The sequence below is a fragment of the Dehalococcoides sp. genome, assembly GCF_041654235.1.
Taxonomy (GTDB): Bacteria; Chloroflexota; Dehalococcoidia; order Dehalococcoidales; family Dehalococcoidaceae; genus Dehalococcoides; species Dehalococcoides mccartyi_B.
On record NZ_JBAZDW010000004.1, the window covers coordinates 1 to 50,432 of the forward strand.

The window sequence follows — 50,432 nt, forward strand, 5'->3', positions numbered from 1 at the left end:
AGAGTACCACTTTCGCACAAAGTTCTTTAATACTTTCCTGCATTTATTATCAGACCTCCTAAAACGAAACCAATTTAATGTTGACTTGAAAATGAGTGGAGATTTCTCCAATATTAGTTGGTACAGTTTTGGGATGAGGGCAGTGTAAATACCTTTACCATTACCCAAAATCGGATTGGTTTCAGGATTTATGCAGTATAATAGTGCTATGGAGAGAGTAAAATGAAAGCTAGAGTGGCTCTAATTGGATTATTAGGTATACTGACATTCTCTACACTAAGTCTTACCGGGTGCGGTAGCGACGAAGCATTGTGGGGAGCTTCTCCGGTTTCTTCAGAAATAACTTATCAAGGTCATTTATATCGTAACTCAGGTGAAATAGTAGCTAAACAGCAGATATTAACTAACATACATCTTATCGGTACATATGATGCGGCGACTAATACAGCTACTGACTATCCGGTTGGCAGCTTATCGTCTCCGGACGATAAGGGTAGTCCTAATCCTGTAATTTATTCGATAGATGGAGTAAAACCAGAAGAGGCAATTGCATTTAAAGTTCTCTTGGTTTCTCATTCAGGAACAGCGTGGTATTGCTATTTTAAATATGAAAGAGTATCTTAAAGTCAAAATAGTTAAGGAAAGTGCATATCACGAAAGCAAAATCCCTAGTCTATTTTATTCTTATCTGCTTGTTTATTCAGCCGCTAGCCGGTTACTTGGCTGAAAACTAAACCAGTTTCATGATTATTCTGGTAGACAACTCGGAAGCATTGCTGACTGACCAGGACATCTCCGCTTTCAATAATGCTGAAAATGCGCTGATACTCAACGAATCAGGGATTGAGAAGTGGAAGGCATATCTGGGATACGATGATATTCCCAAGCTTTCAGACGGGCTTTACTCCAAGGAGTTTATGATAAAGTTTGGTGGCGAAGAGATATGCCAAGGCAAATTCTGGTCATCTGTTTCTTCCTTCAGCACCATAGGGGTTATTATAACTGATGCTACACTGAAACTGGATAAGAGTTTTAATTGTATCTACTTCCAAAACAATTACCCTGTAAATAAACCGTTAGATTCAGCTATTAAATCTAAACTTCTGAAGTATTTCGAAACGCATAATCTTATCATAAAGGACTATACGGCAAGAGTATGACTAAAAATTTTAACGCCTCAACCCCTGATATTGACTGCAAGGTAAAGCTGAGATTTTTCTACAACACTATACAGATAGTGTTAGGAGTATTAATCATTCTCTGTTCTTTGGTAGCGATAAACCAAGCAAGGTGGACCGAACTGCCCGTGCATGAACCGACTTATGGACCTGACGGTATACCCAGCATAATTACAGACGCCCCCCCACCCAATTCACCACTCGAATATTTCCTCACAGCTGCCGGAGGATTATTAGTAACCGGATTGGGCATTATTCAGGCATTATCCAAAGAGAGTTTGTCAAAGTGGTATATAGCTTTAGGCATAATTACCATAGTGTTATCGTTAATAATGAGCCAAGTAATAACTGACAATCCAAGGATAACAGGAAATATATTCATCATACCCTATCTGATACTAGTTCTGGGTGGAGCTAATAGTACAATTGCTGCAAGACAACTGTACTATTATACGAAAACTTTAACCGAATGAAAATTTTATAAACCTATAATGACATACATGCAAAAGGCAATCTTCGCCCTGTTGCAGATATAATAAACAAGTATAATAATATATTTCAAAGAAGGGGCTAAACTATGCGAACAGACCGATTGATAGTTGGATTACTTTGTATCGTTTTTGCCGTGTGGACATTCCTGTCGCATAACCCTACTGGCCCTGCATTCGGTATCGGCATTCTGGGTATTATTATTCTGGCAATTACCCGGGGGAAACGGCTCAGACAACCAAGAGCAGTTTGCCTTCCAAATACTGCTTTCAAGTTATCTTAGCCCGACTTTAATAAACTATCCCCGGTAAATACTTAAAACTTCTGCAGCTGAAAGGGCACGGTTGTATATTGCGATTTCATCTATCAGCCCTTTATACAAAGTTTCGGTTAAATTCCTCCGCCCTATAAACCAGCTGCCTTCATATGTGGGCACGCTGGGAGAGTTATCTGTTATCTGATTTATTAATTGCCCGTTCCGGTAGATACTGTAATCATTGCCAAAACGACTAATTGCAATGTGAGTCCACTGGTTCAAGGGTATATCAAACTCACCAAATTCATGGAGTGTACTGTCAGCAGAGCGATAGTCAAACCCAAAGAGAGATTGATTATCCCATCCGCAAAAAATGTGATACCTATTTAGATCATCATTGTCACTTCGGGTCCAAAAAACAGGACGGTGAGTAGTGTCTGCCGGGTTAATCCAAAATGAAATAGTAGCCTCAGCGGATTGGTGGAATATAAACGTTTGAGCCACCGTTACCCAGTTGTCCTCACCATTAAAACTCAAGGCATAGCCCTTTTTACCTGTGACCCAACTGGCGCCGCTTATCAAACCATCATTATGGCTGGTGGTAGAGTCGTAAATAATATTTCCGGTTCCTTCATCCATATGCCATACGGTGACCAGACCTGCCAGAATTTCATTACTTTGATTTGAGGAAGGTTCAGCAGGTGTATTGTCTTCGGCAGCAGGTGCACCAGTACATCCGCTAAGCATTGCTACCGCCATAATAAAAGAAATGACTTTAAGTACTCTACAGCCTCGAATCATGGCAAACCTCCTAATGCAATTATGAAGATACCTGTCCGATTGATAAAATTTTAACCTCGCCAACCTGCAAATACAATCCCTGTTTTTAGACAGCGATAACATATTCAGACTAAGGCAATTTTCTTGCCTGCTCTTTCTTTTTGGTTTTATGTAAATGCCGTATAACAAATATAGTGAAGCGGGTATTTCGCAAATGGTATAATCTGATATGCCAAAACCAGTTTCGTCCCAAACTGATACGATAAAAGAAACGCCCCCGCTCAAACGCCTGTTTCCGGTTGAAACAGAGTATGCCCGATGTGTAAAAGCCCTAAATCAAGCCAATCTTTTGGCTGTCCTGCCTCAAAGCAGGAAACCCGGCATTATTGGCATAGACGGACAGGAATACCCGCTGCCAAGTTTGGAACAAGTTTTAGACCTTTTTGAGATTAACCATGAACTGATATCCATGAAAATTCCTCAGGGCTTTAACCGCTTGGCACTCACACCGATATCTATGCCAATGTCCCTTCTAATAAACCGCTTGGAAACTTCCATTATCAAACATGCCGCCCAAAAAGAAATCTACCAGACCAGGCTATCTGACTCTGACCCCTTTATACCGGTACGGGTTAATAGCCAAAAACATGTCTGGGTATGGGAAACGCTACTTCAAGCGTTGGATACTGACGAACTTGTTTATTTCCCTGAAAAATATTCGAATAACCACCGGGGACAAACTAAGCAGGAAGCAGTAACTAACAAGAGTATTTGTGCCCTGCCCGGCTGGTCTGTGGGACTGGTTGAAAATATTCCGGTAATACCCAATACAGGACAGGGCAAAATACTGGCAGGCCGAAAACAATTGGAGACAGGTTTATCCCCTCGTGAATACCTGCAAATACTGCATACCCCGCCTTACCGGGGGGAAACAGGCAAAACCCTTGAGGATTTTATCACTAAGTTCCTTGTCCACCTGGAAACAACCGGTGAGGTCAGCCATGACATAGCGGATATAAACGCCATGTGGTGTCTTGGTCAATACCTGAAAATCAGCTATGCGGAAGTAGTGCCGGCGGGGCGCTGGCACCGCAGTATTGGAAGGCTTAGATTGGATGCCCACCGTACCGGCAATAAACTTTGCACATGGAATTGCGGAGGGTCTTCGGAAGTGAGATTAGCCTCTCGCTAAAATATTTCGTTCGCAATATACCCTGTCAAATATGTACTCTAAACCACAAGATATATTGAACCTGCTTGAAATTAGCCTTACAATAGATTTGCATACATCTGGCTGAAACTTGGCGAGACGGGGAAATAAACAGATGCTGAATACACCAGACCTAAGCATAGATAAATATATCAAAGGGTTCCCTGAAAACGTCCGGAATATTTTGCAGGATTTAAGGCAAGCTATACATGAACAGGCACCGAAGGCCACTGAGACTATAAGTTACGGCATACCCACATTTAAACAAAATGGCAATCTGGTGCATTTTGGCGCCTATAAAAACCATATAGGATTTTACCCTACTCCATCAGGAATAAAAGCCTTTGAAAAAGAGCTGTCAGCCTATGAAATATCCAAAGGCACCGTCAGGTTTCCGCTAAATGAGCCTATTCCTTATTCTTTGGTTAAAAAGATAGTGGCATTCAGGGTAAATGAAACTTCAGCTAAAAGAAAATAACCTGGATACAGGTGAGGTACTAATCCATTATCTGGCTGGACCGGATAATGGGCCTCCGCTTGTTCTCATACCCGGCCAGGGGCTTTCGCTGGAAAGTTACCAAAGAGTAATGACACCCTTGGCAAAGAACTTTCAGGTTTTTGCAGTAGACGTGCGCGGTCACGGAAAATCAGGCTGGACAACCGGCAAAAATCATTTCCCGAATATGGGAAATGATTTTAAGATTTTTCTGGAACAAGTTGTCAGACGGCCGGCAATAATCTCCGGCAATTCCTCAGGCGGCCTGATAGCCCTGTGGTTGGCGGCAAATGTCCCTGAACTGGTTAGCGGTATTATTCTGGAAGACACTCCTGTATTCAGTGCAGAATGGCCTCGGCTCAGAGATGATTGCCGGGTATACCGCATTTTCAAACGCAATGCCGAAACTATCGGTTCCGCTGAAGGCCGAAATCTGGCTGCATTTTTCAAGGGCATGGAAGTGCCAATTGAAGGCAAACAGAGAGTTATTCAGTTTCCTGTCTGGCTTACAGGAGCAATGGCCGGAATGGTAAGACTGCACCAGTGGCTGAAACCAGGCAAGCCGGTAGACCTAGCTCTGCTTCCAGCTGAAACACGCATGCTGATAAAGGGGCTTTCGCAATATGACCCTGATTTTACCAAAGCATTTGTTGACGGCCGGGCATGCGAAGCCTTTGACCATGCGGAAGCTTTAAAAAAAGTAAAATGCCCGGTGTTTGTTCTGCAGGCCAATTGGTTCAGACACCCTGATTTCGGGCTGGTGGGGGCAATGGATAACCAAGATATAAATCATCTGCTCGCACTCACCCCTCAAACCCAATTTGCCAGAATAACTTCAGGCCATATGATTCATTTTGAACAGCCTCCAGAATATTTAAAACACTTGAACGCATTTGCTGCCGGCATATATTCAAATCCGAAGTAACTGCCGCCTGCTCCATTATTTCACTGCTGGGCAAAAATCCTCCGCATATTTGGCAAGCCATGCCATTTTAGTTTATGATTCACTGGCAGGCACACCTTCCTCCACCTGCCAAATATTTAAGCGGTAAGATGAAATGGCCAAACTGGTTTTAGATTTGCATGACATTTACAATAAGGGCGGGCAGATTGAAGCAGAACTGCACAGGGTAATTAACCAAGCAGTTGAAAAGAAAATCAGCCCGGTAGAGATTATCCCCGGCAAGGGTTCCGGTCAACTCAAAAAACATGTCCTCAGGTTTCTGGCACAGCCGGACATCAAAAAACTCTATCACCGGCTGGAAAAGGACGATAAAAATTTCGGGCGGGTGTTTGTCCACTTCAAGTTTTAGCTGATATTTGCACTTGCCGATACTAGCACAAACCAGAACCCATGTATTTTGCCGATATTATTCAGCACTATTACGTTATTTGCCCTGCAATGCATAGCTGAAAAGATTGTTTTGACGCTAAATAACTGGTAGAGTATGTAGTAACTTTTTATAAAGAGAAAAAACATGGTCAGCGCCACACTCAAGATTCACTGCACGGATAAAAAAGGCATCATTTCCAGTATTTCAAGCTTTATTTACCGTAATAACGGCAATATAATCACTCTGGACGAATTTGTAGACCCCCCGTCCAATACTTTCTTCATGCGCTTGGAATGGGATATCTCAGCCTTCACACTTAGCCGTGAACAGATGGAATCCGAGATTGCAACTATGGGGCAGGAATACAACTATGCAGATAACTGTCAGATATTCTACTCTGACAGGAAACCCCGCCTAGCTATATTCGTATCTAAATACGACCATTGCCTGTGGGATATACTGCTCAGGTATAAAGCCGGTGAACTGAAGTGCGATATCCCCCTGATTATCAGCAACCACCCTGATCTGAAACAAATAGCCGATTTATTCGGCATTGATTATAAAGTAGTAAAGGTTAACCCTGAAAACAAACTAGAAGCAGAAAACGAACAAACCCTCCTGATTTCCAAATACAATATAGATTTCATGATACTGGCCAGATATATGCAGGTACTTTCACCTGAATTTGTAGCCCGTTTTGAAAACAGGATAATAAATATCCACCACTCGTTCCTTCCGGCCTTTGAGGGGGCGCGCCCTTACCATCAGGCTATTGAACGCGGAGTAAAGCTGGTGGGGGCTACCGCCCATTTTGTAAATAATAATCTGGACAAAGGCCCTATAATCTCTCAATCCACCATGCCCATAAGCCATGAAGACAGTGTGGAAGATCTGATGGTAAAAGGCAGGGATATTGAGAAGCTGGTGCTTTCGCAGGCTATGAAGATATTTTTAGACCACCGCATCTTCGTCCATAATAACCGCACTATTATTCTCTGAAACAGCCTGCAACGTGGGGATATATGAGGATAATATCGTCATTTTCCCGGAAAAACCGCTTGGCTAATATTAATTATAAAGCCAGGTTGCACGGATTAAAACCCCCTTTATACAGGACGTGCAACCTGCCCGCAGATATAAAATACTTAATACCTGATGGAAAAGCAGGGCTTTTTCTGATACCATAAACGGTACGATTTATTAAAACAGCCAACCAATATAATTCATATCAGAAAGGTAGACTAATGAAATCCACTAAAGCCCTTATTTTGGCTACACTGTTCCCCGTAACTCTGTTTGCCGGCAGCTGCGGCGGCGATGCAGTACCTGAAGTAACACCCATGTCTTGGACTACCGCCCCGGCCATGCAGATAGACCCCGCCAAGCAATACTATGCTACCATTGAAACTACACTGGGGAGTTTCAAGATTGAGCTCTTTGCTTCTGAATCCCCCAAAACAGTAAATAATTTTGTTTTTCTGGCTAAGCAAAACTACTACAACGGGGTTATTTTCCACCGCATAATAAAAGAGTTTATGATCCAGACCGGTGACCAGACCGGCACCGGCAGAGGTGGTCCGGGTTACCGCTTTGCGGATGAACTGCCGGTAAAACACTCGTATGACCCCGGCATAGTTGCCATGGCAAACGCCGGCCCCAATACCAACGGCAGCCAGTTCTTTGTCTGTACCGGAGCACAGGCTAAAAATCTGAACTACCAACCCAACTACACCCAGTTTGGCAGGGTGATTGAGGGTATGGACGTGATTACCAAGCTGGCTTCAGTATCAGTGGTGGGTAACAGTTATGGTGAGGTCAGCACCCCATCCAATCCCCCCAAGATTATAAAAATAACCATAACTGAAAGCTAAAACGGCTTTACAGCAGGTTAAAGAAAAAACTAAAGGCGGCTCGTAAAAGAGCCGCCTTTTTATAATGCCTTATCCGCAATATACAGCAAACCCTTTAGTAACGGAACAGAAAGCCTGACATGCAGGCAAGCCACACGTAATATGTTGGACTTGCCCCATAATCGAGTAAGCTAAACAATTTAGTTTAAAGATAGTTGACTAATATCTAATTGTTCACTATATTTAAGGCAATATTCTAAATAAAGCGACAAACTTTTGCCATCAAATGAAATAGCAAATAAGCTGCCCCTGCTTGACCGGTTTCTGACACTATGGATATTTCTGGCCATGCTTGGAGGCATTGGTCTGGGGTATTTTGTACCCCAGACTTCAGACATTATCACTTCTTTTCAAATCGGCACTACTTCAATACCAATTGCTGTCGGCCTTATTCTTATGATGTTCCCGCCTCTGACCAGAGTCCGATATGAAAAAATCCCTCTGGTTTTTAAAGATTTGAAGTTCCTTAGCTTTTCATTGCTCTTAAACTGGGTGATTGGGCCTATGCTGATGTTTGGGCTGGCACTCCTCTTCCTTCGTGATTACCCCGAATACATGATTGGCATTATTATGGTTGGGCTAGCCAGATGCATCGCTATGGTAATTGTGTGGAATGAGCTGGCAAAAGGTGACCGTGAATATGCAGTGGGGCTGGTGGGTATAAATGCTATTTTCCAGGTACTTTTTTACTCGGTTTATATATATTTCTTTATTACCTTTCTTTTGGGGAAAATGGGACTGGCAGATGGCCTGGATATTGAACTTTCTATAGCTCAAGCAGCTAAAACTGTATTTATTTATCTTGGAATACCTTTCTTACTGGGGGTTATCACCCGTTATAGCCTGCTGGCACTTAAAGGCAAAGACTGGTTTGAAAATCGTTTCATACCCAGGTTTAGCCTGATTACTCCTATCGCCCTTTTATTCACCATTGTAATCATGTTTTCCCTGAAGGGAGAATACATCGTTGAACTGCCTCTGCATGTACTGCGAATAGCTATCCCACTGGTATTATATTTTGGAATAATGTGGTTCGGGGCATTTTTTGTCAGTAAAAAATTGAATGCCGGCTACCAAAAAACAGCCACCGTAGCATTCACCGCCAGCTCAAATGATTTTGAACTGGCTATCGCAGTGGCTATTGCCTTGTTCGGGTTAAATTCCGGTGAAGCATTTGCATCCGTCATAGGTCCGCTTATAGAAGTGCCGGCTCTGATATTATTGGTAAATGCCTCATTGCGTCTAAAAAAGAGATTCTTCTCCGAAGCACCCACTGCTTAAAAACGCAGGCTATTTTAGGTTAAACCGTCTTTCGTAGCTTAGGCAAGTGTTCTTTCAGTTTGGCAAGCTTCGGCTGGATAACAAAGCGGCAGTAAGTCTGGCTTGAATTGGATGCATAATAATTATGGTGATAGTCTTCAGCCGGATAAAACTCTGTTAAAGGCAACACATCGGTCACTATCCGTTTGGCAAAAGCACCATTTTCATCAAGTGTTTTTATGGTTTTTTCAGCCTGTGCCTTCTGGGAGGGAGTGGTATAAAAAATAACTGAGCGGTACTGGCTGCCTACATCTTCACCCTGACGGTTTAGGGTGGAAGGGTCATGCATTTGGAAAAAGATATCCAGCAGGGCCGTATATGAAATAAGAGCGGCATCAAACTCCAGCCTTATTACCTCGGCATGCCCGGTATCTCCAGCGCAGACTTGCTGGTAAGTGGGATTCGGCAAAGTTCCCCCGGCGTATCCGGGTTCAACCTTGGTCACACCCGAAAGGCTACTAAAGACCGCCTCCATGCACCAGAAACAGCCCCCGCCGAAGACGGCTATTTCATTCATTTATTGCCACCATTGTCTGGCACTAACTTGATTGAAAGCGAATTTACACAGTGACGGGTATCTTTAGGGGTAAAACTCTCCCCTTCAAAGACATGCCCCAAATGCCCGCCGCAGGCGGCACACAGTATCTCAGTCCGCCGTCCGTCCGGGTCAGGCTGACGTTTGACAGCACCGGATAGCTCTTCGTCAAAGCTGGGCCAGCCGCAACCTGAATGAAACTTATCTTTGGCACGGTAAAGCGGTGCATCACACCGGCGGCAAACGTATGTGCCGTCTTTAAACAGATTTACATATTCACCGCTGAAGGCCGGTTCGGTTCCCTTGCGAACTATAACTGCTTCTTCCTGAGGGCTTAATTCATTATATTTCATATGTTTATTCCTTTTAGGCCTTTATACTTTTAGCATAATAAGCAAGAGGACAAAACACAATACCTTTTTTAGCTGAAAATAATAAGGCTGCCCTTTAAAAGAACAGCCCCATCGGTTACCAGCATTAAAAAATGCTAATTCAGTTTTTTAAGCAAATCTGCCATATTTTTGCCCAGCTGGATAAAGGTGTTCCGACCCTCTTCGTCTTTTTCAATATCACCCGGCGCCCCGCCAAGAGTCATATTCCAATAACTGGATCCCGGAATTATCATCTGGTTGATGCCGAAGAAAAAGTTGATAGCCGAATAAACAAAGGTAGCACCTGCCCGTCTGGCAGCAACCAAAGGAGCACCTACCTTGCCCTTGAGCACATGGTTATTGGCTCTGGCTACTACTCCTGCCCGGTCAATAAGGGCCTTAACCTCGGTGCTGACATTGCTGAAGTAAGTGGGGGAACCTATGATAATACCGTCTGCCTCAAACATCTTGGCTATAAATGTATTCATCTCATCGTCATTACGGGCACAACGAAGATTTTTATTTATTTTGCACTGACCGCAGGCCAGACAGCCAAATACTCTTTTGCCGCCTAACTGGATAATCTCGGTTTGAATACCCTCTTTCTCCAGTTCAGCCAGCACTATTTCCAAACCCCTGCGGGTGTTGCCTTGTTCCCGCGGACTGCCGTTAAAAGCCACTACTTTCATGTCTCAAATCTCCGGATTTTTGATTACTCTGTTGCTATAGAAAAATGGGATTAGCCAGTATCCTTGTGCTAAATAGTATGCCCTCTAATATACCATTTGGATTGAGTTGGTTGTCAAAACTTTCAAAGCTGAATACTCTCTTACAACAGCTAAATGAATGAACAGTCTTGGACTAAGCATCCGGCCGTTTTTCCCTTTGCCGGCTTGTAAAGCTGATGCTATTTATACTTTTTGGAAGCTTTCTTTGCGGCCATCAGCTTTGCCTGCATAACTGAACGCTCTGCCCATTTTATAAACAGCCCGTCGTCTTCAAATACATCTGCCGGCACTTCGTAATACGGCATTGGCTTGAACTGATGGCTGCCATATGAAGCATAATCAGCCAGATTAGTATCCCCGGCCTTGAAATACAAACTGTTTTCATCTGCCAGCAGCCCAAACATAAGCCCTTCAGAATATATGCCGTAGCCTCCAAACATAGCCCGGCTGTCTATTTCGGGCAAGGCGGAAAGTTTATCCATAACCAATTGCAAAAATTCTTTGGTGGCTCTCACCTGTTTGTCCTTTCCTGGCAATCAGACTTTTTCGTACAAACCGCGAGCCTTGTTCTGCTGGACAATATTGTAGTATTCCTGATCTACGCTGACCCCTTTTTCCCGCAGAACCCGCTCAGTCATCTCCACTGCATGGTTCAAATCCAGAAACTGGTGCAGCCATTTCTGGTGGTCTTCGGGATTTTTGGCATATGCCTGAGCAAATTCGGCATACTCTTCAGATATTTTTTTGTACTGGTGGTCAAGAGTAAAGTTGCCTTTTACCCGGGGAAACTTGAAGACTTCTTTAACCCGGTTAAAATGCCTCTGGAAGATATATTTATCCACGTACCAGAAAACGCAGGCCAGTACAAACTGGTTTAAAAGGAAGGCGGGAATAGTGGCAATGCCCAGTTTATCTGCGAATACAAACTGAATAAGGGCACCGGCAATACCGGAAAGCAATAACCAGCGTCCAATTACGTAAATAAACCACTCTTTGGAAAACATCTAAACGCCCCTCCTTGAACACCCTTTTTAAGCCTGAACCAAGTGATTAATTATAGCTCTAATTTGAAAAACTTACACTTAATCTCTATCCTGATACTGCGGGCTTTGCTGCCGCATACACCCGTAAATTAGCTTTCATCATTTAGCCAAATCTACCTCATCAGGCACTGTGAATAAGGAGCGGCTGTTAATCACCCGTTGTGTCCGGCTATTTTTGACAAAACCTGTTCTTGCCTATATAGTATTTCGGTATCTACCGAAATACTTTTTGCGAAGTGTAACTGTTGGATAATATGGTATTTAAAGCCCTGTCAGACCCGAACCGAAGGCAGATACTGAAACTTCTCAGTGACGCCCCTTTAAGTGCCGGTGAAATAAGCCGTGAATTTGACTTGGCTCTATCTACTCTGTCAGGTCATTTTAAATTACTCAAAGAAGCCGGCCTTATCAGGGAAGAGAAGAAAGGCAACCATATATTTTACAATCTGAATACGTCAGTAATGGAAGAAACACTAAACCTGATGATGGAAATATTTAAAAAAGACAAACCTCAACTCCACACTATAAAACAGAAAGGGCAATAATGCACATAAACTGGAAAGAACACCGCCTGAGTCTGCTTATTATTTTGGCCATGTTCATAGCAGGGCTGATTACCTGGCCCAATTCCCCGGATTTGCTGCCGGTTCACTGGGGGATTGACGGAACTGTTGACCGCTACGGTGGCAAGTTTGAAGGCCTGCTGCTTATGCCATTGATAAGCCTTGGAATCTTCTTGCTGTTGATATACCTGCCCTACCTTGACCCCCGCAAGGCCAACTACCTGAAGTTTGAAAAAGTATACAGCATGTTTATCCGCCTGATAGTAGCCTTCTTCGGCGGCATTTACATTGTAACCATACTTTATGCTTACGGGGTTGTAGCCAATACCAATACATTTATCATGGTGCTGGTGGGATTGTTGCTGGCACTGTTGGGAAATATGTTCGGCAAACTGCGCCCCACCTGGTTTGTGGGCATACGCACCGCCTGGACTCTTTCCAGTGACCTGTCATGGGATAAAACCCACCGGCTGGGCGGCCGGATATTTGTGGCCGCAGGCTTGCTAATGACACTGGCCGGTATTACCGGCTTCACCTGGCTGATGATAGCCAGCATAGCCGGCTTGCTTTTGGGTGTGATAGCCTTATTTATTTACTCATACCTGATATGGAAAAAAGACCCGGACGCCAGATCCAGCCGTTTTTAGGCGGGCTGATATTATTGCCGCCTCAAACTGATTCATATAAAAGACCGGGCAACTTGGGGTAACCATATTACGTATTTGTACGTATTGCTCTTAATATTACGAAGAGTAGAATAAGCAGTAAGTATCCTTAAGGAGTGCAAACATGCCGAAGAACATGAGTAAGGCTGACCGTACTATACGCATTATCCTTGGCATCATTGCTCTGGCACTTGCCGTTTTTATAACCACAGGCGGCTGGTCCATATTACTTTATGTACTGGCGGCAATATTTATTGTAACTTCACTGGTGGGCACCTGCTTGCTTTACATACCCTTTAAGATAAATACCAACAAATAACCCACCAACCTGTCAGGAATTTTCTTTCAGCGAAGACGCCAGCGTTTGCCCCATATTGCGGGCAAGGTTGATTAGTTCAGTGTTGGTTTTTGCATCTCCCTCACGGGCGGCATAGCCGGTCAAAACCACCAATTCATCAGCTTTGACTTTGAAACTGCTATCCAAGTACTGTACCAGAGTGTTCAGGGTATCATCCAGCCCCTGCTCCTCTGCCAGTATAACAACCCCCACAGCTTTAAACTCCAGTGATACATCATGTTTGTAAAGAAAATAATGCCGATCTATAAAAGCTTTCAGCTGAGCAGTTACATTGTAATAGTAGACAGGGGTAGCCACAATAAAGCCATCGGCTTCACTCATCTCTTTAAAAATGGCATCCATATCATCATTCTGAGGGCATTTTTTATATTGGGCACAGTTATCATGCCCCAGACAGGGCTTTATACTTGCCTGAGCAATATCTATCTTACGGGTCTCAATGCCCTCTTTCTCCAATTCGGAAAGAATCTCATCCAGCAAAAACGCGGTATTCCCCTGAGAACGCGGGCTGCCCATTATGGCCAAAACCTTCATAGTAAACCCCTTTTATAAATGATATATATCATGATACCTTATACTTTATAAACCAACTATACATCTTGACAAATATTTTGCTTCGGCTGATTATTATAAGGCTGGTAGTTTACGAGGTGAATATGTATAGCAATGTAGTTGAACAAGCGTGGCAAAGGTGCGGCGGCAAATGCGAGTGCAAAGACCAATCTCATGCCCACACTTATATACGTTGTAACCGCAAGCTAATTTACGAAAACAAGGATAAACCCCGCATTGACGGCTGGAAGGTAGTTTACCTGACCGGAGTAGCGGCTGATACAGCTGAAAATATCCGCATTTATTGCCATAGCTGTTTTAAACAGGACTGAACCGGAATAGTCTGCCCTGTTTGATACTGAATGCCAAACCTGCAAATACTATATTCTCCCCATGTTTTCCCTAAATTACGTATTAGCACTAATAGCAATCCCGCAGGATATAAAATAAAATATATTTATACAATCCTGTCTTGCAAGGAGACCGTTATGGGACACACCCATGAATGGGTAAAACAGGAGAGCGGGGTTTATAAATGCCTCTGGTGCAGCCGCACTATGACCAGAGATGACCTGTACCTGTGGCTAACCGGACAACGCAACAGCCTTTCTCAGGCATGGCTGGATTCCCCTGTCCGGGAGGAAATTTTGAACATCCGCAAAGCTGTCCAGACCCGTAACCATGATTAACCGGCTAATAAATACCCGTCCTAAACGGGGTAATTAGCCCAAGTTCAGTGTTGCCTTATCTTGGGATAGGTGACTTTGTATTTTCGCCTCTGCACCTGCCTAAAAGCCCGTTTCAAAATAACTTCTATTGACATATGTTTATTATAGGCTATTATACATACAATGAGTTGTTTATCTGTTATATATCTGAGTGATGTTTATCTGCATATTGGGGAGGTGTAATCTTGATAGAGATATATGAACTTCTGAAACTGGTAGTGGACAAAGATGCTTCAGATTTGCATATCAAGGCCCCCACCTCACCTGTCCTGCGGATAAACGGAGACCTGATACGCCAACCCCAATATCCGCCGATTACCCCGGAAGATGCCGAACAAATTTTCAAGTCCATCACCACCCCTCACCAGCAAGAGGTATTTGCATCTGATAATGAACTGGATTTTGTTTACTCCGTCACCAATCTGGCCCGCTTCAGGGTAAATGTACTCCGCCAGAGAGGCAGTCTAAGTCTGGCCTTCAGGGTGGTACCCTTTGTTATCCGCAATGTAGACGAACTTAACCTGCCCCCCATTTTGAAAAGCCTGATTATCCGCCCCAGAGGGCTGTTGCTGGTTACCGGCCCTACCGGTAGCGGCAAATCTACAACTCAGGCTGCCATGATAGAACACCTGAACAACTGCCGCAGATCCAATGTGATTACTATTGAAGACCCCATAGAGTATCTTTTCCATGATAACGAGTGCATTATATCCCAGCGTGAACTTGGGGGAGACACCCGTTCTTTTGCTATAGCTTTGAAACACGCCCTCCGCCATGACCCGAATGTAATTGTAATTGGCGAAATGAGAGATCTGGAAACCATATCCACCGCTATTGCCGCCGCCGAAACAGGCCATTTGGTAATAGGCACACTCCACACCACCGACGCCCCCCAAACAGTAGACCGTTTGATAGATATGTTCCCCCCTTCCCAACAGCAACAAATTCGCCTCCAGCTTTCCCAAGTATTGGAAGCCATTATCTCCCAGACACTTATCCCCCGCATGGATAACAAAGGCCGGGTGGCCGCCTTTGAAATACTGATTGCCAACAATGCCGCCCGCAACCTTATCCGCGAGGGTAAAACTTTTGAACTGCTGACAGTGATGCAACTGGGTAAAAACGATGGCATGCAAACGCTGGATAATGAACTGACCCGTCTGGCCAAAGAAGGAATCATAAGTGTAGAAAACGCTGTATTAAAAAGCAGTAATCCGGAAAGATTGCGCAAATCTTTGTCCAATCTAGGTCACGGGGCCTGAAAATAAAGCTCTATCTGGATGTAAATTCCACCTTATATAACCGCCTTTTCAAATTGCCCTCTGGGTTGGGAAGTGGTATATTCTAATGCTATGAAAAGCAGTATAGATATTTTGCCTGATGGCAGCATTACCACACCCAAAGGTTTTAAAGCCGGTGCGATTTATGCCGGTATCAAGAAAAAATCCAAGAACAATTTGGATCTGGCTATCTTATATTCAGACACACCCTGCATTGCCGCAGGCATATTTACCACCAATAAATTCCGGGCTGCCCCGGTGTATATTTCAGAACACAATCTGGGCTTCACCGATAACCGGGCCATTGTAGTCAACAGCGGTTGTGCCAACGCGGGCACAGGCGAAGCCGGCATGGCAGATGCCATTGAAATGGTGAAAGCCACAGCTGAAAGCCTGAATATGCAACCCAAAGACGTACTGATAGCTTCTACCGGGGTTATCGGACACCGCCTGCCTATAGATAAAATAAAGGAAAATGTCCGCCTGATAGGTCTTTCCCAACGCAACGGGCATGAATTTGCCCGGGCTATTATGACCACCGACACCCGCAGTAAAGAGATTGCGGTACAGGTAAATATAGAGGGTTTCCAGTTTTATATAGCCGGCGCTGCCAAAGGGGCAGGCATGATTCACCCTAATATGGCTACTATGCTGGGTTTTATAACTACAGACGCATCTGTAAGCAAAGAGTTTTTGCAGTTTGCCCTTAAAGAAGCGGCTGACGTCAGCTTCAATATGATAACTGTAGATGGTGACACATCTACCAATGACAGCCTTTTTATGCTCTCCAACGGGCAAGCGGAAAACCCCACCTTTGCCGGAAATACTGAATATTCACTGGTATTCCAGCAGGCACTTACCATTGTCTGCCAAAATCTGGCTAAAAGCATTGCCAGAGACGGCGAAGGCGCCAAACGGCTGATTGAAATACAGGTGGAGGGCGCAGCCAATCTGGAAGATGCCAGACTGATTGCCCGCGTAATAGCCGGCTCACCCCTGGTAAAAACTGCCGTCCACGGGGCAGATCCCAACTGGGGACGGATACTGGCAGCTGCCGGACGGGCCGGGGCTGATTTTGATATAGACATGGTAGACCTGTACCTTGGGGAAAGCCCGGTACTCCTTAAGGGTGCACGCACAGGCGTGGACGAAAAGGAACTTTCTTCGTGGCTTAGACAGGTAGAGGTTATTATAAAGCTTAACCTTAACCTTGGTCAGGGTAAAGCTACTGCTTGGGGCTGTGACCTTTCAGCCGAATATGTAAAAATAAATGCAGACTACACTACTTAAACCGAGATGGAAATGACCCAATCAAGTAACCATATAGTTGTTATAAAGCTGGGAGGTTCAGTCCTTGACTCAAAGGACACCTCCCTGAAAGATATTACCACCCTGAAACAGCTGGGATTAAAACCGGTGCTAATTCATGGCGGTGCCAGCACGGTAAGCGCTTGGTCTGCCAAGCTGGGATTGGAAACACGCCTTGTTAACGGCGAACGGGTAACAGATGACGCTACTCTGGACGTGGTAGCCGCCATTCTGGCCGGGCTGGTAAACAAGGAAATCGTAGCCGCTCTGCTGGATATGGGCATAAAAGCCGCCGGCATCTCTGGGGTAGACAGCGCTACCATAACCGGACAAATACGGGCAACCGAAACCGGCTATCTGGGAGATGTGGTACAGGTAAACACCGAACTTATCACCGCCCTGCTGGATGCGAATATAACCCCGGTAATCTCACCGGTCAGTTTTCACCAAATAAACCGCCCCTCCGGAAGCCGCCGCCTGTTAAATATAAACGGCGACCCGGTAGCCGGAGAAATTGCCTCCGCACTCCAAGCTGAACGGCTTGTATTTTTGACAGATGTTCCTGCCGTAAAGGGCAAGAATGGCGAAGCACTGGGTGAAATAAGCGCAGACCATGCCGCCGAACTGCTGGCTTCAGGTACAGCTTCGGGAGGTATGATACCCAAACTCCGTTCCTGCCTTAAGGCTACACTGGCAGGTTCCTCTGCCTGTATTATAGACGGCAGAAAACCCCATATGCTGATACGTGAACTTACCGAGGGCAATTGCGGTACTACAGTAACCGGCCAGCATCTCAGGCGCAGTTAGACATAGTAACCTGTTAACCCGGCAAATTGCCTCCCAAAAGAAGGCGATAATACTTTAATAAAAGAGGTTAAAATGGATAACTGGCAAGAGCTTGAACATAAGTACTACATGCAGACTTTCTACCGCGCGCCTATCACTATTGTGAAGGGGCAGGGTGCAAAAGTCTGGGACGATAAAGGCAAAGAATATCTGGATTTTGTGGCAGGCTGGGCGGTAAACAGTCTGGGGCACTGCCATCCGGCGGTGGTCAAGGCTGTTACTGAGCAGGCTGGCACCCTTATACAGACTTCCAATAATTTTTACACCATTCCCCAGCTTAATCTGGCCAAACTGCTGATTGATAACAGCTGTCTAGACCGTATTTTCTTTTGCAATAGCGGTACTGAAGCTAGTGAAGGAGCAGTCAAACTGGCTCGCCGCTACGGCAAGCTGAAACTGAAAGGGGCTTACGAGGTTATTACCGCCACCGGCTCTTTCCACGGGCGGACTCTGGCTATGGTCTCGGCATCCGGCCAGAGCAAATACCAGGAGCCCTATACTCCCCTGCCAACCGGATTTGTAAACGTGGAATACAATAACCCGAAAGCTATAAAAGTGGCTATCACAGACAAGACCTGTGCCGTTATGCTAGAACCCATACAGGGTGAAAGCGGAGTTAACGTACCTGATGCAGGATATCTCAAAGAAGTACGCAAAATCTGTGACGAAGCCGGCATACTTTTGATACTGGATGAAATTCAAACCGGTATCGGCCGTACCGGCAAACTTTTTGCTTATGAACATTTCGGCATTGAGCCGGATATTATCACTCTGGCCAAAGGGCTGGCTTCAGGCGTACCCATCGGGGCATTTATGGCCAAAGAAAGCGCCTCGGTCTTTGCCAAAGGCGAACACGGTTCTACCTTCGGGGGTAACCCATTGGCCTGTGCTGCCGGCTATGCCACTATGAAATTTATTCTGGATAACCATATCTCCGAACACGCCGCTGCCATGGGCAAATACCTGATAAAAGGGCTGGAAAAACTAAAGGCTAAGCACAGTATTATACAAGGCTATCGCGGTTGCGGGCTGCTGATGGCACTGGATTTCAAAGCCGATATTGCCAAAGAGCTGGTATCAAACTGCCTGAGCGAAGGGCTGCTGCTGAATGCGGTTAAGCCCAATGCCCTGCGGTTTATGCCTTCGCTGAATATTACTGAAGCAGATATAGATGAGGCACTATCCAAACTGGACAATGTTCTCACCCATTCTGAAAGTGCCGGGGTCTAAAGGCTGATGGACTGGGGCATACTGAAGATTATTTTGGGTATTGTTATCCTGCTGGCAGTAGGAGCTTGCGTGCTTTTGCTGGCTGATCCTTTACCCGTTCCGGGTATATTCCGAAACAGTTCAGGTGAAAAGCTGGATAAAGATGACCTGTCTGAAGTGCCTGAAAATATATGCAACGAAGCGGCTAAACTGGCTGTCCAGTTTTTCCCTGATAACCCTGCCAAACAGTCTGAATATCAAAAAAATCTGCTTGCGGCCTATCTGACCATCAAAAATATTGATTTACTGCTTCTTTTTAACCCCGGCGGCTTCGGTTATGCCCGAATTTCTGCCTCCAAAGGCTGGGAAAGCATTACGACGGGCATAAGTGAGCTCACCAAAAGCTGGGGGCTTAGGACACTGGTGCTGGATTACCAGCGTACCGCCCACAGCCTGACCGGGAAGTTCAGCGAAGTGCTGGCCTCCAGCAGCCATTCCGTCAGCAAGGCCAGGGAGCTTTCTTCCAAATTGATTTTCCTGCTGAAATACCTGCCCAACTTGAAAATAGTGCTGGGTAGTGAAAGTAACGGCAGTGTTTCAGCTAATAATACCTTGCTGTTCCTTAAGGATAACCCCAGCGTAGTCAGCATTGAAACCGGACCGCCTGTCTGGCACAAGGGGTTTGACCATGAAAGGCGGCTACTTCTGCGAAGCAACGGACTGGTACCGGATTCGTTTAGCTACGGGGATATCAAAACCATACTTTCCGCCAATTTCATGGCACTCTTCGGGCGTTCGCCTAAAAGCCCGGGCAATGTGCTTCTGTATATAGGCGCTCCGGGACATGAATATTCATGGGAACATGCAGAAGTAAAAAACCAGATAACTAATTTTTTAACAAATAAGTTAAAAACGTAAAAATAACTGGACTTCAGCCAGAGGTTAGTAGATAATAAATCAATTGTTTAAGGAAGGTTCTTATGTCTGAAAAAGTTGTGCTGGCATACTCCGGCGGGTTAGATACCTCAGCCGCCGTCAAATGGCTTCAGGAAAAATACGGCATGGATGTGATTGCCGTTACTATAGACGTGGGTAATGAAAAAGATTTTACCCTGATAAAGGAAAAAGCCCTGAAGGTAGGCGCTAAAAAAGCCTATGTACGGGATGTGCGCAAGGAATTTGCCGAGGATTATATCTGGAAAGCTATCAAAGCCAATTCCATGTACGAAGGCGTCTATCCGCTGGCAACCGCCCTTGCCCGCCCCCTTATTGCCAAGGTTATGGTAGATATAGCCCTTGAGGAAGGGGCTACCGCCATTGCCCACGGTTGTACCGGCAAAGGCAATGACCAGGTACGCTTTGACGTGGGTATAAATACCCTTGCCCCCCATTTGAAAATTATTGCTCCGGCCCGCCAGTGGGGCATGACCCGCGAGCAGACCATGGAATACGCCCAGAAATGGGGCATTCCCGTACCTATTTCGGTTAAAAACCCCTTCTCTATAGATGAAAACCTGTGGGGACGGAGTATAGAGTGCGGTCTGCTGGAAGACCCTTGGAACGAGCCTATTCCCGAGGTATTTGCCTGGACCCGACCGGTGGAAGAAACCCCGGATGAGCCCGAATATTTGGAAGTAGAGTTTGAACAGGGTGTGCCTGTGGCTGTAAACGGAGAAAAACTGTCTCCTCTGGCGCTAATCCAGAAGGTGCATGATATTGCCAGTTTGCACGGGGTAGGCCGTATTGACCACGTGGAAAACCGTCTGGTAGGCATAAAATCCCGCGAGATTTACGAAGCCCCGGCCGCGGTTGTCCTTATTGCCGCCCATCAGGCTTTGGAGGCCATGACCCTTTCCAAGAGCCAATTACGCTTTAAGCAGATGGTGGAAGCTACCTATTCGGATATTATTTATAACGGTCTGTGGTTCTCTGCCCTGCGGCAGGATCTGGACGCTTTTATAGACTCCAGCCAGCGTTTTGTCAGCGGCACAGTCCGCCTGAAACTCTCCAAGGGAAGTTTCCGGGTAGTGGGACGCAAATCCCCATATTCCCTGTACCACAAGGGTATGGCCACTTACGATAAGGGCGACCAGTTTGACCCGTCTTCGGCAGTGGGTTTTATAACCCTGTGGGGGCTTCAAGCCAAACTGCAGGCCCAGCTTCAACCTATTTTGGAAGAAGAAAAGGGGAATAAATCCTAAATGAGCCATATCCGAAGCCGCTTTTCAAAACCGGCAGATGAACTGGTGGTCAGATATACCACCTCTCTGCCCTTTGACTGGCGTTTATACAAAGAAGATATAAAATGCTCAACCGCCCATGCCCGCATGCTTTCAAAACAGGGCATTATTTCGGCTGAAGACAGCCAGTCCATAATAAACGGGCTAAATACTATCCTCACCGAAATAGAAACAGGCAGTTTCGTATTTAAACCCGAAACGGAAGATATCCACATGGCCATAGAGGGGCGTCTTTTTGAGCTTATTGGCGAAGCGGCCGGCAGACTGCACACCGCCCGCAGCCGAAACGATCAGGTAGCAACAGATGTACACCTTTTTGTCAAAAATGCCTGCGATGAAACTATTAATAAAATACGCACCCTTCAGGGAGCTTTGCTGGAACAGGCGGAAGCACACCCGCAGACTGCCCTGCCCGGTTATACCCATATGCAAATAGCCCAGCCGGTGCTTCTTCCCCACCACCTGCTGGCTTACTTTGAAATGCTGGAACGTGACTGCGGGCGTTTTACAGATGCCCGAAAACGGGCGGATGTAATGCCGCTTGGCAGCGGGGCTCTGGCAGGTGTACCCTACCCGCTTGACCGCGAAATGGTGGCCAAAGAACTGGGTTTTTCGGCTATCAGTCAAAACTCGCTGGATGCGGTTTCAGAGCGGGACTTTATACTGGAATACCTTTCAGACGCCGCAATATGCCAGATGCACCTCTCCAGACTGAGTGAAGAGATGGTGATATGGTCTTCAGCTGAATATGCCTTTGTAGAGCTTGATGACGCCTATACCACCGGCTCAAGCATTATGCCCCAAAAGAAAAACCCGGACGTGGCCGAACTCTGCCGCGGCAAGACCGGGCGGGTATACGGCTCTCTGAATACCATGCTGACCGTCATGAAGGGGTTGCCTCTTTCCTATAACCGAGACCTGCAGGAAGATAAAGAACCCCTGTTTGACTGTGTGGACACTCTGGGGGACAGCCTTGAAGTATTTGCCGGTATGATAAAAACCGCCAAGTTCAAGCCTGAACGTATGCTTCGGGCTTTGGAAAAGGGTTATGTTCTGGCAACTGATATTGCCGATTATCTGGTGGGCAAAGGCGAAAGTTTCCGTAACTCACACGGCATTGTGGCACGGCTGGTGAGCTATGCTGTCGCTCAAAATAAAACCTTTGGTGAGCTCAGCCTTGCGGAATACCGCCAGTTTTCAAACCTGTTTGAAAAAGATATTTATGCTGTAGATATAAAGTCAGCCCTAAATGCCCGCAACCTGCCCGGCGGAACTGCACCAAAACAAATAGCCCAGGCAATTGCCCGGGCTAAGAAAATACTTGCTGAAGCTGGAGTTAAAAACTAAATGACTGTATTAGGCAGTTTTAGCAAGCTTGGCCTGAGTGCGGATACAACGGGTGCACAGTTTCATGCGAACTTCAGTGCCATTAACGGCAATCTTGGCGGAATGAATATTGGGCATCCACATCCGGTTAGTGCGCCTCTTGGAATGGCTTACATTATGCCCAAACGAAGGGGTCTTGCCACACATTTCACATTTCATAGTTTTAAAAGATTTACTCCTTTGACTGAACCACTAAATTCATATAAAATCCGACTAGTAAATATATCATAGCACTTTGCCCTTTACAAGTTTGACCACTTAGAATTGCTATAAGCAAAGGTGAAAAAATGACACAGAACGGAAACATCAGCGGTGCCCAATTTAGAGATATGGTGGCAGCTGCTACAAACTGGCTGGAAAAAAGCTCCCAAGATATTGACGCTTTAAACGTATTTCCTGTTCCTGACGGGGATACCGGTACAAATATGTTACTAACCATGCGCTCGGCAGTAGAAGAAACCTACAAATACCACGAGCCGGACGTCTCAACCGTAGCCTTGGCCATAGCCAAGGGTTCTTTAATGGGCGCCCGCGGCAACAGCGGTGTCATACTCTCCCAGATATGGCGGGGTGTTTCCATTGCCCTGAAGGATAAGACGGCTATATGCGCATCTGACTGGGCGGTAGCCATGAAACAGGCCTCGGAGACCGCTTATCAGGGGCTGAATAATCCGGTGGAAGGCACTATCCTGACCGTACTCAGAGACGTAGCCACTGCCAGCCAGCAAGAGGTTGAAAGCGGTATTACCAGCGTAAGTGAGCTGGTGGAAAAAGGCATGACCGCAGCCGGTGAATCCGTGGCCAATACCCCCAGCCTGCTCCCTGCCCTGCGTGAAGCCGGGGTGGTAGACGCCGGCGGACAGGGTTTTTATACTATTTTGGAGGGTTCACTCCATTTCCTGCGGGGTGAGATTGAGGACATGCAGTTCCGCAAATCCCGGGTTATTACCGGCAATATCCCCACCGGCAACCTGTCCGGACAATACGTGGTAGATGATGAAGAAGCCTTTGGCTATTGTACCGAGTTTTTGCTCAAGGGCGAAAATATGGATATTGACAAGATACGCGAACGCTTAAAGAAAAAAGGCGTCTCGCTTATAGTTGTCGGTGACCCCACTACTGTGAGGGTACATATACATACCCTGAAACCCGGCAGTGTTATGAACTATGTGGGCGAGCTGGGTACCATGCACAAGGTCAGCGTACGCAATATGGACGAACAGCACGAAGACTTTTTAGCCCTGCAAAAAGAACGCATGCCTTCGGTGGATACCGCCATTGTGGCCGTGGTAGCCGGAGACGGGCTGAAAGAAGTTTTCAAAAGTCTGGGTGCCCAGAGCATTATTTCCGGCGGGCAGACCATGAACCCGTCCACCAAGGATATACTACAAGCAGTGGAAGCCGCCCCTTCGGACAAGGTAATAATACTGCCTAACAATAAGAATATTATCCTGACTGCTATTCAGGTGGAAAACCTGACCAAGAAAAAGATAAAGGTCATTCCCAGCATCACCATACCCCAGGGCGTGGCAGCTTTGCTGGCTTTTGACTATGAAGCAGATTTTGATACCAACTTCAACCTGATGAAAGATGCCAAAGAGAGCGTTAAAACTATAGAGATAACCAGAGCTGTCCGTTCTACCAAACTGAACGGTCTCAATATAAAGAAAAAACAGGCTATCGGCCTGCTGGATGATGAGCTTTGTGCCGTAGGTGATGAACCCAAAGCTGTTCTTGATGAAATAATATCCAAACTGGATCTTTCCAAGTCAGAGGTCATAACCGTCTATTACGGGGCGGATACTACCGAAGAAGAAGCCAAAATACTGGAGACAGAACTTATAGAAAAGCACCCCTCACTTCAGGTTGAAATGGTGAATGGGGGACAGCCTCATTATAACTACACCGTTTCTATTGAATAGAAGGAAAATATGACGGTCAAAATAGTAACCGACAGCACTTCGGATATAAGCCAGAAGCTGGCCGCTGAACTGGGCATAACCGTAGTACCATTGACGGTTTCGTTTGGCAATGAACACTTTAAAGATGGTGTCAGCATAACACCTGAACAGTTTTTTACCCGCCTTACTTCCCAAAATATATATCCCACTACTACCCAACCCTCACCGGGATTATTTTTGGAAACTTTTGAGAAGTTGTGTGAAGAAACAGATGAGATACTGGTTATTACCGTTTCCTCAAAACTGTCAGGTACCCTTTCATCCGCTAAAAATGCCGCTGCCATTATACATGGCCGCTGCCAAGTGGAAGTGATAGATTCCCAAAGGGTTATCATGGGGACAGGGCTACTGGCTATATATGCCGCCGAACTGGCAAAAACCGGCCTTAACCTCAAGGAACTTAGCCAAGCCATCAGCCAAAAACTGGATGACTGCCACCCCATCATGTACTTTGATACCCTAACCTACCTGCACAAGGGCGGACGGATGGGCAAAGCCCAAAGTCTGGTGGGCACCATGCTTTCCATAAAACCCATTCTGAAGATGGAAGACGGCATTATCTGCCCGCTTTCCAAAGTGCGTTCCCGCAGAGCCGGCATGGACTACCTTTATAAGTTTATCAACTCTTACCCGAAGATAAAATACCTGGCGGTAGAACATGCCACCAGCCCGGAAGATGCCGATGAACTGGTGGAGAGACTGGGGAATATACTCCCGAAAGAACAAATCTTCAGGTCAAGAATTGGACCGGTTGTGGGTACTTATACAGGGGCAAATGCGGTAGCTGTCACCGTTCTGGAAGACAAATAATATTAAGGAGCTGAATATGGCAGTGAAAATAATAACCGACAGTACTTCTGATATTCCGCCCGAAATGGCTAAAAATATGGGGATTACGGTAATTCCCCTGACTGTATCTTTTGGAAATGAACACTTTCTGGATAATGTAACCCTTAAGCCTGATGAATTTTACCGCCGTCTTTCACTAAGCGGCATTTATCCCCATACCACTCAACCGTCACCGGCTGTCTTTAAAGAAAACTATGAAAAACTTATGCCACAGGCTGATGGCATACTGGTTATTAACATATCATCTAAACTTTCCGGCACCTACCAGTCTGCTTTAAGTGCCGTAACCATGCTGGAAAACATAAGCTGTCCTATAGAAATAATAGATTCACAGACAGTCAGCCTGGCACTGGGGTTACTGGCTATAAAAGCCAATGATTTGGCCAAAAGCGGGAAAACCTTGGGAGAGATAAAAGAAGCCATCACCCAAAGCCTGCCTGATGCCCAGCCGGTTATGTTTTTTGATACCCTGACCTACCTGCACAAAGGCGGCAGGATTGGCCGCGCCCAAAGCATGCTTGGTTCACTCCTTTCAGTAAAACCCTTACTTACAGTACGTGACGGGGTGGTTACCCCTTTGACCAGAGTACGCTCACTGCAAGCCGGCATGGACCAGCTTTACAACTTTGCCGCCCAACACAGTACCCTTGAATATGTAGGTATCGGTTATGCCACCTCTACCACTGATGCCTTAAAACTAAAGGAGCGCCTTGCCCCCTTGTTCCCGCCGGAAAAAATATACCTAACCCAGGTAGGACCGGTAGTAGGCACATATACAGGGCCGAATACCCTGTGTATAAACATAATCGGGAAAAGCTGATAACAGGATTTTGGAGGCTTTAATTTGAATGTCCAGATTGTAATTGACAGCACCTCTGATATTACACCCCAGATGGCCAAAGCCATGGGTAATGTACATATAATGCCGCTCACAGTGTCCTTCGGAAACGAACACTTTCAAGACGGCATAGATATAACCCCGGAAGAATTTTATACCCGCCTGCCGCAAGACGAGAATATCCCTACCACTACCCAACCCCTTCCCGGATATGTAATAGAATTGGTGACCCGCCTTTCCGAAGAAACCGACCAGATACTTATCCTTACCCTTTCCCAAAAACTCAGCGGCACTTACCAGTCTGCACTTTATACCAAAAAAACTCTTGAAAGCCCCACCTGCCGCATAGAGGTATTTGATACCAACCTGACTACGCTGGGGCACGGACTTAGGGCTATAAGGGCATCGGATATGGCCAAAGAAGGGGCAAATCTAGACCAGATACTGGAAGAACTTCGAAAGCCCCATAACTATTTGGCAGGAGTTATGTACTTTGATACTTTAAAATATCTGGCCAGAGGCGGACGGATTGGCAAAGCCCAAAGTTTGCTGGGAGCAATGCTTTCGTTCAAGCCCATTATCACCGTTCAGGACGGAGAGGTCAGCCCTGTAACCAGAGTGCGTTCGCGTCAGGCAGGCATGGATTATCTTTATAACTATGCCGCCAGCCGCAAAAATATCCGCTATCTGGGGGTTGAGCATGCCAATACACCTGAAGACGCCGAGGCTTTAATAGAACGTTTGGGGAATATTTTCCCCAAGGAAAAGATAATCCGTTCACGGATAGGCCCGGTAATCGGGACATCTATCGGCCCTAACGCTGTATGCGTGGTAGCTTGGGCAGACGCCTAATAAAATAACTTGATCAGAGGTACGGATATTTGAGCGTAAAAATAGTTACCGACAGCACCGTGGATTTACTTCCGGAAACTATAAAAGAACTGGGCATAACAATAGTACCGGTATACGTAATGTCCGGCAATAAAACCTACCGGGACGGGCTGGATATAACCCAAACCGAAATTTACAACCGCATGCTGACGGGTGAGCAGTTTACCACTTCCCAGCCCACTCCGGCTGACTTTGCCAGCGTTTACAAAAACCTTTCAAAAGAAACCGACCAGATAGTTTCCCTTATTATGAGCGCCAAACTATCTGGCACCTATAATTCGGCGGTGCAGGGGCGTGAACTGGCAAAAAGCAGCAGCAATATAGAAATGATAGATACCAAGGCTACATCCGGGGCTTTGGGCTTGCTGGCTACACAGGCAGCCGAAATGGCAAAAATGGGTGAAAGCGCAGGGAATATAATTGACACTGTCAGAAACAATATCCCTCACGTACACATATGGGCACTACTGGATACCGTTAAGTACGTACTAAGAAGCGGGCGTCTCAGCAGTGCATCCAACCTTATCAGCGGGGTTTTAAGTATCCGCCCCATGATTACCCTCAGGGAAGGTTCTCTCTGGCCTGCCAGTATTCACCGCACCCGTAATAAGGGACTGGAGAAACTGGCCGAACTGGTAAAAACCAACCGTAACGTGGAGGCAGTTCAGATAGTCCAAAGTGTAGACCTGGCGGAAGCCCAAACCCTGAAAGAAAAACTGGCTGACTTTATAGACCAGAGTAAAATCCATGTCTCACAGCTTGGACCTGCTTTGGGTGTTCACGGCGGACCCGGCACGCTGGTAGTGGCTATTAAGGAAAAACTGGGCAATATCGGCACTGCTACTGATGAAACTGAAGATAGAAAGTCATTTAAGCTGCCTTCCATCCACCTGCCCAAGCTGGGTTTTTCCAGCCTGCATTAGTGTTTTATAATATTCTGAACTTCAAGCCCTCCACTTAAAAGGAGGGCTTTTTACAATCTGGAATAGTGTGGACAAGTGCAGGTATATGGTCTATCATTTTTAAAAAACGACAGGCGGAGTATAAATTTGGGAGTAGATACCGGCGCCTTTAAAAAAATACTTCAACTGGAAGCTCAAAAAGGTTTTGCCGATACCGCCGTTATGGGCGGGCTGGACCACTTTCTGTCCCGCTGGGCGAAAGAAGCGGTAACCGGCATAAATAACCCGGATGACCTGCTTGATTTTCACCACCTGAAACTATCTGACCCCAACTATGCCAAAATGACTGAAGACAAACGCAGGGAATGGGTGGATGCGATACTGGCATTTCTGCCCAAACTGGAAAACCAGCCCATCGGTAGACCTGCACCCCAAAAAGCACCTAAAGCCAAGTCTCCTTCCAAAACACCTGCCAAACCCAAAGCAGACACCCGCCTGCCAGCCCTTGACGGGGACGTCTCTCTGGTAAAGGGTATCAGTGCCGCTACCGCCCCCAAATTTCACAAATTGGGTGTTAACACTGTACGTGATTTGCTTTACTATTTTCCAAACCGCCATCTGGATTACAGCCGTTTGAAAAAGATATCCCAGCTGGAAGCAGGACCGGAACAGACCATAATCGCCAATGTCTGGCAGTCCAAAGTGAATTTCATGGGCGGACGCCGCTCAACCGAAGCGGTACTGGGAGATGATACCGGCAACATGCGGGCGGTCTGGTTTAACAACCCGTATATGGTACGTAATTTGAAACCAAATGCCAGAGTAGTCCTTTCGGGACGGGTCTCTATATTTCAGGGCAGGCCTGTATTTGAATCTCCAGAGTGGGAAGAACTACCAGACGAAGCTGACCTTATCCATACCGGACGTTTAGTACCTGTCTACCCCCTGACTGCCGGGCTTCACCAGCGAAGCCTGCGCCGCCTGATGAAAAACTTTATAGACATTTCTTCCCCAAATATTTCAGATTTTATGCCTGCTGAAACCCTGAAACGCACCCGCTTGCTGCCACTTTCGGAAGCTATCCGACAGGCCCATTTCCCTGATGATGAAGAATTGAAAAATGCCGCCCGAAACAGGCTGGCTTTTGATGAACTGTTTATCCTCCAGTTGGGAGTACTGGCCAAGAAAAAACGCTGGCACGAACAGGCAGGACGGGCTTTAAACGTAAATATTCCGGATATAGACCGTTTTGTGTCTAAACTGCCATTTAAACTGACTGATGCTCAGACAAAGTGTCTGGCTGATATAAAAGCCGATATTTCCAAAGGCGTGCCCATGTCCCGCCTGCTTCAAGGTGAAGTGGGTTCGGGAAAGACTATAGTGGCGGTTATTTCCCTGTTTACCGCCGCCGCTAACGGGCTTCAGGGAGCTTTTATGGCACCTACCGAAATACTGGCCGAGCAGCATTTTAAAAGTGTCACCCGTCTTTTTGCCTCCATTGCCCGTGTAAGTACCCTTCTTGACGGGATATATACCTTTGAAGGTCTGCTTGACCGCCCGCTTAAGGTAGCTTTACTTATAAGCGATATGAAGGGCAGCCAGAAAGATATTTTAAAAGAAAAGATTAAAAAGGGTGAAGTTGATATAGCCATTGGCACCCATGCCCTTATCCAGAAAGAAATCCGCTTCAAATCACTGGGGCTGGCTGTTATAGATGAACAGCACCGCTTCGGGGTGGAACAACGCTCTGCCCTGCGGAGTAAAGGCCTAAATCCCCATATACTTATTATGACCGCCACTCCTATACCCCGCACTCTGGCTCTGACCCTGTACGGAGACCTTGACCTTTCAGTTATAGACGAACTGCCACCCGGACGCCAAAGCATAAAAACCCGCTGGTTAAAACCGGAACAGCGGAACAGCGCTTATACCTTTATCCGCAAACAGATTCAGGAGGGACGGCAAGCATTTATAATCTGTCCGCTGGTAGAGGAATCCGAAGTTATCCAAGCCAAAGCCGCCACCGCCGAATACGAAACCCTGTCTAGAGAGGTATTCCCCGAATCCAGAGTAGCCCTGCTGCACGGACGCATGAATGCCTCTGAAAAAGAGACCATAATGAGACACTTTAGCGAAGGCGAAATGGACATACTGGTTTCCACTCCGGTGATAGAGGTGGGGATAGACATACCAAACGCCGCTGTAATGCTGGTGGAAAGTGCCGACCGCTTTGGCCTTTCCCAGCTGCATCAGTTCCGGGGACGGGTGGGCAGAGGCACTGAGCAGAGCTACTGCATGTTTCTGGCCGAAAATCCGTCTCTACTGGGGCAGGAACGTTTGTCCATTATAGAAAGCACCCAGGATGGCTTTAAGCTGGCTGAAGAAGACCTGCGGCTACGCGGGCCGGGTGAATTTTTTGGCACCCGCCAGAGCGGCCTGCCAAACCTGCGTATGGCCAGCATATCTGACGTGGGGCTGCTGGAACAGGCACGCAAAGAGGCCACCCGTCTTTTTGAGTTAGACCCGGAGCTTAGCTTGCCCGAAAACGCCCCTCTGGAAGCAGAGGTAAGGCGTGTCTGGCCTAAAAAGAGCGAATGGAGCTAAAGGTAGAGGTTTAAATGATAAACAAATTCTTTATAGATAAAGATGGACCTCTGGGAAGTAGATTTTTTACTGAAGAAAATCAGCCTGACACTGATAAACGCGACCCTTTTCATCACGATAGAGACCGGATATTACACTCAACTGCTTTTCGCCGTCTTCAATATAAAACTCAGGTTTATGCCACACATGAAGGTGATTTATACAGAACACGTATGACGCATACACTTGAAGTAGCCCAAATTGCCAGAGGAATTGCAACTCACTTACAATTGCCAAAGGAGAATGAAAATCTTTGTGAAGCCATTGCTCTAGCCCATGATATAGGTCACTCTCCTTTTGGGCATACGGGTGAAGGCATACTGAACACATTACTTGAGGAGCACGGACGACATTTTGAACATAATGTTCAATCATACCGCATGGTTTCAAGGTTAGAACAAAAATATAGTACCTTCCAAGGTTTCAACCTCACAAAAGCCACCTTGAGTGGCATCATAAGACATCAAACGCCCTTTGATGAAACTAATAAAATAAAAACTGCCATAACAAAAGACATTTCAACCGAGGTTGCAGAATTCTTTGTTAATCCTCAACCTATACTAGAAGCTCAAATAGTAAATCTAGCCGATATGATTGCATATGCCGCCCATGATTCAGAAGATGCACTAGCCGTCGGTCTAATAAACTGGAACGACTTTGAGTCCAAACTTAACGAGGCAGGTATTAAATTTTACTCATCTGCAATTCATGCCCGCTTGTCAAAACGTGAAAATAAGTTCAACCAATCTTTCCCTAATAATCCTGAAACCTTGAAAAAAACAAAAAACAGATGGCTATCATGGGAAATAATCAATCATCTAGTTCAGGAAACAGTGAAAGAAACTACCAATAATCTTAGTTCTCTAGATAACAACGATAAAAATGCTCTGGTCAATCACTCAAAACCTATTGTATGCTTGCCCGAATCTCTGAACAGCGAAATCATATGCTTAGTGAAAGATGTGTTATTCAATAGTGTCTATCAGGATTACAGAGTAAAGATAATGGCAAGCAAAGCTGAACGAATCATCAAAACCCTTTTTGAAGAATATATGGCAAACCCCAAGACCTTACCCAAAATCACTCAAAGCAAACTACCCCCAGAGTTCATATTCGATAAAGGAAAAAGGACGAAAGATCAAACTGCAGAATTAGCACAAGTAGTAGTAGACTTCATCGCTGGAATGACCGATAAGTATGCCATGGACACATACCAAATATTTACTCAGGCCTATGAAAAAACCCTCTAGCCATTATCATCTTCCCATTCTGTGATATAATCTATGTTCCGGTTTAAACCCGAAGAATAAATACTCGGAGTATAGTTTTGAACAGTATCTTAGCTATCAAAAATATTATTATAGAGTCTCTAAGCCAAGCTATGGAAAAAGCCCGTCAGGAGGGGCAGATTCCGGCCCTAAGCGTGGATATAAGCATAGAGCACCCCCAAAAAACCAACTACGGTGACTATGCCACCAGCCTGCCTTTGCGGCTTGCCAAGGCTACCGGGAAACGCCCTATGGAGTTAGCCCAAATACTGGCAAGCTATATTGAAACCGGTTCCGGCATTTCTAAAGTAAGTGTAGCCCCTCCCGGCTTTATAAACTTCACTTTTTCAAAAGAGTGGCTGTGCAGTCTGGTGAAGACCATTCTGACTGAAGCGGGTAGCTACGGCAATATAAATATGGGCGGCGGAAGCCGTGTTCAAATAGAGTTCGTCAGTGCCAATCCCACCGGACCTATTCATATCGGGCACGGGCGGGGAGCAGTGCTGGGCAGTACTCTTTCAAACATACTCAAGGCCGCCGGATATTACGTTGAAGAAGAGTTTTATATCAATGATGCCGGCAGCCAGATAGATGCTTTCAAAAGAACCCTGTTTGCCCGTTACCAGCAGGCTTTGGGTAAAGATGCCGCTGTTCCTCAGGATGGTTATCACGGCCAGTACATGGTAGATTTGGCGGCCGAAATGGTAACAAAATACGGGGATAAGTACCTGCAAATGCCGGCTGACATTGCTCAAAATGACCTGGGCGAAATAGGCATGGCGCGCATGCTTTGCCTTATAAGTGACGACCTGAAAGCTTTGAAGGTGGATTTTGATATCTGGTTTTCAGAGAGGTCTTTATATAGCGGCGGGCAGTACAAAACCGCCATGGATATACTGTCCGGCAACAACTATATTGCCGAAAGAGACAACGCCACTTGGTTCAGCTCCACCCTGCTGGGAGACAGCAAGGACAATGTGATTGTCCGCAGTGACGGCACGCCCACCTATTTTGCTTCTGACATTGCTTATCACTACAACAAGTTTATTGAACGCAAGTTTGACCGGGTTATAAACATCTGGGGGGCAGATCATCAGGGGCATGTTTCCCGCATGAAGGCTATGGTAAGCGCTCTGGGTATCAACCCCGAACGTCTGACTACTCTGCTGTTCCAGATGATTACTTTAAAACGGGGCGGTGAGCTGGTTCGGCTTTCAAAACGCACCGGTGAAATAATAAGCCTGCGTGAGGTTATTGAGGAAGTGGGAGCAGATGCCTGCCGCTTTTTCTTCCTTGCCCGCTCTACTGAAAGCCAGATGGATTTTGATCTGGAACTGGCCAAAAAAGAATCAGCTGAAAATCCGGTATATTATGTACAGTACGCCCATGCCCGCATTTGCAGTATTTTACACCTTGCAGAGGAAAAACAACTGGATTACAGCACCGGTGATACCGATTTACTAGGGGAAGAAGCCGAACTTGAGCTTATCCGCAAGATGGCCGAACTGCCTGAGATCGTGGAGACAGTGTCCCGTACCCTTGAGCCCCACCACCTGACCTATTACGCTCAGGAACTGGCAAATGCTTTCCACCAGTTTTACAAAGACTGCCGGGTAATTTCGGATAACGCCGAATTGACCTGTGCCCGCCTGAAACTGGTAGACGCCAGCCGCATAGTGCTTGCCAGAACGTTGCACCTTATGGGTATGACCTCACCCGAAAGCATGTAGATAACCAACCCGCACCTTCAGATAAAATAAGGGCAGACTCAAAGTAGTCTGCCCTTTGCTTTTGGAGAGTATAATACTAACCGTAAAATAATTTAAAGAGCCAGACAGGTAACTGTGCGGGTAATGCCCTCCACCGCCTGTATCTTGGAGGTAATAAACTCACCCATTTCGGCAAGGGTATCCTGCTCTACTACCGCAATAATATCGTATGGCCCGGTTACCGCATCTATGCTATGTATACCGGAAACTTTCCTCAGGCTGGCGGCTATTTTCTTGGCCTGAGCAGGAGCGGCTTCAATAAGGACAAATGCTTTGGCAGACATATAAACCCCCTCGAATCTCTTTCAGAGACATATTTGAACTGTAATAAGAATACGCTTAATATTTGAATAAGGTAGTCTGTATGCCCTATAATATAACACACTTTTTGTGCATTTTTTATTTTTGTGACAAATTTATAAAATATTTTGACGGAGAGATATTATGACTCAAACGTCTTACGGGTTGCTCAAGGGTAAAAAGGGAATTATATTCGGCCCGCTAAATGAGCAAAGTCTGGGCTGGAAAATAGCCTTGGCCTGCTACCGCGAAGGAGCTGAGTTGGCTATTTCCAATGTGGCCACCGCACTTAAGATGGGCAATACCGCTGACCTGGCCCGGATTTGCGGTCAAGCCCCCCTGCTGGTAGCTGATGCCACCAGTGACGATGAGCTTAAAGCCTTGTTTTCCGAACTGAAAACCACGCTGGGAGAAATAGATTTTATAGTCCATTCGGTGGGCATGAGTGCCAATATCCGAAAGAAAATCCCTTACGAATCAACCAATTATATTTTTTATAACAAAGGGCTTGAAATTTCGGCCATATCCCTCCACAAAATAATCCGATATGCCCTTGAGGCCGGAGTACTCAAAGACAACGGCAGTATACTGGCTCTGACATATATTGGGGCGCAAAGGGTTTTTTCCCAGTACAACGATATGAATGATGCCAAAGCCCTGCTGGAAGCAATTGCCCGAAATTTCGGTTCCCGTCTGGCAGACCGCGGCATACGGGTAAACACTGTTTCCCAGTCACCTACCCGCACTTCGGCCGGTTCCGGGATAAGCAACTTTGACGCCATGTACGAATATGCCAATCTGCTTGCTCCGCTGGGAAATGCAAACGGCGAGGAATGTGCGGATTATGTGGTTACCCTGCTTTCAGACCTTAGCCGCAAGGTAACCATGCAAAACCTTTACCATGACGGCGGGTTCTCCAGTGCAGGCATCTCCGAAAAACTGCTCAAGCTGCTGGAACGTAACCAGCCTGAAGCCGGTGTATAATAGCTTTATCATTTTGAAAGAGAGCACCTAATGGACAAATACTTCAGCCGCCTGATGTTTATATCCGTTTTAGTTTTTCTGGTCAGTTTCTTTATCCATATCCTGCTGGTCAGTTTGTTCGAGATTGATGAAACCTTTTGGGTGATTTTGGGAATGGTGATAGCACCAGCCGGTTTTGCCATTGGGCTTATAGGGCATCTGGTGCTCCGCCTGAAAAACCGGAGTACCAAATAATCCCCTTTCAGGTTTTTAACTTGCATGTAATATAGCCTTAATCTATAATAAACTCTGTTTTGTACGAGGAAGATAGTGCTGCAATATAATGTAGCCCAGCTGCTGAAATCAGTCATCGGTGCCACCCGCATCTACCGGCTGGACGATGAAATAAATCTGGAAGGCAGTCCTATCAGGGTATCGGGTGAGATTACCTTTACCCGTATTGACCGCGGTCTACTGGTGACAGGGGTTCTTGATACCTATATGGACTTGGACTGTGTACGCTGTCTTAGGGAATTCAGTTGCCCGGTCAGCATCCGCCTTGAAGAACGGTTTCTGCCCACCGTAGACGTGGTGCACGGCTTCGAAGTGGACAACTCTGAAGAGCTTGACGCCTTTTTTATTGACGAGCACCATATTCTGGATTTGAGCGAAGTTATCCGCGAAGGTGCTATAATGGCAATACCCATGAAACCTCTGTGCTCCGGTGAGTGCCGCGGTTTTGAATATAAAACGAATACTAATTTAACGGAGTAAAATAATGGCTCTACCTAAAAGAAGACTTTCCCATTCCCGCCAGGGCAATCACCGGGCTCACGTAGCCCTTACCGCCCCGGCTGTAATGGAATGCCCCCAGTGCAACAGCCCCAAGCTCTCTCATCAGGCCTGTTCCGTCTGCGGTACTTACAATGGACGGACTGTGATTGATATGGAAGCTATTGCCAAGAAAAAAGCTGATAAATCCAAGGGTCAGCAGTAGTTTCCGGTTGGTCAGTTTTTAAGGCATGACTGAGATTAAAACAGCTTATGTCTTCCCCGGTCAGGGTGCTCAGTTCGTGGGCATGGGACGGGATTTGTACTCGGAGTTTCATTCCGCCAGAGAGCTTTTTGACCTGGCGGATAAAGCTTTGGGGTTTTCGTTGTCTAAATTATGTTTTGAAGGACCTGAAGAAGACCTGAAGGACACCCGCCACTCCCAGAGTGCCATTGTCTGCCACAGCCTGTCTGCCCTTTCGGCTTTTATAGAAAGCGGCAAATCAAAGCTTCTGCCTGAACCCTCTTTTGTAGCAGGGCATTCACTGGGTGAATATTCGGCTCTGGGTGCAAGCGGAATACTCACCTACGTACAAGCTATTTTACTTGCCCGCAAACGGGGAGAACTCATGGCTGAAGCAGCCGCCAAAACCCCCGGTGCCATGGCCGCCGTTATAGGCATATCCCAAGAAATACTGTCTGATATCTGCCTGAAAACAGGCTGTTACATAGCTAATTTCAATTCTCCCGGACAGCTGGTTATCAGCGGTCTGAAAGAGGCTGTAGACCAAGCATCTGCCCAAGCCACAGCCAGCGGAGCTATGAAAGTAGTAACCCTGCAGGTAAGCGGCGGTTTCCATACCCCTCTCATGTCGCCTGCTTCCACAGGTTTAAAAGAAATGCTGAACTCTATGGATTTTAAGACCGCCCGAATACCGCTGGTGGCCAATACCAGTGCTTGCCCAGTTTCCACCCCGCAGGATGTAAAAGCCGAACTTTATTGCCAACTGACCGGTGGTGTCCAGTGGCAAAAAAGCATAGAGAATATGATTGCAAGCGGGGTAAATACCTTTGTTGAGATTGGGCCGGGTAAAGTACTGGCCGGACTGATAAAAAGAATTAACCGCAGTGTCAGTATCTACAATATAAATGATGCCGCTTCTATCCAGAATTTTAGCGTATAATGGGTAACATGCTTGGTTTAAATGGCAAAGTAGCCCTGATTACCGGCTCCGGCAGGGGCATAGGCAAAGCCATAGCTTTGCGGTTCGCCGAAGCAGGGGCAAAAGTGGTAGTAAACAGTCTGTCTCCCAATGGTGAAGAAACGGCCTCTCAGATACGTTCTCAGGACGGACAGGCCATATTCGTTCAGGCTGATGTAAGCCAAAGTAGCGGGGTAGAAGCCCTTTTCAAAGCCAGTCAGGAAGCCTTTGGCGGAGTGGATATACTGGTAAACAATGCCGGCATAACCCGTGACCAGTTGACCATGCGTCTGTCCGAAGAAGACTGGGACAGTGTAATACAAACCAACTTAAAGAGTGTTTTTTTGTGTTCCAAGGCCGCCCTCCGCCAGATGCTGAAAAACCGCTGGGGACGGATAATAAACCTCAGTTCCATAGTCGGTCTGAAGGGCAACCCGGGGCAGGCTAATTATGCCGCCGCCAAAGCCGGCATTCTGGGATTCAGCTATTCTTTGGCTAAAGAAGTGGCCAGCCGCAATATTACTGTCAATTCCATAGCACCCGGTTTTATAGAAACCGATATGACCGCAGCCCTGTCTGACGAACAAAGACAGGCTATAACAGCCCGAATACCCATGCAAAAACTTGGCACAGTGGAAGATATAGCCGCCTGTGCATTATACTTGGCACAAGAAGATGCCAAATACATTACCGGACAGGTAATTTGCCTGGACGGCGGTATGTCTATAATATAAGCGAGTAAAAAGTGACGACCAGCAGACGCAAAGCACGTGAAATAGTCCTTCAGGCTCTGTACGAACAAGACCTGGCAGGGCATAATGCCGAGGATGTTTTAAAACGCCTTTTAACCGAAAACCCCCAGACTGAAGAAAACGTAGAGTTTATTTTCAGGCTGACAAATGCCGTAGTCAAGCACAAGGACTTACTGGATGAAAATATCCGCCAGTTTGCCTCTGCCTGGCCGGTGGAACAGCTTTCATATATTGACCGGAATGTACTCCGGCTGGCTATTTTTGAAATTATCCATGAAAATGATGTACCGGTTAAAGTAGCTATCAACGAAGCAGTTGAACTTGCCAAATCATTTGGGGGCAACTCTTCTGCCAGATTTATAAACGGGGTTCTCAGTTCTGTCAGCAAAGCTCTGGCAGATACAGCAAACCAACGGGAGGAGTGAAGTAGTGGCAACGGTTTTTGAAAGAGTAAAAAAAGTTAGTGTTGAGCAGTTGGGCGCCGAAGAAAAAGATGTGGTGCTTACTGCCAGTTTTGCAGATGACCTGGGGGCAGATTCTCTGGATCAGGTAGAACTTATAATGGCACTGGAGACCGAATTCGGTACTCCCGAAACCAAGTTTGAGATACCTGATACTGACGCTGAAAAATTAAAGACGGTGCAGGCTGTAGTGGACTACTTGAAGTCCAAAGGCATAAAAGACAGCTAATACCGCCTCTAATACCACCAGATTCAAACAGTTTTTAAATTTATAGCCGAAATCCGGTCCGGGCATTTTATTGCCTGTTACAGCTGATACTCTGAAATTTCGGATACCAAGATGTTTGCCGTTAAAAACGGGTAAACGGTATAGTGGGTTGTTACCTGAAAAAGACCAAGCCTAAGGGGTAACCCCTGCCCTGCCAGACGGCTAAGACGTTTTACCCCCCCCTAAAAGAGCCTATATATAGGTCAGATTTGGATTGAGACAGCCCTCAGGCGGTGTCCTGCCCGAACTTGCACCCCGTATAACGTTCTAAAACTTTGCGGAAATGATAGCCGTAAATGGATAGGGTAACTGCCAGAGGAAATGCCTTGGGATTTTTTATCAGGGTAGAGCCCAACAACCGCCAATAATACTTCCGGCTGTTGTCCACAATACCCAGATGCCACACAGACCGCATAAATGCCCTTAGCCTCTGGGCTGATATCGGTTTCACCCGCCCTTTGGGTTTGGGATGATATCTGGATATAAGTACAGCTACCCGCTGGTAATATTCGCGGGGGGCATATATGGCTGAGAGCACCCGGTTATAACCGTTTATAAGCACTTCGGTCTTCATGCGGGGTACGAAGTTCAAACTGCAATCTGTATTATCTCCCCGAAAATCTTCCAGCAGACGTTTTTCCTTCTTAAGCCTGTTCCACAAACGGGTGCCTCTGGGGGCATTTAAAAGCCCGACCATGGCAGTCACAATGCCGCTTTGCTGAATGAAATTTATCTGGGCACGGAAAATAGAAGCCGGGTCACTGTCAAAACCCAGTATGAAACCGCCCTGAACCTGAATACCGGCCTGCTGGATTTTCTCAATTGAAACCAGCATATCCCTATTGGCATTCTGGTGCTTGGAACATTCCGCTAAACTTTCGGCATTGGGTGTTTCCACTCCCACAAATACGGTATCAAAGCCTGCTTCTACCATCAGGTGAAGCAGTTCATCATCGTCTGCCAGATTTATAGAAACCTCGGTATTAAATGAAAAGGGGTAACCCTTTCGTTTCTGCCAGGCTATGACTGCCGGCAATATGTCGGCCTTGAGTTTATTTTTGTTGCCTATAAAGTTGTCATCTACAAAGAAAACTCCCGAACGCCAGCCGGACTGGTACAGGGCATTAAGTTCAGCCAGAACCTGCACACGGTCTTTTGAACGGGGAACACGGCCGTTTAGGACTACAATATCACAAAACTCACAGTTAAACGGGCAACCCCGCGAATACTGAAGGCTCATGGAGGAATATTCTTTTGACTTTACCAGCTTCCAGAGGGGTATGGGTGTTCGGGTAAGGTCTGACTTTTCTTTTTCGGGGTATACCGCTGCCGCTTTTCCCTCTTCCAAATCACGCACAAAACCTGCCAGAGAGTTTTCCACTTCCCCCAGCAACAAATGGTCTATGCCCTTCAGGGTTTCAGCCTCAGCCGTAAAGTAAGGCCCTCCGGCCACTACTTTTTTACCCAGAGCATGGCAGCGGTCTATACATTCGTGGGCGGATTTTTGCTGAACTGCCATAGCGCTTATAAAGACGTAATCTGCCGCCAGTATATCTTTATCCATCAGGTTTTCAATATTAAGGTCTACCAGTTTCTTTTGCCAGCCATCCGGCAGCATGGCGGCAAGAGTCAGAAGACCCAACGGCGGAAAAGAGGCTTTTTTAGAAACAAACTTTAAGGCATGCTTGAAGCTCCAGAATGTGTCGGGATAACGTGGGTAAAGGAGTAAAATTTTCATCTGAATCTCCTGACAGAGGATATTTGAATATTTTGAATAATATCATAAATTTTATTCATTTTAAACCCTGCCTACCCCAATCGCCAGATTACCTCTTCCAGTACCTCTTTCCATTTATCACCAATTTTTTGAAACTCTATAGCCACCTGATTACGCCCTGCGATAACCCCTGCCCGAAGCGGTTCAAGCAAAGACTTGTTTATTATCAGCCCGCCCAGCATCCGCACCACTATCTGGCTGCCTTCGGTTACTATAGTATCCACGTGGGCTTTTTTAGCCAGCAGACGCAGACGGATTGAATAAAGCAGGTTTTCAAGTTCCGGCGGCATTGCCCCGAACCGGTCTGCCAGTTCCTTTTCTTTTTCCTGAACTCCTGCCAGACTGGTTAAAGCCGATAACTGCTGGTAGATGGAAAGCCTGAGATCCAGGTCCTGAATATAATATTCGGGTATAAATGCATCCAGAGGTAAATCCAGCTTGGGGGCAGGCATGTTCTTGAGGCGTATTTCCTCTTTTGAAAGCCCGCTGCCCGTAGCTTTCAGCCCGGCCACAGCCTCTGACAGCATCTGGGTATACAGATTGAAACCGACTGAATTTATATACCCTGACTGTTTTACCCCAAGCAGTGTTCCCGCACCCCGTATCTCCAAGTCTTTCATAGCAATGCCGTAGCCTGCCCCCAGTTCAGCTGCCTCATAGATAGTTTTCAGGCGTTTCTCAGCATCGCCGCTAAGGCGTTTTTCTTTTTCATACAGGAAATAGGCATATGCCAGCTGAGAACTCCGCCCCACCCTTCCCCGCAACTGGTAAAGCTGGGTAAGCCCGAAGCGGTCTGCCCGGTTTATGATAAGGGTATTGGCATTCGGCACATCCACCCCGGATTCTATTATGGTGGTACATACCAGCACATCCAGTTCATGCCGCACAAAATCAGCCATTACGGCCGCCAGTTTTTCTTCAGCCATCTGCCCGTGCCCGATACCTATGCGGGCTTCGGGAACAAGCTGCTGGATACGTTCTGCCAGCAAATTTATGCCCATCACCCGGTTATTCACAAAAAATACCTGCCCGTTTCTTTCCATTTCCCGCAGTATAGCTTCACGTATCAGCCGTTCATCAAAAGCGGCTACTACGGTCTTTATAGGCAGGCGTTCACCGGGCGGAGTTTCGATAATACTCATATCCCGCACTCCCACCATGGACATGTGCAAAGTACGGGGTATGGGGGTAGCGCTAAGGGTAAGCACATCTACCTGGGCACGCAGTTTCTTGAAAAATTCCTTGTGGGCTACCCCGAAGCGTTGCTCTTCATCTATAACTACTAATCCCAAGTCTTTAAACTTTATATCTGCCTGAAGCAGGCGGTGAGTACCTATGCAGATATCCACCTCGCCTTTTTCCAGATTTTCAACCACTTCTTTCTGTTCGGACTGGCTGCGGAAGCGGCTTAGCACCTCTACTTTTACCGGAAAAGTGGCCAGCCGTTCACGAAAAGTAGTGTAATGCTGCTGGGCAAGCACAGTAGTAGGTACTAAAACTGCTACCTGCTTGCCATCCATAACCGCTTTGAAAGCCGCCCTTATAGCTACCTCGGTTTTACCGTAGCCCACGTCCCCCAGTATAAGCCTGTCCATAGGGCGGGTTTTTTCCATGTCTTCTTTGACATCGTACAGGGCCTTCAGCTGGTCAGGTGTTTCCACATAGGAGAACGATGCTTCCATCTCCTGTTGCCAGACGGTGTCTGCCGAAAAAGCATAGCCGCTGGCCAGTTCACGTTTGGCGTAAATCTCAAGGAGCTCACGGGCAGTCTCTTCCGCGGATTCACTGGCCTTTTCTTTAGCCCTTTGCCATTCCTGAGTACCCAGCCGGTGCAAAGACGGGGGTTCATCCCCACTACCTATAAAACGGTTTACCCTGTCCATCTGGTCTGTGGGTACATAGAGTTTGTCGCCGCCGGCATACTGGAGTATCAGGTATTCTTTATCCATGCCGTCACGGTTCATATGGCTGACCCCGCTGAACAGGGCTACCCCGTGGTCTATATGCACCACAAATTCACCCGGCTTTATATCCAGCACCACTCCCTTGCGGGCAACCGGACGTTTGGAGGGCAAACGCCGCTGTTTTACAAAACCAAAAAGTTCGGCATCGGTAAATACGTGCAAGCTACCGCTTAAACTCCAGCCCGCACCCAATATCCCTTGAACAAGGCTTAGGCTGGCAGACGGAGGGGTTTTTAAAATATCTGTTTGAACATTTGTGGAAATACCCTCTTCCGCCAGAAGCTCGGTCAAACGGGCGGCCTGATGGCTGACTATAACCACCCTGCCTGCGTGCCCTTTCAGTTCCGGCAGTTTCTCATACAAACTGGTTAAACGCCCCACATAATTATCCGGAGAAGCAAAATCCAGCTTCAGAGACTCACTCTCCCGCCCGAAAGAGGCCATAATAAGCCTCTTTTTGGTTTTTAGCATTTCAGATATCTCTGCCCAGCTGAAATACGGGCGGGGATAAACGGAAGGAAGCTCACCTTGTGACAGACGGTCTGAGCGCAGTTCTTCGGCTTCTTTATCCAGATGAAAAGCCGCCTGCTCTATAGAGGCAGGCTCATCCAGCACTACCAGAGCATCCGCCGGCAGATAATCAAGTATGCTTGAGGTATTGAAAAGAGGGGCAAAAAATTCCGGGTATTCCGGTTTTAAACCCTCCTGCAAGTGTTTTATATCTGCCGACAGAGTGCGGCTGAATTCAGGATTAAGGTTATCAGTGAGCAAAGCATCCAGCTTGTTTTTAAGCTCTTGACGGGGCAACTGCCCCAGATGAAAAATTTCACTTGCGGGGCTGATGGTAAGCTCGTTTACTTGCTTTCCCGAACGCTGGCTTTGAGGGTCAAAATTACGCAAACTTTCCAGCGTATTGCCGAAAAATTCCAGCCTTACCGGGTTATCTTCGGTATGGGGGAAGATATCCAGTATCCCGCCCCGATGTGAATATGTTCCCGGCATTTCTACTATGCTTTCCTGACGGTATCCCAGTTGCTGAAAATGGCAAATAAGATTCTGGGGTTCTGTTTCCAATCCCGTCCAGACCTGCACAAAAGACTGCTCAAATACTTTGGGGAATATATACCGCTGAAGCAGAGCCGGCACAGCTGTAACTATTATCCGGACATCTCCACTCCGGATAAAACCGCCCAAAATGCCTGCCAGACGCATTTTTTCCAGTGAGGAATTACGGTCTGAAACTGCCCTCTGGTAAGGCAACAGGCTGGGGTCAGGCAAAAACCCCGGCTCTTCCCCGCTGTAAGCGGCTATCTGTTCCAGTAGTTCCCGTGCCCGCTCCGGCTGTGAAGTGATAACCAGCATGGGGCATTTAAGCTTGCGGTATACCGCCGCCAAACTGAAACCCCTCCCCGCATCTAAAACAGAAATATCAGCTTCACCCCTGTCTAAAGATTCAAACAGGCTGTTAAATGAAGGACTTTGGTCTATGAGAGGCAACAAACCGCTAAGGTTCAATATATTCTCCAAACACATTTAGGGGCTTACCGTTAGAGGTAGCCCCGTTTGGAAATTGTATCACCGAAAGCACCCGCCCTCAAGTCAGGTGCAATATATACGGGGTAATCCTTGTTCTGGCTTAACTTGCTTGCTATAATGACTTATTTATGAACGAAAATTGTTATAAACGGGTTGTAATAAAGTTGGGCACCAGTCTGCTCACCGGCGGCACAGGCAAGCTTGACCATGAGCGCATGGCTGACCTGTGCCAACAGATAGCTGAACTGACCCGCCTGGGTACTGAGATAGTTATAGTTTCTTCGGGGGCTATTGCCGCCGGACGCTCTAAAATGGGTATCCGCCACATTCCGAAAGATGTTCCTTTTAAACAAGTGCTGGCCGCCATAGGCCAGAGCCAGCTTATGAATTATTATGACCAGTTATTCAGTCCTCACGGGCTGACGGTTGCCCAAGGTCTGCTGACCAAAAGTGACCTGTCTGACCGTTCGGGTTACCTCAACGCCCGAAATACCCTGCTGGCTTTGATGGAACTGGGAGTTATAACCATTGTCAATGAAAATGACGTGGTAGCAATAGATGAAATCCAGCAAGCCAAATTTGGGGATAATGACAATCTGTCGGCCATGGTAGCCAACCTGATAGAGGCTGATTTACTGCTGATACTGACCAATATCCGCGGGCTTTACACCTCAGACCCTACTCTCCACCCTGAAGCTACCTTGATAACCGAGGTCAAAGAGATTACCGAAGAACTGGAGCAACTGGCCGCCGGCAGCTCAAACAAGCTGGGTACAGGCGGAATGGTAACCAAACTGGAAGCCGCCAGACTGGCCACATCTTCAGGGGTAACCGCCATTATTGCAGACGGGCATATACCGGATATTATTCTCAAACTGGCGAATGGTGAAAATGAAGGCACCCGTTTTATACCTTCACTGCACAAGCCGGATAGCCGCCAGCGCTGGATGATGAGCGGGCTTTGCACCCGCGGCAGCATCTGTGTAGATGACGGGGCAGCCAAAGCACTAAGAGAAAACCAGAAAAGCCTGCTGGCCGCCGGAGTGCAACAGGCCGAAGGCAAATTCGGGCGGGGTGATATTGTAAAGCTTACCGACAGCCACGGAAAACGGCTGGGTTATGGCATAACCAATTACTCTTCAGATGATATTTCCAAAATAAAAGGCCTTCACTCACAGGAACTAAACGCCGTTTTAGGGGGCAACCAAGGCCCTGAAGTAATACACCGCAATAATCTGGTGGTAATTTAACGGAGGTAGGTCATGGCACTGGGCAATATATACCAGGGAGACCAGTTGATAGGAGAGGTAGAATATACCTTTCAGGATAATTCTGATTCCCGCTGGTGGGGAGAACTGGTCTTCACTGAATACCACAAAGTAGCTGACGGTGGTGGTTACTCTATCCGCACCGAGGATGGAAAACAAGGGCGCTGCACCCTTAAAAAGAAGCTGAACAAGGCCGTTTACGGCATGCCCTCACGCCATTTCTATCTCTTTCAGGGCATGAGCCTGCTTAAAACCCAGTGAGCATTAAATACACCAGCGGCTTGGGCCATATTTACCTTAAAGAGGTGGACAAACCACTGGCAGATGTCCAGTATAACCTCATGGAAACCAACTCCAGCCAATATACATCCGCCAAGTGGTGGGGAGAGATAACCTCCTCTAAAGAGCTAAAACCGGCTGAATATATTTTTGAGGCTGAAGACGGGCGTAAAGGCAGCGTGGTAATCAGCCTGACTACCCCACCCGGACGCAAACTTCCCAAATACCGTTATCTGGTTAACGGGCGTGGTTCACTGGGAAACCTGCATAACAAACGCGATCAAAAAAAGCCCGGCACGTTTTAGAAACAGCACCGGGCTTTTTAATAACCAATTATTTATAAACTAAAAGAAGTATGAGGATGACGGGCGGTCTTCAAGGAATATTGTTATAGTCCTCTCAACTCCACCCCTCTTTATCTGCAAAACTACCGTCTCACCTGATTCCATCCTCCAGAGAATTCTGAGCAGGTCTGAAAAAGAGGTGACTGCCTTTCCGTCAAACTGGTAAATAACGTCACCATCCCTCAAACCGGCAAGGTCTGCCGGGCTGCCGTGTTCAACATCCAACACCTCAACCCCGTTTGATTCGGTAGCACCGCTAAATCCCGGTATATCATCATAATAGTCATCAACATCTATCCCCAGATACGGATGACTGATGCTGCCGTCTGCTACCAAGCTTTCATAAATCTGCTCGGCGGTAGCCACATTTATAGCAAAACCCATATTTTGGGCATCTAAAATACCGGCACTATTTATACCGATAATTTCACCTTTGAGGTTTATCATAGGCCCGCCGGAATTGCCCGGATTTATAGCCGCATCTGTCTGGATTACGTCAAAATAAGGCGTTTCATCTATAAAAAACCAGTTCTCCAGATTACTTACGATACCGGCAGTGACCGTCATACCGCCATCAGTGGGAGATATGCTTAACGGATAACCAAGAGCAACAACAGTATCACCCATTTTAAGGGTGCTTGGGTCACCGAAAGATGCCGCCTGCAGACCGTTTGCCTTTATTTTAACTACGGCCACATCCATAAAATCATCTATCCAGAAATCCTCAGCCGTATAAACTTGTTTATTGGGCAAGATTACGGTCACATTGGTGGCGTTTTCCACCACATGGCGGTTAGTAAGTATATAGCCGCGGCTATCCATAATAGTCCCTGAACCGGAAACAGTACCTCTTTCACCGGTAGACCGGTCATAATAATCTACTTCTATGTACACCACCGACGCCATAACAGAGGCAATAGCATCCACTTGTGCCGTAGAAAGTTTTAAAAGCTCGCCGATTTGCCCATCCAAAGTAGCTAAATGCCCGTTTACTGCCGTCAGCTGGCTCTTAAGCGTATTTATATCCGTACCGGCTTGACTAAGCTGGCTTTGCAGAGACGAGATCTGCCCCTGGGCAGTCTGCAACTGGTCTTTCTGGTCAAGCAGGAGAATAGTGTTAAACGCACTTACCCCTATCAGTACCAAACTGAGTAATACTCCTATCCATTTCTGGGCGGTAGTCATACCTGCTCCTCCTTTAGATTATCTAATATATAATAATAGCTTCTTCGGGCATATTGGGAAAGGGATGTTCATTTATAAATTTTTCAGCCTTATATGTATAAAGCAAGAAAACTGATAATATCACTAACCGGTATTACCAGATTAATATCTTCTATGTCCTCACCATAGGGTACTATCCCGGCAGAGGGTATACCTATCATAAGTCCATCCATATTCACCATGCAACCGCCGGAGTTGCCGGGGTTTACGGCTGCATCTGTCTGAACATACAAATAACCTTCATAGGTACGCATAGCCGAAACAATACCTTTGGTAAAAGTAGCCGGACCAGCCAAATCAGTCCCTAAAGGGAACCCGGCCGCCACCACGTCCATACCCACTTTGATATCAGCCATAGTGGACAAAGTAACAGTAGGAAATTCCTGGCCGCTAGTAGCACTCATAAGCAGCAAAGCCACATCCCGGCCCGTATCACTGCCTACCACACTGGCCGAATATATAGCACCGCTCATCAGGGTTACCCTGATAGTGGTTGCCCCTTCAATAACATGGTAATTGGTCAGTATATAACCCCGATTATCAACAATAGTGCCTGAGCCGGAGGCAGAAAAATTCCTGCCGCTTACATCTACCCGCACTATAGCCGGTTCAATCAGACTGACCACATCCGAAACCGCACAGGCATGACAGGTAAGGTCTGTATTTACCTGCTGAAGCTGGCTTTGGACAGTTGAAAGGTCTTGCTGCAGGCCGGCAATATCGCCGCCAAGGCCACTAAGTGAAGCCAAACTTTGGGTTAAAGAATCTATCTTGGTTTCAGCTTGACTAAGCTGGTCAGATTTCTGAAAAAGCATAGCGGTATTAAATCCGGTAACCACCACCAGAAGTGCAATAACAGCTATACTTATCCAGCGGGATTTGACACCTTCCATGGCTCTCCTCCGTAATATTCAATTCGGTCTTCAATATCTTTATCATAACTCTTTCAAAACCTAAAATGGGAAAATCAAAAAAATTATTTACCCTGCTGGTATTTAGTATCCTTTCCCATCCAATCCTTGAAACCGGAAAGGGCTGAAGAATATTCTTCAGCCCTTTGTTTATACCGCATATCCCGGTTGCATCAAGTAGACTTTTTAAAATACACCCCGGCCGCATCCGCAATAAAAGCGGCCAGTTCAGGATGAATCTTGTCAAAAAATGCCTTGAATTCCGGGTCATCACGGTAGCCTATGGCTAGACCCAGCAAACCTTCATCTGTGTAATGAGCAAAGTTTTCCAGCCATATCCGCCATTTGTTTATCAGTTCTTGTGACTCCCGGTGGGCAGGGCCGTTAGGTATATTTTTAGCCATATTCTCAAATATGGTTTGCCCTTGGGCCTGAAGCTCTGCCATTTTGGTTTTGCCCATTTTTACTACCATTTCCTCTGAACGCCTAACTGTTTCTTCTCCATACCTGCGGCGGGCTTCACTGCGGTAGTAATCAATCTTCTCCTGCGAAAGCCCCTGATAATATTCGTTTATTTCCATCTCTATTTTCCCTTCCAGACTGGATATAGTTTTTTGAACGGTCTTCTGCAAATCTTCCAGCTGTTTTCCCTTATCCTGTAGCAAACCGCTCTGCCGGCGCAGGTTTTCAAGAAGGCTTGTACCCGGTTCATCAACCAGCAGTTTTATGCCTTCCAGCGAAAACCCCAGCTCACGGTAAAATAATACCTGCTGAAGACGCAAAGCCTCTTCCCTGCCATACAGCCTGTATCCGGCGGCAGTATAACTGCGGGGTTTCAGTAAACCGTTAACATCATAAAAATGCAGAGTGCGTATACTCACCCCTGCCATTTTGGAGAGTTCACCAACTGTGTGTAGTTTTTCCATAACACCATGATAAACCATTACCTTAGGTAATGGTCAAGAGGGTCAAACAATAATTTTAATCTTGCCATTTCTAAGCTTAAAGTTTAATATTTGTGTATTACCACGGCTTAAAGGAGAAATGATGGAAAAAGCACTGCTGGAAATAGAAGAAAAAGCCCGTTTAGCCAGAGCCGCTTCCCGCCCTTTAAGCTATGCTTCATCTGCCCAAAAAGACGCCGCCCTTAAAAATATTGCCCGTTGCCTGCTGGATAACGGTCCTGCCATACTGGAAGCCAATTTGAAAGACCAGAACGAAGCCAAAGCTTCAGGTATGCTCCCCGCCATGCTTGACCGCCTGATTATAGACCAGAGCCGTCTGGAGGGAATTGCCAAAGATACACTCGCTATCGCCGCCCTGCCAGACCCGGTGGGTGAAATATTTGATATGAACACCATGCCCAACGGGCTGATTATCGGTAAAAAACGGGTACCGCTGGGCGTGATTGCGGCTATTTACGAAAGCCGCCCCAACGTTACAGTGGATATTGCCAGTTTGTGCCTGAAAGCCGGAAATGCGGTTATTCTGCGAGGCGGCAAGGAAACTATCCATTCAAATACCATTCTGGCTAAGCTTATCCGACAGGCGGTTGAACAGGCAGGATTACCCAAAGAAGCTGTCCAGTTTATGGAAAATACTGACCGTAATCTGGTAAACCACCTGCTCAAGCTTTCAGATCAGATAGATTTGGTGATACCCAGAGGCGGAGCCGGACTTATTAGTTATGTTAAACAAAACTCTTTTATACCGGTGGTTGCCGGCGGCATAGGGGTAGTGCATGTTTATGTAGATGCCGATGCCAAAGTAACTGATGCGGTAAATATAGCTTACAACTCCAAAGTACAGCGTCCCACCGTCTGCAACGCCATGGACACCCTGCTGGTGCACAAAGATATAGCACCTGTTTTCCTGCCTGCTGTTGCCGCCGAATGGAGCAAGGCCGGAGTGGAAATACGGGCAGATGAGGCCGCCTTGAAAATACTGGAAAACACCTTCGGTTGTAAGCTCATACCCGCCACCCCGGATGACTGGGGCAAGGAATTTCTGGCACTGATTGCGGCGGTGAAAGTGGTAGACAGTCTGGATGAAGCCCTTTCCCATATTGCCAGATACGGCTCAGGGCATACCGAAAGCATAGTTACCCAGAACTATACTTCTTCACAGCGTTTCCTTAACGAAGTAGATGCGGCCGCAGTTATGGTAAATGCCTCCACCCGCTTTACAGATGGCTCGCAATTCGGGCTGGGAGCGGAACTGGGTATCAGCACCCAAAAGATGCATGCCCGTGGCCCGATGGGGCTTAAAGAGATAACCAGCTACAAATGGATAGTCTACGGTAGCGGGCAGATAAGGGGATAGGATACCTTTCTGTCTCTATTACCCGAATATAGTTTAAAGGGGGCGTAAAGCCCCCCTTTTTAATATCTGCTATTTAATCGGCTAAAGCTGAGGCTGGGTAATACCCTTCTGAATATCAAAAAGCTGTCTGATACCGGCTTCGCCCAGTTTGAGTACCTGATCAAGAGTATCACGGGAGAAGGCC

The 50,432-nt window shown here is 46.6% G+C and carries 56 protein-coding genes; 42 read left to right on the forward strand and 14 right to left on the reverse strand.

The genetic code is table 11. From position 1 onward, the window contains the following. Positions 1 to 222: 222 nt before the first annotated feature. From WC259_RS00895 to WC259_RS00905, 3 genes are all read left to right on the forward strand, one after another. Positions 223 to 624, forward strand: a complete 402-nt coding sequence (locus WC259_RS00895) for a hypothetical protein (RefSeq protein ID WP_034376357.1) — start codon at positions 223 to 225, stop codon at positions 622 to 624. 119 nt (positions 625 to 743) lie between these two features. After that, complete coding sequence (locus tag WC259_RS00900) at positions 744 to 1,160, forward strand: hypothetical protein (protein WP_011309591.1); 417 nt, start codon at positions 744 to 746, stop codon at positions 1,158 to 1,160. Continuing rightward, positions 1,157 to 1,651: a hypothetical protein gene (locus WC259_RS00905; RefSeq protein WP_012984419.1), complete on the forward strand. Its 495-nt coding sequence runs from the start codon at positions 1,157 to 1,159 to the stop codon at positions 1,649 to 1,651. The genes WC259_RS00900 and WC259_RS00905 overlap by 4 nt, the downstream gene beginning before the upstream one ends. A gap of 314 nt (positions 1,652 to 1,965) precedes the next feature. Here WC259_RS00905 and WC259_RS00910 read toward each other — a convergent pair whose 3' ends face one another. Then, positions 1,966 to 2,724: a LamG domain-containing protein gene (locus tag WC259_RS00910; RefSeq protein WP_078986968.1), complete on the reverse strand. Its 759-nt coding sequence runs from the start codon at positions 2,722 to 2,724 to the stop codon at positions 1,966 to 1,968. A 208-nt stretch (positions 2,725 to 2,932) separates the two neighbouring features. Here WC259_RS00910 and WC259_RS00915 point away from each other — a divergent pair, with 208 nt between their 5' ends. The 7 genes from WC259_RS00915 to arsB all read left to right on the forward strand — a co-directional run bounded on the left by WC259_RS00915 (position 2,933) and on the right by arsB (position 8,934). Continuing rightward, positions 2,933 to 3,895 carry a hypothetical protein gene (locus WC259_RS00915; protein WP_372642821.1) on the forward strand — a complete coding sequence of 321 codons (963 nt, stop codon included), beginning with the start codon at positions 2,933 to 2,935 and terminating at the stop codon, positions 3,893 to 3,895. Between the two features lie 133 nt (positions 3,896 to 4,028). Then, positions 4,029 to 4,391 (forward strand): iron chaperone, encoded by a 363-nt coding sequence (locus WC259_RS00920; protein ID WP_011309595.1) that lies wholly within the window; start codon positions 4,029 to 4,031, stop codon positions 4,389 to 4,391. After that, positions 4,366 to 5,334, forward strand: coding sequence for an alpha/beta fold hydrolase (locus WC259_RS00925; RefSeq protein WP_372642824.1), 969 nt, complete (start codon positions 4,366 to 4,368; stop codon positions 5,332 to 5,334). Before WC259_RS00920 ends, WC259_RS00925 begins: the two co-directional genes overlap by 26 nt. Before the next feature lie 133 nt (positions 5,335 to 5,467). After that, on the forward strand, positions 5,468 to 5,722 hold the full coding sequence (locus WC259_RS00930) for a Smr/MutS family protein (protein ID WP_011309598.1): 255 nt from the start codon (positions 5,468 to 5,470) through the stop codon (positions 5,720 to 5,722). Between the two features lie 165 nt (positions 5,723 to 5,887). Then, positions 5,888 to 6,742 carry a formyltetrahydrofolate deformylase gene (purU, locus tag WC259_RS00935; protein ID WP_011309599.1) on the forward strand — a complete coding sequence of 285 codons (855 nt, stop codon included), beginning with the start codon at positions 5,888 to 5,890 and terminating at the stop codon, positions 6,740 to 6,742. Positions 6,743 to 6,987: 245 nt separating this feature from the next. Further along, positions 6,988 to 7,614: a peptidylprolyl isomerase gene (locus WC259_RS00940; protein ID WP_011309600.1), complete on the forward strand. Its 627-nt coding sequence runs from the start codon at positions 6,988 to 6,990 to the stop codon at positions 7,612 to 7,614. A gap of 255 nt (positions 7,615 to 7,869) precedes the next feature. Continuing rightward, on the forward strand, positions 7,870 to 8,934 hold the full coding sequence (gene arsB, locus WC259_RS00945) for an ACR3 family arsenite efflux transporter (protein ID WP_015407157.1): 1,065 nt from the start codon (positions 7,870 to 7,872) through the stop codon (positions 8,932 to 8,934). 19 nt (positions 8,935 to 8,953) lie between these two features. On the opposite strand, the gene msrA is transcribed toward arsB, so the two are convergent. The 5 genes from msrA to WC259_RS00970 form a co-directional block, all read right to left on the reverse strand. Beyond that, entirely contained in the window at positions 8,954 to 9,490 is a 537-nt protein-coding gene (gene msrA, locus WC259_RS00950; RefSeq protein WP_015407158.1) for a peptide-methionine (S)-S-oxide reductase MsrA, read from the reverse strand. Next, on the reverse strand, positions 9,487 to 9,861 hold the full coding sequence (locus WC259_RS00955; RefSeq protein WP_015407159.1) for a methionine-R-sulfoxide reductase: 375 nt from the start codon (positions 9,859 to 9,861) through the stop codon (positions 9,487 to 9,489). Before WC259_RS00955 ends, msrA begins: the two co-directional genes overlap by 4 nt. 134 nt (positions 9,862 to 9,995) lie before the next feature. Further along, entirely contained in the window at positions 9,996 to 10,568 is a 573-nt protein-coding gene (locus tag WC259_RS00960; RefSeq protein WP_011309604.1) for a flavodoxin family protein, read from the reverse strand. A 218-nt stretch (positions 10,569 to 10,786) separates the two neighbouring features. Continuing rightward, complete coding sequence (locus WC259_RS00965) at positions 10,787 to 11,122, reverse strand: TfoX/Sxy family protein (protein ID WP_011309605.1); 336 nt, start codon at positions 11,120 to 11,122, stop codon at positions 10,787 to 10,789. 21 nt (positions 11,123 to 11,143) lie between these two features. Then, a complete protein-coding gene (locus WC259_RS00970; protein ID WP_011309606.1) occupies positions 11,144 to 11,611 on the reverse strand; it encodes a hypothetical protein in 468 nt (155 codons plus the stop codon). A 293-nt stretch (positions 11,612 to 11,904) separates the two neighbouring features. Here WC259_RS00970 and WC259_RS00975 point away from each other — a divergent pair, with 293 nt between their 5' ends. From WC259_RS00975 to WC259_RS00985, 3 genes are all read left to right on the forward strand, one after another. Next, positions 11,905 to 12,195 (forward strand): autorepressor SdpR family transcription factor, encoded by a 291-nt coding sequence (locus WC259_RS00975; RefSeq protein ID WP_011929289.1) that lies wholly within the window; start codon positions 11,905 to 11,907, stop codon positions 12,193 to 12,195. Further along, entirely contained in the window at positions 12,195 to 12,860 is a 666-nt protein-coding gene (locus WC259_RS00980) for an SdpI family protein (protein WP_011309608.1), read from the forward strand. Before WC259_RS00975 ends, WC259_RS00980 begins: the two co-directional genes overlap by 1 nt. A 142-nt stretch (positions 12,861 to 13,002) precedes the next feature. After that, a complete protein-coding gene (locus tag WC259_RS00985; protein WP_011309609.1) occupies positions 13,003 to 13,197 on the forward strand; it encodes a DUF2892 domain-containing protein in 195 nt (64 codons plus the stop codon). A gap of 12 nt (positions 13,198 to 13,209) precedes the next feature. On the opposite strand, the gene WC259_RS00990 is transcribed toward WC259_RS00985, so the two are convergent. Continuing rightward, positions 13,210 to 13,770: a flavodoxin family protein gene (locus WC259_RS00990; RefSeq protein WP_011929291.1), complete on the reverse strand. Its 561-nt coding sequence runs from the start codon at positions 13,768 to 13,770 to the stop codon at positions 13,210 to 13,212. A 122-nt stretch (positions 13,771 to 13,892) separates the two neighbouring features. Between WC259_RS00990 and WC259_RS00995 the strand changes: the two genes are divergently transcribed. From WC259_RS00995 to argH, 9 genes are all read left to right on the forward strand, one after another. Continuing rightward, positions 13,893 to 14,120 (forward strand): hypothetical protein, encoded by a 228-nt coding sequence (locus WC259_RS00995; protein WP_015407161.1) that lies wholly within the window; start codon positions 13,893 to 13,895, stop codon positions 14,118 to 14,120. A 156-nt stretch (positions 14,121 to 14,276) separates the two neighbouring features. Then, a complete protein-coding gene (locus tag WC259_RS01000; RefSeq protein WP_011929293.1) occupies positions 14,277 to 14,477 on the forward strand; it encodes a hypothetical protein in 201 nt (66 codons plus the stop codon). 224 nt (positions 14,478 to 14,701) lie between these two features. Beyond that, complete coding sequence (locus tag WC259_RS01005; RefSeq protein ID WP_011309613.1) at positions 14,702 to 15,778, forward strand: type IV pilus twitching motility protein PilT; 1,077 nt, start codon at positions 14,702 to 14,704, stop codon at positions 15,776 to 15,778. Positions 15,779 to 15,868: 90 nt separating this feature from the next. Next, the gene (argJ, locus tag WC259_RS01010) at positions 15,869 to 17,086 is read left to right on the forward strand and encodes a bifunctional glutamate N-acetyltransferase/amino-acid acetyltransferase ArgJ (RefSeq protein WP_061977387.1); all 1,218 of its coding nucleotides are present in this window, start codon (positions 15,869 to 15,871) and stop codon (positions 17,084 to 17,086) included. A 6-nt stretch (positions 17,087 to 17,092) separates the two neighbouring features. Continuing rightward, positions 17,093 to 17,911, forward strand: coding sequence for an acetylglutamate kinase (argB, locus tag WC259_RS01015; RefSeq protein ID WP_061977389.1), 819 nt, complete (start codon positions 17,093 to 17,095; stop codon positions 17,909 to 17,911). 72 nt (positions 17,912 to 17,983) lie between these two features. Further along, on the forward strand, positions 17,984 to 19,180 hold the full coding sequence (locus WC259_RS01020; RefSeq protein ID WP_011309616.1) for an acetylornithine transaminase: 1,197 nt from the start codon (positions 17,984 to 17,986) through the stop codon (positions 19,178 to 19,180). A 6-nt stretch (positions 19,181 to 19,186) separates the two neighbouring features. After that, positions 19,187 to 20,077 carry a hypothetical protein gene (locus tag WC259_RS01025; RefSeq protein WP_011309617.1) on the forward strand — a complete coding sequence of 297 codons (891 nt, stop codon included), beginning with the start codon at positions 19,187 to 19,189 and terminating at the stop codon, positions 20,075 to 20,077. Between the two features lie 62 nt (positions 20,078 to 20,139). After that, on the forward strand, positions 20,140 to 21,360 hold the full coding sequence (locus WC259_RS01030) for an argininosuccinate synthase (RefSeq protein ID WP_011309618.1): 1,221 nt from the start codon (positions 20,140 to 20,142) through the stop codon (positions 21,358 to 21,360). Then, positions 21,361 to 22,746 carry an argininosuccinate lyase gene (gene argH, locus WC259_RS01035; RefSeq protein ID WP_011309619.1) on the forward strand — a complete coding sequence of 462 codons (1,386 nt, stop codon included), beginning with the start codon at positions 21,361 to 21,363 and terminating at the stop codon, positions 22,744 to 22,746. Positions 22,747 to 22,755: 9 nt separating this feature from the next. Here the strand turns inward: argH and rpmB are convergent, their stop codons facing one another. Next, positions 22,756 to 22,944 (reverse strand): 50S ribosomal protein L28, encoded by a 189-nt coding sequence (gene rpmB / locus WC259_RS01040; protein ID WP_011309620.1) that lies wholly within the window; start codon positions 22,942 to 22,944, stop codon positions 22,756 to 22,758. Positions 22,945 to 23,072: 128 nt separating this feature from the next. On the opposite strand from rpmB, the gene WC259_RS01045 reads away from it, so the two are divergent. The 8 genes from WC259_RS01045 (at position 23,073) to argS (ending at position 33,867) form a co-directional block, all read left to right on the forward strand. After that, on the forward strand, positions 23,073 to 24,707 hold the full coding sequence (locus WC259_RS01045; RefSeq protein ID WP_011309621.1) for a DAK2 domain-containing protein: 1,635 nt from the start codon (positions 23,073 to 23,075) through the stop codon (positions 24,705 to 24,707). A 9-nt stretch (positions 24,708 to 24,716) separates the two neighbouring features. Further along, positions 24,717 to 25,556 carry a DegV family protein gene (locus WC259_RS01050; RefSeq protein ID WP_012034060.1) on the forward strand — a complete coding sequence of 280 codons (840 nt, stop codon included), beginning with the start codon at positions 24,717 to 24,719 and terminating at the stop codon, positions 25,554 to 25,556. Positions 25,557 to 25,572: 16 nt separating this feature from the next. Further along, a complete protein-coding gene (locus tag WC259_RS01055) occupies positions 25,573 to 26,415 on the forward strand; it encodes a DegV family protein (protein WP_012984436.1) in 843 nt (280 codons plus the stop codon). A gap of 24 nt (positions 26,416 to 26,439) precedes the next feature. Further along, positions 26,440 to 27,285: a DegV family protein gene (locus tag WC259_RS01060; protein ID WP_012034062.1), complete on the forward strand. Its 846-nt coding sequence runs from the start codon at positions 26,440 to 26,442 to the stop codon at positions 27,283 to 27,285. A 29-nt stretch (positions 27,286 to 27,314) separates the two neighbouring features. Next, entirely contained in the window at positions 27,315 to 28,247 is a 933-nt protein-coding gene (locus tag WC259_RS01065) for a DegV family protein (protein WP_012984437.1), read from the forward strand. Between the two features lie 126 nt (positions 28,248 to 28,373). Next, positions 28,374 to 30,830 (forward strand): ATP-dependent DNA helicase RecG, encoded by a 2,457-nt coding sequence (recG, locus tag WC259_RS01070; protein WP_015407164.1) that lies wholly within the window; start codon positions 28,374 to 28,376, stop codon positions 30,828 to 30,830. Between the two features lie 14 nt (positions 30,831 to 30,844). Continuing rightward, a complete protein-coding gene (locus tag WC259_RS01075; protein WP_011309627.1) occupies positions 30,845 to 32,119 on the forward strand; it encodes a deoxyguanosinetriphosphate triphosphohydrolase family protein in 1,275 nt (424 codons plus the stop codon). Between the two features lie 77 nt (positions 32,120 to 32,196). After that, complete coding sequence (argS, locus tag WC259_RS01080) at positions 32,197 to 33,867, forward strand: arginine--tRNA ligase (RefSeq protein WP_015407166.1); 1,671 nt, start codon at positions 32,197 to 32,199, stop codon at positions 33,865 to 33,867. A 92-nt stretch (positions 33,868 to 33,959) separates the two neighbouring features. Here the strand turns inward: argS and WC259_RS01085 are convergent, their stop codons facing one another. Further along, on the reverse strand, positions 33,960 to 34,190 hold the full coding sequence (locus WC259_RS01085) for an Lrp/AsnC ligand binding domain-containing protein (RefSeq protein ID WP_011309629.1): 231 nt from the start codon (positions 34,188 to 34,190) through the stop codon (positions 33,960 to 33,962). A 160-nt stretch (positions 34,191 to 34,350) separates the two neighbouring features. Here WC259_RS01085 and WC259_RS01090 point away from each other — a divergent pair, with 160 nt between their 5' ends. The 8 genes from WC259_RS01090 (at position 34,351) to acpP (ending at position 38,584) form a co-directional block, all read left to right on the forward strand. After that, the gene (locus tag WC259_RS01090) at positions 34,351 to 35,190 is read left to right on the forward strand and encodes an enoyl-ACP reductase (protein ID WP_303677704.1); all 840 of its coding nucleotides are present in this window, start codon (positions 34,351 to 34,353) and stop codon (positions 35,188 to 35,190) included. A gap of 30 nt (positions 35,191 to 35,220) precedes the next feature. Beyond that, positions 35,221 to 35,424, forward strand: a complete 204-nt coding sequence (locus WC259_RS01095; protein ID WP_012984441.1) for a hypothetical protein — start codon at positions 35,221 to 35,223, stop codon at positions 35,422 to 35,424. 75 nt (positions 35,425 to 35,499) lie between these two features. Further along, on the forward strand, positions 35,500 to 35,943 hold the full coding sequence (locus tag WC259_RS01100; protein ID WP_015407168.1) for a DUF177 domain-containing protein: 444 nt from the start codon (positions 35,500 to 35,502) through the stop codon (positions 35,941 to 35,943). 4 nt (positions 35,944 to 35,947) lie between these two features. After that, positions 35,948 to 36,166, forward strand: coding sequence for a 50S ribosomal protein L32 (gene rpmF, locus WC259_RS01105; protein ID WP_011309633.1), 219 nt, complete (start codon positions 35,948 to 35,950; stop codon positions 36,164 to 36,166). 25 nt (positions 36,167 to 36,191) lie between these two features. Continuing rightward, positions 36,192 to 37,124 (forward strand): ACP S-malonyltransferase, encoded by a 933-nt coding sequence (gene fabD, locus WC259_RS01110; RefSeq protein ID WP_015407169.1) that lies wholly within the window; start codon positions 36,192 to 36,194, stop codon positions 37,122 to 37,124. Then, on the forward strand, positions 37,124 to 37,876 hold the full coding sequence (fabG, locus tag WC259_RS01115) for a 3-oxoacyl-[acyl-carrier-protein] reductase (protein WP_012034070.1): 753 nt from the start codon (positions 37,124 to 37,126) through the stop codon (positions 37,874 to 37,876). The genes fabD and fabG overlap by 1 nt, the downstream gene beginning before the upstream one ends. 11 nt (positions 37,877 to 37,887) lie before the next feature. Next, positions 37,888 to 38,319: a transcription antitermination factor NusB gene (nusB, locus tag WC259_RS01120; protein ID WP_011309636.1), complete on the forward strand. Its 432-nt coding sequence runs from the start codon at positions 37,888 to 37,890 to the stop codon at positions 38,317 to 38,319. 4 nt (positions 38,320 to 38,323) lie between these two features. Beyond that, a complete protein-coding gene (gene acpP, locus WC259_RS01125; protein ID WP_011309637.1) occupies positions 38,324 to 38,584 on the forward strand; it encodes an acyl carrier protein in 261 nt (86 codons plus the stop codon). 265 nt (positions 38,585 to 38,849) lie between these two features. Here the strand turns inward: acpP and WC259_RS01130 are convergent, their stop codons facing one another. Then, positions 38,850 to 40,361: a B12-binding domain-containing radical SAM protein gene (locus tag WC259_RS01130; protein WP_015407171.1), complete on the reverse strand. Its 1,512-nt coding sequence runs from the start codon at positions 40,359 to 40,361 to the stop codon at positions 38,850 to 38,852. Between the two features lie 71 nt (positions 40,362 to 40,432). After that, positions 40,433 to 43,879: a transcription-repair coupling factor gene (mfd, locus tag WC259_RS01135; RefSeq protein WP_372642846.1), complete on the reverse strand. Its 3,447-nt coding sequence runs from the start codon at positions 43,877 to 43,879 to the stop codon at positions 40,433 to 40,435. A 149-nt stretch (positions 43,880 to 44,028) separates the two neighbouring features. Between mfd and proB the strand changes: the two genes are divergently transcribed. From proB to WC259_RS01150, 3 genes are read left to right on the forward strand one after another with little or no spacing between them, the layout of a single operon-like run. Continuing rightward, positions 44,029 to 45,150, forward strand: a complete 1,122-nt coding sequence (proB, locus tag WC259_RS01140) for a glutamate 5-kinase (protein WP_078986975.1) — start codon at positions 44,029 to 44,031, stop codon at positions 45,148 to 45,150. A gap of 12 nt (positions 45,151 to 45,162) precedes the next feature. Beyond that, positions 45,163 to 45,429: a hypothetical protein gene (locus tag WC259_RS01145; protein WP_011309641.1), complete on the forward strand. Its 267-nt coding sequence runs from the start codon at positions 45,163 to 45,165 to the stop codon at positions 45,427 to 45,429. Further along, positions 45,426 to 45,752 (forward strand): hypothetical protein, encoded by a 327-nt coding sequence (locus WC259_RS01150; RefSeq protein WP_015407174.1) that lies wholly within the window; start codon positions 45,426 to 45,428, stop codon positions 45,750 to 45,752. Before WC259_RS01145 ends, WC259_RS01150 begins: the two co-directional genes overlap by 4 nt. A 39-nt stretch (positions 45,753 to 45,791) precedes the next feature. Here WC259_RS01150 and WC259_RS01155 read toward each other — a convergent pair whose 3' ends face one another. The 3 genes from WC259_RS01155 to WC259_RS01165 form a co-directional block, all read right to left on the reverse strand. Next, positions 45,792 to 46,976 carry a trypsin-like peptidase domain-containing protein gene (locus WC259_RS01155; protein ID WP_015407175.1) on the reverse strand — a complete coding sequence of 395 codons (1,185 nt, stop codon included), beginning with the start codon at positions 46,974 to 46,976 and terminating at the stop codon, positions 45,792 to 45,794. Positions 46,977 to 47,065: 89 nt separating this feature from the next. Next, positions 47,066 to 47,908, reverse strand: a complete 843-nt coding sequence (locus WC259_RS01160) for a S1C family serine protease (RefSeq protein ID WP_011309644.1) — start codon at positions 47,906 to 47,908, stop codon at positions 47,066 to 47,068. A gap of 191 nt (positions 47,909 to 48,099) precedes the next feature. Beyond that, entirely contained in the window at positions 48,100 to 48,870 is a 771-nt protein-coding gene (locus tag WC259_RS01165) for a MerR family transcriptional regulator (protein ID WP_012984445.1), read from the reverse strand. A 103-nt stretch (positions 48,871 to 48,973) separates the two neighbouring features. Here WC259_RS01165 and WC259_RS01170 point away from each other — a divergent pair, with 103 nt between their 5' ends. Beyond that, complete coding sequence (locus WC259_RS01170; protein WP_012984446.1) at positions 48,974 to 50,248, forward strand: glutamate-5-semialdehyde dehydrogenase; 1,275 nt, start codon at positions 48,974 to 48,976, stop codon at positions 50,246 to 50,248. Positions 50,249 to 50,432: the final 184 nt, after the last annotated feature.

Excerpts from the sequence above, each read along its gene's own strand:
- WC259_RS00980 (WP_011309608.1), top strand. The coding sequence starts at position 12,195 with ATGCACATAAACTGGAAAGAACACCGCCTGAGTCTGCTTATTATTTTG.
- WC259_RS00955 (WP_015407159.1), bottom strand. The coding sequence starts at position 9,861 with ATGAAATATAATGAATTAAGCCCTCAGGAAGAAGCAGTTATAGTTCGC.
- WC259_RS01130 (WP_015407171.1), bottom strand. The coding sequence starts at position 40,361 with ATGAAAATTTTACTCCTTTACCCACGTTATCCCGACACATTCTGGAGC.
- argH (WP_011309619.1), top strand. The coding sequence starts at position 21,361 with ATGAGCCATATCCGAAGCCGCTTTTCAAAACCGGCAGATGAACTGGTG.
- WC259_RS01085 (WP_011309629.1), bottom strand. The coding sequence starts at position 34,190 with ATGTCTGCCAAAGCATTTGTCCTTATTGAAGCCGCTCCTGCTCAGGCC.
- WC259_RS01050 (WP_012034060.1), top strand. The coding sequence starts at position 24,717 with ATGACGGTCAAAATAGTAACCGACAGCACTTCGGATATAAGCCAGAAG.
- WC259_RS01090 (WP_303677704.1), top strand. The coding sequence starts at position 34,351 with ATGACTCAAACGTCTTACGGGTTGCTCAAGGGTAAAAAGGGAATTATA.
- fabG (WP_012034070.1), top strand. The coding sequence starts at position 37,124 with ATGGGTAACATGCTTGGTTTAAATGGCAAAGTAGCCCTGATTACCGGC.
- WC259_RS01020 (WP_011309616.1), top strand. The coding sequence starts at position 17,984 with ATGGATAACTGGCAAGAGCTTGAACATAAGTACTACATGCAGACTTTC.
- WC259_RS01000 (WP_011929293.1), top strand. The coding sequence starts at position 14,277 with ATGGGACACACCCATGAATGGGTAAAACAGGAGAGCGGGGTTTATAAA.
- rpmB (WP_011309620.1), bottom strand. The coding sequence starts at position 22,944 with ATGAAATGTGAAATGTGTGGCAAGACCCCTTCGTTTGGGCATAATGTA.
- WC259_RS00925 (WP_372642824.1), top strand. The coding sequence starts at position 4,366 with ATGAAACTTCAGCTAAAAGAAAATAACCTGGATACAGGTGAGGTACTA.
- WC259_RS00975 (WP_011929289.1), top strand. The coding sequence starts at position 11,905 with ATGGTATTTAAAGCCCTGTCAGACCCGAACCGAAGGCAGATACTGAAA.
- WC259_RS00930 (WP_011309598.1), top strand. The coding sequence starts at position 5,468 with ATGGCCAAACTGGTTTTAGATTTGCATGACATTTACAATAAGGGCGGG.
- WC259_RS00985 (WP_011309609.1), top strand. The coding sequence starts at position 13,003 with ATGCCGAAGAACATGAGTAAGGCTGACCGTACTATACGCATTATCCTT.
- WC259_RS00910 (WP_078986968.1), bottom strand. The coding sequence starts at position 2,724 with ATGATTCGAGGCTGTAGAGTACTTAAAGTCATTTCTTTTATTATGGCG.
- WC259_RS01055 (WP_012984436.1), top strand. The coding sequence starts at position 25,573 with ATGGCAGTGAAAATAATAACCGACAGTACTTCTGATATTCCGCCCGAA.
- WC259_RS01170 (WP_012984446.1), top strand. The coding sequence starts at position 48,974 with ATGGAAAAAGCACTGCTGGAAATAGAAGAAAAAGCCCGTTTAGCCAGA.
- WC259_RS00960 (WP_011309604.1), bottom strand. The coding sequence starts at position 10,568 with ATGAAAGTAGTGGCTTTTAACGGCAGTCCGCGGGAACAAGGCAACACC.
- WC259_RS00990 (WP_011929291.1), bottom strand. The coding sequence starts at position 13,770 with ATGAAGGTTTTGGCCATAATGGGCAGCCCGCGTTCTCAGGGGAATACC.
- WC259_RS01095 (WP_012984441.1), top strand. The coding sequence starts at position 35,221 with ATGGACAAATACTTCAGCCGCCTGATGTTTATATCCGTTTTAGTTTTT.
- proB (WP_078986975.1), top strand. The coding sequence starts at position 44,029 with ATGAACGAAAATTGTTATAAACGGGTTGTAATAAAGTTGGGCACCAGT.
- WC259_RS01045 (WP_011309621.1), top strand. The coding sequence starts at position 23,073 with ATGACACAGAACGGAAACATCAGCGGTGCCCAATTTAGAGATATGGTG.
- WC259_RS01145 (WP_011309641.1), top strand. The coding sequence starts at position 45,163 with ATGGCACTGGGCAATATATACCAGGGAGACCAGTTGATAGGAGAGGTA.
- WC259_RS00995 (WP_015407161.1), top strand. The coding sequence starts at position 13,893 with ATGTATAGCAATGTAGTTGAACAAGCGTGGCAAAGGTGCGGCGGCAAA.
- WC259_RS00940 (WP_011309600.1), top strand. The coding sequence starts at position 6,988 with ATGAAATCCACTAAAGCCCTTATTTTGGCTACACTGTTCCCCGTAACT.
- argB (WP_061977389.1), top strand. The coding sequence starts at position 17,093 with ATGGAAATGACCCAATCAAGTAACCATATAGTTGTTATAAAGCTGGGA.
- WC259_RS00895 (WP_034376357.1), top strand. The coding sequence starts at position 223 with ATGAAAGCTAGAGTGGCTCTAATTGGATTATTAGGTATACTGACATTC.
- WC259_RS01025 (WP_011309617.1), top strand. The coding sequence starts at position 19,187 with ATGGACTGGGGCATACTGAAGATTATTTTGGGTATTGTTATCCTGCTG.
- fabD (WP_015407169.1), top strand. The coding sequence starts at position 36,192 with ATGACTGAGATTAAAACAGCTTATGTCTTCCCCGGTCAGGGTGCTCAG.
- WC259_RS01160 (WP_011309644.1), bottom strand. The coding sequence starts at position 47,908 with ATGGAAGGTGTCAAATCCCGCTGGATAAGTATAGCTGTTATTGCACTT.
- WC259_RS00905 (WP_012984419.1), top strand. The coding sequence starts at position 1,157 with ATGACTAAAAATTTTAACGCCTCAACCCCTGATATTGACTGCAAGGTA.
- WC259_RS01030 (WP_011309618.1), top strand. The coding sequence starts at position 20,140 with ATGTCTGAAAAAGTTGTGCTGGCATACTCCGGCGGGTTAGATACCTCA.
- WC259_RS00900 (WP_011309591.1), top strand. The coding sequence starts at position 744 with ATGATTATTCTGGTAGACAACTCGGAAGCATTGCTGACTGACCAGGAC.
- WC259_RS00920 (WP_011309595.1), top strand. The coding sequence starts at position 4,029 with ATGCTGAATACACCAGACCTAAGCATAGATAAATATATCAAAGGGTTC.
- msrA (WP_015407158.1), bottom strand. The coding sequence starts at position 9,490 with ATGAATGAAATAGCCGTCTTCGGCGGGGGCTGTTTCTGGTGCATGGAG.
- purU (WP_011309599.1), top strand. The coding sequence starts at position 5,888 with ATGGTCAGCGCCACACTCAAGATTCACTGCACGGATAAAAAAGGCATC.
- WC259_RS00915 (WP_372642821.1), top strand. The coding sequence starts at position 2,933 with ATGCCAAAACCAGTTTCGTCCCAAACTGATACGATAAAAGAAACGCCC.
- argJ (WP_061977387.1), top strand. The coding sequence starts at position 15,869 with ATGAAAAGCAGTATAGATATTTTGCCTGATGGCAGCATTACCACACCC.
- rpmF (WP_011309633.1), top strand. The coding sequence starts at position 35,948 with ATGGCTCTACCTAAAAGAAGACTTTCCCATTCCCGCCAGGGCAATCAC.
- WC259_RS01165 (WP_012984445.1), bottom strand. The coding sequence starts at position 48,870 with ATGGTTTATCATGGTGTTATGGAAAAACTACACACAGTTGGTGAACTC.
- WC259_RS00970 (WP_011309606.1), bottom strand. The coding sequence starts at position 11,611 with ATGTTTTCCAAAGAGTGGTTTATTTACGTAATTGGACGCTGGTTATTG.
- WC259_RS01155 (WP_015407175.1), bottom strand. The coding sequence starts at position 46,976 with ATGACTACCGCCCAGAAATGGATAGGAGTATTACTCAGTTTGGTACTG.
- WC259_RS01075 (WP_011309627.1), top strand. The coding sequence starts at position 30,845 with ATGATAAACAAATTCTTTATAGATAAAGATGGACCTCTGGGAAGTAGA.